Origin of the sequence: Kineococcus sp. GCM10028916 (assembly GCF_042674865.1) — a bacterium.
GTDB lineage: Bacteria > Actinomycetota > Actinomycetes > Actinomycetales > Kineococcaceae > Kineococcus.
Window position 1 is genome coordinate 56,600 of sequence record NZ_JBHTFM010000014.1, and the last position, 41,021, is coordinate 97,620.

The following is a 41,021-nucleotide window of genomic DNA, read 5'->3' on the forward strand; positions in this document are numbered from 1 at the left end:
GCGGGACCTCCAGCAGCAGGCGCGACACCGCGTTCCCGCGGCGGGTCAGCGCCCACACCGTGACGGCGCCGTCGGCCCACGCCGCGGGGGTCCCGCTGCGGACCCACTTGCTCACCGCGGAACCGGTGTAGGTCATCACCGTGGCGATCTGCACGCACCGCACCGCCCACCCGGCGCTCCGGCTGGGGCGCAGGTCGTCGGCGTCGGCGTGCCCCGCGCTCAGCAGCGCGAACACCGCCACGACGATCGCCATGTGGTCGTGGGCGACGTAGCCGAAACCCATGCTCCAGAAGACCCAGGGCAGGTACCCGAGGGCGGTGCAGACCCACCCGAGGTGGCCGAGGCGCCGGGTCAGGCTCAGCACGAACCCCACCACCACCAGGACGAGGGCGGTCGTCGCGGTCAGCGACGTCGGCGGCGGCAGGTGCAGGGTGCGCCCGACGATCCCCGGGTGCCAGAACGCGGCGACGTGGACGTGCTGCAGGACGTGGTTGGTGAGCAGCGTCGCGTCGAGGAGGGCGAACCCCGCCAGGATCCGGCGCAGCCACGCGACCCGCGCGGCCGGGACGGCCGGGACCAGCCAGTCGAGGACCGTCACCGCGACCACTGCGCCAGGACCGTCAGCTCCGGGGCGCCGGAGGCGGTCGCGTCGCGCAGCCGCTGGGAGGAGCGGACGAGCCGCAGCCCGTCCAGCACCGGGGCCGAGGGGTGCAGGGCCGCGCGGGAGCGCGCGAGGTCGCCGAGGAGTTCCGGGTGGTCGATGACGCGCAGCTGCTGGCTCTCGAGTTCGGAACGGGAGAGCCCGACCGACCCGGGGCTGAGCGCGACCCGCACGACCTCGCCGTCGGCGGTGGTGCCCTCGAGGTAGGTGGAGACGACGGTGCCGTCGCTCGCCCGCGGGGTCGCGTACTGCGACAGCGAACCGAGCGGGAACCAGTCGTTGGTGTCGCGCAGCTGCGCGCCGAGCAGGACGGCGAGGCCGACGACGAGGACGAGCACCCGCCACGCCGAACGCGGGACGGACAACCGCGGCGGACCGTCGACCACGAAACCCCCTGCTGCTGCTGCGTTCCCGACCGAGCGGCCACTGTAGTGACCCGGCTACCCTGCTCGGGTGCTCCTGCTCGCGATCGACACGGCCACCGCCGGCGTGGCGGTCGCCGTCCACGACGGCGACCGGGTCTTGGCCGCCGCCCGCGCGGGGGACGCGCGCCACCACAACGAGGTGCTCGTCCCCACGATCGCCGCCGTCCTCGAGGAGGCCGGCCGGGAGCGGACCGAGGTCACCGACGTCGCGGTGGGGGTCGGTCCCGGCCCCTACACCGGGCTGCGGGTCGGGCTGGCGACGGCGCGCACGCTGGCGCTGGCCTGGGGAGCCCGGGTCCACGGGGTCTGCTCGCTCGACGTGCTGGCCGCGCAGGCCGTCGCCGAGGGGCTGAGCGGGGAGTTCCTCGTCGCCACCGACGCCCGCCGCCGCGAGGTCCACACCGCGCGCTACCTCGCCACGGCCGAGGGGGTGCGGCGGACCGCCGGTCCCGACGTCGTCGCCCCGGCGTCGCTGACCCCCGACGTGCCCGTCGTGGGCGCCGGCACCCGGCTCTACCCCGACGTCCTCGGACCCGCCCGGGCCCCGTTCGACGCCGACGGTGCTGCGCTGGCGCACCTGGTCGTCGACACCCTCGCCGGCCGGGCGACGTGGGAACTGCTGGCCCCCGAACCGCTGTACCTGCGACGCCCCGACGCCGTGGAGCCGGGAGCGCGCAAGCGCGTCACGGCGTGACGGAGCACGGCTCGGCGTAACCTGTCGATCGATACAGCGGGAAGTCTCGACGAGGAGGTCTCCATGCCAGCGACGACGCCGGCCGCACCGTCCGGAAACGTGCTCGCCTCGGCCGTCAGCCGGGCGACCCGACGGCTCATGCCGATGATCGTGATCCTCTACGTGGTCGCCTTCCTGGACCGCACCAACGTGGGGTTCGCGACGAAGGGCCTCGAGCTGGACCGCGGGATCTCCGCCGCGGCGTACGCGTTCGGGGCCGGGGTGTTCTTCATCGGCTACGCGATCTTCGAGATCCCCAGCAACCTCGCCCTGCAGCGGTTCGGGGCCAAGCTGTGGCTGGCCCGCATCGCGATCACCTGGGGCCTGGTGTCGGCGTCCTTCGCCTTCGTGCAGGGCGAGAAGTCGTTCATCGCCCTGCGCTTCCTGCTCGGGGTCACCGAGGCCGGGTTGTTCCCCGGCATCATCATGTACCTCTCGGAGTGGTTCCCCAACCGGGACCGCGTGCGGTTGTTCGCCATCTTCTACCTGGCCCAGCCGTTCTCGCAGATCATCGGTTCCCCGCTCTCGGGGCTCCTCATCGACGTGGGGAACGCCTCGGCCGGCGGCGTCACCGGGTGGCAGTTGATGTTCGCCGTGGAGGGCGCGCTGGCCGTGATCGCCGGCGTGGCCGCGATCTTCCTCCTGGTGGACTCCCCGGAGAAGGCGACGTTCCTGTCCGCGCCGCAGAAGACGGCCCTGCGCGAGGCGATGGCCGGGGAGGACGAGCTGCGCCGCAGCGACGGGCCCAGCGGGGTGTGGGCGGCCATGCGCAACGGCCGGGTCTGGTACTTCACCGTCATCTACTTCTGCCTGCAGATCGCGGTGTACGGGGTGACGTTCAACCTGCCGGACCAGGTGGCCAGCCTGGTGGGCCGCGACGTCGGCTGGCAGGTCGGGCTGATCGCCGCGATCCCGTGGACCGTCGGTATCTTCGCCTGCTACCTCACCGGCAAGAACGCCGTGACCGTGGCCCGCCGCCGGGTCTGGGGCGCGCTGCTGTTCGTCAGCACCGGGATCTTCGTCTTCGGTTCCGCGTGGGCCGGAGCCAACGGGTACGCGCTGCTGGGCATCCTCTTCATCACGATCGCGGTGTCGTCGTTCCTCAGCATCGGCCCCATCACCTGGTCCTTCCCGACGGCGTTCCTCACCGGACCGGCCGCCGCGGCCGGCATCGGGCTCATCAACTCCCTGGGCAACCTCGGCGGCTTCGTGGCCCCGAACCTGCGGGAGGGGATCGCCAGCGCCACCGGCTCCGACGCGCTGGGGATCGCCGCGCTGGGTGTCCTGCCGTTCCTGGCCGCGGTGATGATGCTGGGTACCAAGCGGTTCCGCACGAGTTCCGACCGGTTGCTGGTGGACGTGCGCGGGGAGCGTGCGGACCGCGAGGCCTGACCCTGAGAAGTGGAACGTTCGGCGGCTCGCTGGTCGATCAGAGCCGCCGAACGTTCCACTTCCCGGACCGCGTCAGTGACGCGCGTCCCACCACTGCAGCACCCGGGTCCCGAGGAACGTGAGCCAGCGCGAGGGTTCCCCGACCTCGCCGTCGACCTCGAACCACGACCGCCCGGGGTGGCGGTGCTCCAGCAACCACGTCCCGTCGGGGCGGCGGTCCGCACGCACGACCTCGACGGCCTCGGCCAGTCGCGGATCGGGAAGGCCCCCGTCGTGGAGGTTCGCGGCGCGGAAGTGGTCGAGGGCGTTGAGGGCGTTGTACTCCCAGCGCAGGGGGAAGGCGAAACGGCTCACCCAGGGTCCGACGCGTTCCCCGGTCGAGAGCCGGTGCAGCAGCCGGCGCTCCAGCAGGTACTCCTCACCGGCGTGGCGGGCCGACCGGAGTTCTCCCGACCCCCCGGTGCTCTGCTCGTGGGCCAGCAACCCCTTGAGGGAGTTCAGCGTCGAGTGGAACGAGGAGCGGGTGGAACCGTCCACCCAGGCGCAGTTCCAGCCGCCGTCGGGCAGCCGGTGCTCGACGAACCACCGCGCGATCCCTGAGACGTCGGCCCCGAGCCAGGCGCCGTTGGCCAGCGTCCACGCGTTGACGCAGCAGTCGACCTCGCCGCCCCAGTAGGGCAGACCGTCGTACTCCCAGCGGGAGTTCTCGGCGAGGGCGTCGGCGGTGCCGGTCAGCGCCGAGGCGTCCACCCCCCACTCGCGCAGGTCGTTCAACGCCCACGTCGTGGCCGTCCAGGGTTGTCCGTCCTCCGCGGGGCTCGCGTCCGCCGGGAAGTACGCCCCACCGGCCCACTGCCCGTCGGCGTCCTGCGCGGCCAGCAGGCGCGCGCCGAAACCCTCGGTCGGGACGCGGTCGCGGGTGGTCTCCCAGACCTGGGGTAGGGCGCCGAGCAGGTCGCGTTCGACCTGCCAGCGCAGGGCGGGGTCGGAGTCGAGCAGCCAGTCCAGCGTCGCCCGCGGCAGCACCATGGCGCCCAGGCTAGTGTCTGCCCGCGTGGGCACGGTGGAACTGCACGAGATGCGCTGGTGGCACGTGGCCGATGTCCACGCCCTCGAACAGGACCTCTTCGGCTCGACGGCCTGGTCGCTGGAGTCGTTCTGGGGTGAGCTGGCGCGGCCGAACCGGAGCTTCCTCGTCGCCCTGCAGGACGGGCGCGTCGTCGGCTACGGCGGGGTCGTGGTGACCGGTGCCGACGCCGACGTGCAGACCATCGGCGTCGCCCGCGACCAGCAGGGCCGGGGGACCGGGCGGACGCTGCTGCGGGCCCTGCGCGAGGAGGTCGTCGCCCGGGGTGCGACCCACCTGTTGCTGGAGGTCCGTGCCGACAACACCCCGGCGCAGAACCTCTACCTCAGCGAGGGTTTCGTCCAGATCGCCCGCCGGGCCCGCTACTACCAGCCCGACGACGTCGACGCGCTGATCCTGCGGGCCGACGTCAGGCGTCCTGGGAACTGACCCGGGAGTGGTGGCGGCGGGCCTTCATTCGGTTGCCGCACACCGCCATCGAGCACCAGCGTCCCGTTCCGGCCCGGGAGCGGTCGACGAAGAACAACCGGCACTCGGAGTTCGCGCAGGGCCGCAACCGCCCCGGGCGCTCGCGTTCGAGGGCGTCCCAGGCCAGGACGGCGCGCACCACCGACGGGTTCGCGCCGGCCGTCCGCAGAACGCGCTCGACGCCCCGAGGGCCCACGGAGGCCGTCCAGGTGACGCCGACCAGCAGTTCCTGCAGCAGGGACGGGTCCCCGTCGCCGCGGACCACCGACTGCAGCAGCTCCCGCGCCCGCACCAGGGCGGGTCGTTCGTCCGCGTCCGCGGTGAGCAGGTCCTGCGGCCGGCCGTCGAGCACCGGGGTGCTGTTCAGCAGGCCGAGCAGCAGTTCCTCGTCCGGATCGTTCATCTAACCTCCTTCGTCGACTTGACAGGTTAGCAGTACGCGGCGACTCTAACCGCTCCAGACCGCGAGAGGGGTTAGACGATGACCACGCACCACCGCTACGCCGAGGTCGACGGGTTCCAGCTCTTCTACCGGGAGGCGGGCGCTCCCGACGCGCCCGTGGTCGTGCTGCTGCACGGCTACCCGACGAGCTCGTTCATGTTCCGCGAGCTGATCCCCCGCCTGGCCGACCGGTACCGGGTCATCGCCCCGGACCTGCTCGGGTTCGGGCTCTCCGACGCCCCCACGGTCGAGGAGTTCGACTACTCCTTCGCCGCGCTCGCGGACCTCACCGGCCGCCTGCTGGACCGGCTCGGCGTCACGCGGTTCACGGTCTACGTCCAGGACTACGGCGCCCCCGTCGGCTGGCGCCTGCTGCTGGAGCGCCCGGACGCCGTCACGGCCGTCGTCAGCCAGAACGGCAACGGTCACGAGGCAGGTTTCGTCCCGGAGTTCTGGGCGCCGATCTGGGCGCACGGCGAACTCCGGACCCGCGAGACGGAGGAGGCGCTGCGCCCGGCGCTGGGCGTCGACGCGATCCGCTGGCAGTACACCCACGGGGTTCCCGACCCGAGCGTGGTGAGCCCGGACACCTGGCACCACGACGCGGCCGCGCTGGCCCGTCCCGGCAACGACCGGGTGCAGTTGGCGCTGTTCGCCGACTACGCGAGCAACGTCCCGCTCTACCGACCCGTCCAGGAACTCCTGCGCACCCGGGGGATCCCGCTGCTGGCCGTGTGGGGGCGCGACGACGAGATCTTCGGGCCGGCCGGGGCCACGGCGCTGGCCGAGGCGGTCGGCGGAGAGGTCCGGCTCGTCGACGGCGGGCACTTCCTGCTCGAGAGCGCCCTCGACGAGGTCACCGACCACGTGCGGGAGTTCCTCGCCCGCGTCACGGGGTGACGGGTTCCACCACCAGCACGCTCTGCTTCCCCGCGATCCGGGTCAGCACGATCGTCGCGGTGCGCGAGCCCTTGAGCGCCAGCTGCCTGCGGAACTGGTCCGGGTCGACGGCCGTCCCGCGCTTCTTCACGGTCAGGGTTCCGACGTCCAACTCCCGCAACCGCGCCCGCAGGGGTTTCAGCCCGAACGGCATGACCTCCAGCACCCGGAACGCCCGGGTGAAGGGCGAGGTCCGGGACGAGTCCGTGCTCACGTAGGCGATCGTCTCGTCGACCAGTCGCCCGTCCAGGTCGGCCGCGACCTTCGCCACCAACCCCGAACGGATCACCGCCCCGTCGGGTTCGTGCAGGAACTCACCGACCGCTCCGACCGGGGCCACCGGGAGGTCGACGTCGTCGATCTCGTGGGCGGTGGCACCCCGCACGACGCGGGCGCTGCGCACGAGACCCGGCCGGGCCAGCGGTCCGCACCACAGCGCGCACTCGACGACCTCCCCGTCCACCGACGTCCACTGCGCCTCGGCGCCCGCCGGGACCAGTTCGTGCGGCAGACCGGGGGCGAGCTTCGCGCCGGTCGCCGGGACCCGGGCGGCCGTGGCGAGGACGAAGGAGAGCGGGGGAGAGGTCGCCTCGGGGTCGAAGAGGCGCCGCCCCCCGGAGGTCCGCCGCGCCGGGTCGAACCAGGCGCCGTCCCCGGGGTCGAGCTCGTCGACGACCCCGGCCGTGACGTCCGCGCAGCGGACCTCGCGCCCCAGGTTGTGCGCCGCCACAGCGACCGTCGTGGGGTCGGCGTCGACGGGCAGGACGTCGAGCCCGGCGTCCAGGAACGCCAGCGAGTCCGCGCCGACCCCGCAGCCCAGGTCCGCGACCCGGTGCACCCCGGCGGCGGCGAAGCGGCGCGCGTGCTCGGCCGCCACCACGGCGCGGGTGGCCTGCTCGGCGCCGGCCGCCGTGAAGAGCAGCCCGTCCGCGCGGGGCCCGAACTTCGCGGCGGCCTTCGCGCGCAGTCGCGACTGCGTCGTGGCGAGCGCGGCGAGGGCGGGATCGTGCCCCGCACGGCGCAACCGGGCGGCCAGCGCGACGGGGTCCTCGCCGGCCGTCCCCGCCAGCTCGGCCAGCAGGGCCCGCCCCTGCGGGGAGGTCAGGGCGTCGACGTCGGAAACGTTCACCCGGTCGATGCTGCCAGGAGGGGCACCGGATCTGGCACTCACCCGCCCTGAGTGCTAGCGTCTCGCGCAGCGTCGGTGGCACTCCCCCCTGGAGAGTGCCAACCGGGGCAGCGGCCGTCCGGCACCCGCGACGACGGTCGTCCGCTCCCCGAACCGACCGTCCGTGCCAGTTCGCTGAAGCAGAAGGGGAGGGCCGCACCAGTGTCGGTCTCCATCACTCCGCTCGAGGACCGCATCGTCGTCAAGCCGCTCGACGCGGAGCAGACGACCGCATCCGGTCTCGTCATCCCGGACACCGCCAAGGAGAAGCCCCAGGAGGGCGAAGTCCTGGCTGTGGGTCCGGGCCGCGTCGACGACAACGGCAACCGCGTGCCGATCGACGTCGCCGTCGGCGACAAGGTCATCTACTCCAAGTACGGCGGCACCGAGGTCAAGTACGGCGGCGACGAGCTGCTGATCCTCTCGGCGCGCGACGTGCTCGCCAAGGTCGCCAAGTAAGCGACTGACAGGTCCAGACGCCCCGGGCGCCCGCACTCCGGGTGCCCGGGGCGTCTCCTGTTCCCGCCCCGAAGCTCGCTACTGAACGGAAGGTCCGCACACATGGCCAAGCAGCTGCTGTTCGACGACACCGCCCGCAAGGCGCTGGAGCGTGGCGTCGACGCGCTCGCCAACGCCGTCAAGGTCACCCTGGGGCCCAAGGGCCGCAACGTCGTGATCGACAAGAAGTGGGGTGCGCCGACGATCACGAACGACGGCGTCACCATCGCCCGCGAGATCGAGCTCGACGACCCCTACGAGAACCTCGGCGCCCAGCTCGCGAAGGAGGTCGCCACCAAGACGAACGACGTCGCCGGTGACGGCACCACCACCGCGACCGTGCTCGCCCAGGCCCTCGTGCACGAAGGTCTGCGCAACGTCGCCGCCGGTGCGGCCCCCTCGGGCCTCAAGCGCGGCATCGACAAGGCCGTCGACGCGGTGAGCGAGAAGCTCCTGTCGATGGCCCGCGAGGTCGACGGCAAGGGTGACATCGCGCACGTCGCGACGATCTCCGCCCAGGACGCGAGCGTCGGCGAGCTGCTGGCCGACGCGTTCGACAAGGTCGGCAAGGACGGCGTCATCACGGTCGAGGAGTCCTCCACGACCGCGCTGGAGCTGGACTTCACCGAGGGCATGCAGTTCGACAAGGGCTACATCTCCCCGTACTTCGTGACCGACGCCGAGCGTCAGGAAGCGATCCTCGAGGACGCCTACGTGCTGGTGCACCAGGGCAAGATCTCCACGGTCCAGGACCTGCTGCCGCTGCTCGAGAAGGTCCTCAAGGCCTCCAAGCCGCTGCTGATCATCGCCGAGGACGTCGACGGCGAAGCGCTGTCGACCCTCGTCGTCAACAAGATCCGCGGCACCTTCAACGCCGTCGCGGTGAAGGCTCCCGGGTTCGGGGACCGCCGCAAGGCGATCCTGCAGGACATCGCCACCCTCACCGGCGCGCAGGTCGTCGCCGAGGAGGTCGGCCTCAAGCTCGACCAGATCGACCTCGACGCGCTGGGCACCGCCCGCCGCATCACCGTCACCAAGGACGACACCACCATCGTCGACGGTGCCGGTACGTCCGAGGACATCTCGGGTCGCGTCGCCCAGATCAAGGCCGAGGTCGAGCGCACCGACTCCGACTGGGACCGCGAGAAGCTCCAGGAGCGTCTGGCCAAGCTCTCCGGTGGTGTCGTCGTCATCAAGGTCGGCGCGCACACCGAGGTCGAGCTCAAGGAGAAGAAGCACCGCATCGAGGACGCCGTCTCCGCGACGCGCGCCGCGATCGAGGAGGGGATCGTCGCCGGCGGCGGTTCCGCTCTCGTCCACGCGGTGTCCGTGCTCGAGGACAACCTCGGTCTCGTCGGTGACGAGGCCACCGGTGTCGCCCTCGTCCGCAAGGCGGCCTCCGAGCCGCTGCGCTGGATCGCCGAGAACGCGGGCCTCGAGGGCTACGTCGTCGTCGAGAAGGTCCGCGCGCTCGAGGCCGGTCACGGCCTCAACGCCCAGACCGGCGAGTACGTCGACCTGCTCGCGACCGGCGTCCTCGACCCGGTCAAGGTCACCCGCTCGGCCCTGCGCAACGCCGCGTCGATCGCGTCGATGGTCCTGACCACCGACACCCTCGTCGTGGACAAGAAGGAAGAGGACCTCGCCGTCAACGGCGGCGGCCACGGTCACGGCCACGGCCACTGACCGATCTCCCTGAACGACGAAGGGCCCGGCTCCCCCTCGGGGGGGCCGGGCCCTTTCACGTTCTCCGCACGCCGCACCACACCGCGCACGGGTGGAGCAGGGGTCAGCTGGCGATGCGCAGTCCGCGACGACGTTCGGTCGCGTAGACGGCTTCGCGGTCGTCCTCGGTGAGGCCACCCCACACGCCGTAGGGCTCACGGACCTTCAGAGCGTGCTTGCGGCACATCTCCAGGACGGGGCAGCCACCGCACACGGCCTGGGCCGCGGCGTCGCGGTTGCGACGGGCCGGGCCACGCTCGCCCTCGGGGTGGAAGAACAGGTTCGGGTCGGCCTCGCGGCAGGCTCCGTCGAGCTGCCACTCCCAGACGTCGGCGACGGGTCCGGGGAGGCGGGAGATCTCGGCCATGGTGCGCTCCTGGTTCGGGAGGGATCTTGCTGACTGGTGATGAACGTACAACCGCGTCAGAAGTTGTTCAAGCCCCTGGTCGAAACTTGTTCAACCAATCTGCCCGTGCGGGGGTGACCGGGACGTGGCGCGGGGTTGAACAACCTCTGCCCCACGCGCTGAACAAGGTGCAGATCCCCGGTGCCTCCGCCACCCGAACGCCGTGAACAAGGCTGAACAACCCTGACCAACGGGGCGAGTGGCGGACGACCCCCGACGTTGGGAGACTGCAGCCATGTCCCCCGCCGCACCCTCCCAGGGAGCTGCCGTGCCTCCGGCCCCGCGCATGACGTTGACGGTGGCCGCCGTCGCGCGCCGCCTCGGGGTGGCCCCGGCCACGCTGCGGACCTGGGACCGCCGGTACGGCCTCGGCCCCTCCGAGCACACCGCGGGCGCGCACCGCCGCTACTCCTCCTCCGACCTGGCCCGCCTCGTCGTGATGCGCCGGCTGACCCTGGAGGGCGTCGCGCCGTCCGAGGCGGCGCAGCTGGCCGCGACCACCGCCGTCGCCGACGGGGGTTTCGCGCTGGCGAGCGTCTCGACGATCCCGGCGGCGGTCATCGAGGCCGCCGTGACCGACGCGGTGGCCATCGCCGGCCCCGGTTCCGGGCTCGACCCGGCCCTCGAGGTCACCGCGGCGGACGAGGCGCCCGCGCTCTCCGGGCCCGACGAGTCCGAGGACGCCGAGAGCCTGCCCGGGCACCACGGACGACCCACCGACGCCGTGGACTGGGCCGTCAGCAGCCTCGCCGACCGCTTCGCCGAGGAGATCCGCAGCCGGGGGGTCGCACCGGCCTGGGACGCCGTCCTGCGTCCCGCGCTCGCCACCCGCGACGCGGCCATGCACGCGGCCGTCGCCCGGGCGCTGGCCGCGCTGCCCGTCGCGACCGGGGACCGCGCGGTCCTGCTGGCCGCGCTGCACGACCCGGCCGCCCAGGTGGCCCGCGGTCCCGTGCTGCTCGCCGCGGCCGCCGCCCTGGCCGAGGCCGGCGCCGGTGCGCGCAGCGTGGGGGAGGGGGTCCCCGTGCGGATGCTCGCCGCCGCGGTGCGCCGGGTGCGCCCGCCCGCCCTCCTCCTGCACACCGACGCGGAACCCGCCGCCGACGTCGTCGAGGACCTGCTGGCCCTGGCCCGGGTCCGTCCCGCGCCGCTCGTCGTCCTCCTGGGGGACGGGTGGACGCCGGCGCTCAAGGACCGGCTGCGCGGTGCCGAGGTGGCCACGGGGCTCGCCGACGCCGTCGCGAGGTGCGTCGAGGCCTCGACCGCCTGACCAGCGGGTTCACCGGGACCGCCGTGCACCTGAACGCTCAGGTCGGCGCTCCCGCGTGCCGACAACTCTTCCTGTGGGGCACCCGACGTGCTCCACGGCGGGGCCACGGACGGCCGCGCTCCACCCACACAGGGAAGAGGTTTGTGGTGGCAACGGTTCTGGTCTGCGATGACCTTCCGCTGGCGCGCGAGGCCATGCGTCGCATGGTGGCTGCCGTCCCCGGCGTCACTCGGGTCGTGGGTGCGAGCTCGGGCGAAGAAGCGCTCCAGCGCTGGCCCGTCGAGCGGCCCTCGCTGGTGATCATGGATGTCCGGATGCCCGGGATCGGCGGTGTCGAAGCAGCGCGCCGGCTGCTCGCCCGTCACCCCGAGGCGAACGTGCTCATGGCCACGATGGCGGAGGACGGTGACGGAGTGGCCCGCGCGGTCGCGGCCGGAGCCCGCGGGTACCTCGTCAAGGACGTCTCGCGCGAGGAGCTCGCCACCGCGGTGCTCCAGGCGCTGCAGGACGTCAGCCGTCGTCGTGGCGGCAACCGCACGCGTGCGGTGCTCACGGGCCGAGCGCCCGTGCTCACCGAGCGGGAGCAGCAGGTGCTCGTCGGCATGAGCCGCGGGCGCAGCAACGCGGAGATCGGGCGCGAGCTCTTCCTCTCCGAGGACACGGTCAAGACCCACGCCCGTCGGCTGTTCCGCAAGCTCGAGGCGGCCGACCGCGCTCAAGCGGTGGCTGTGGGATTCCGCTGGGGTCTCGTACGGTAGGTGGGTGAGCCCCGGGGGCGACGAGTCAGTCGGAGTTGGTGCCGGCGGCCGGCCCGACGCAGACGCCAGCAGGCGTGACGTCGGTGCTGCCGTCGCTCCCGACGTCCCCCGGGTCCAGTTCTCGGGGGACGACGACGCCGTCGCGCACCCCGGGGCCGGTCCCGCCGACCTCCGCACCGACCTCCGTACCGATCTTCCGGGTGACCTCGGCGACGCCGCCGAGGCCCCTGGCGGGGCTGACGGAACCAGGGCGGCGCAGGGTGTAACACCCGTGCGGCCTGCAGCGATGAACAGTTCGGATGCCGGGGGGCTCCAGGAACTGGCGACGCGCGCGTTGACGGGGGAGCAGGGCGCCGTCGCCGATCTCCTGGCAGCGGTGCGCCGCCTCGTCCACCGTTACTGCCGGGCCAAGCTCGGGCGACTGCCCGGAGCTGATCACGCCGCAGAAGATGCGGCACAGGAGGTCTGCATCGCCGTGTTGACGGCCCTGCCCCGCTACAAGGACACCGGACGTCCCTTCGAGGCGTTCGTGTACCGGATCGCGGCCAACAAGGTTGCGGACGCCCAGCGGGCCTCCTACCGCTCCCCGGTCCCGACCGAGGACGTCCCGGACGGCGCCAGCGCCGAACCGGGTCCCGAGCAACTCGCTCTCGACGCCTTCGACGCCGAGACCGTCGGCAAGCTGCTCGACACCCTGCCGCCCAAGCTGCGCGAGATCATCACGCTGCGCGTGGGGGCCGGGATGTCGGCCGAGGAGACCGGACGTGCGTTGGACATGACCGCCGGCGCTGTGCGCGTCGCCCAGCACCGCGCGATGCAGAAGCTGCGCAAGATCGCCAGCGAGGACCTCACGCTGCGGGTCGCCCCGTGAGCGACGACGACCGCCCGGGCCACGGGCCCGACGACGAGACCACCGCCGGCACCGGCGGGCGGGGACACCTGCGCGACGGCCACCTGCGGGCCGGGCACCTGCGCGGTGTCCGCGGCTCCGCCACGAACGACGCGAACGACCTGATCGGCCGGGGAGGGGGGGACGTGGACGACGCCTTCGTCTCCGTGCCCGACCTGCTGGCCACGGACGCCCTGCTGGACCGCCTCGGCAGCCACGACACCACCGACGCCGACCTGCGCGACGCCGTCGCCCGGCTGCTGGACTCCTACGCGCTGCACGCCGACCCCCTGACCGCCGGGGTGCGGCCGGTGCAGGTGCCCGACCTCGCCCTCGAGGTCGAGGACCTCCCGGCCCCGGTGCCCGCCCCGCGGGTGCTGCTCGCCTCCCGTCGCACCCTGCGCCGGATCGGTCACGGCGGTGCCGCCGCGGCCGCCGTCCTCGCCCTGCTCGGCGGTACCGCCGCCGCCGCGGCGACCGGCGCGGGCTCGATCGCGGGCCAGGACGGTCGGACCGGCAGCTCCGCGGCCGCGCAGCTGCCGGGCTGGTTCCCCGACACGGTGTTCCGTGCCTTCGGCGGCACCCCCGAGCAGCGGGTGGAGCGCGAGGTCGCGCAGGCGAAGCAGGAGGCGCGTTCGGGCGACAGCCAGGCCGCCATCGCCCGGATGACCAACCTGGCCAAGCAGATCGACGCGTCCGGCGAGGTCGACCCCGCCGTCGCGGCGACCGTCACCCAGACGCTCACGGCCCTGCAGTCCGACGTCGACGGCACCGCGGTGGGTCCGACGAGCGCACCCGCGCCCTCGTCCGTCCCGCCCTCGCCCGCCCCGCCCACGCCGACGCCGGGTGGGACCTCGCTGGCGGACGTCGTGAACGCCGCGTCGCCGACGCCGAGCTCCACGCCCTGGGTCCCGACCCAGACCCCGGTGCCCACCACCGCGCCCACCGGCGCCACCGGGACGGCGACGGGGACCCCGGGCGGCGCTCCCGGGAGCTCCACGTCCTCGCCGGGCCGGGGTTCCGGTTCGTCGTCCTCGTCGTCCTCGAACCCCGTGGTCCCGCCCTACGTCCCCCCCGTGGTCACCGAGGTGCCGTCGGGCAGCGTCACCACGCCGCCGACGGTCACGCCGCCCCCGACGGACACCCCGACGCAGAGCCCGAGCGATCCCTCGACGGGCTCGCCGAGCGACCCGGGGACGTCGGCGGCACCCACGGAGACCACCACCAGCCCGGAGGCACCGCCGTCCGCGACGACGGACCCGGTGGTTCCGCCGCCCTCGGACCCGGTGACCGACACCCCCCCGCCGGTGGTGACCGATCCGGTGGTGGTCGTGACCCCGACGCTGCCCGTCGTGGTGGAGCCCTCGCCCAGCGCGGGAGCCGAGCCGAGCCCCGGCGTCGTCGATCCGTCCGAGACGGCGTCCGAGACGGCGTCCGCCGGGTCGTAGCATCGGGGGGTGAGCGTGCGGTCCGAGGACAACCCTTCCGTCGAATCCCCTGCCGAGCACCACGACCCCTTCGGGTTCGTGGGTCTGACCTACGACGACGTCCTGCTGCTGCCGGGCGAGTCGGACGTCATCCCGTCCGAGGTCGAGACCTCGACCAAGGTGTCCAAGCGCGTCAGCCTGCGGATCCCGCTGCTGAGTTCCGCCATGGACACCGTCACCGAGTCCCGGATGGCCATCGCGATGGCCCGTCAGGGTGGTCTCGGCGTCCTGCACCGCAACCTCTCCGCCGAGGAGCAGGCCGCCCAGGTCGACCTCGTGAAGCGGTCGGAGTCGGGCATGGTCACCCAGCCCGTCACGACCACCCCGGACGCGACCCTCGCCGACGTGGACGCCCTCTGCGGGCGCTACCGCATCTCCGGCGTGCCGGTCGTTGACGCCGACGGCCGACTCGTCGGCATCGTCACCAACCGCGACCTGCGCTTCGAGAGCGACTTCTCGCGCCCCGTGCACGAGGTCATGACGAAGCCGCCGCTGGTCACCGCGCCCGTCGGCATCTCCACCGACGACGCGATGCAGCTGCTGCGTCAGCACAAGATCGAGAAGCTCCCGATCGTCGACTCCCGCAACCGCCTGACCGGCCTGATCACGGTCAAGGACTACGTGAAGTCGGAGCAGTACCCGCTGGCCACGAAGGACGACGACGGCCGGCTGCGGGTCGCCGCCGCGATCGGCATCTTCGAGGACGCCTGGAAGCGCGCGATGGGCCTCGTCGACGCGGGTGTGGACGTGCTCGTGGTCGACATGGCGCACGGGCACTCCAAGGCCGTGCTCGAGATGATCTCCCGGCTCAAGAACGACAGCGCCGCCGCGCACGTCGACGTCGTCGGCGGCAACGTCGCGACCCGCACGGCCGCGCAGGCGCTCGTGGACGCCGGGGTCGACGGCATCAAGGTCGGTGTCGGCCCCGGGTCGATCTGCACCACCCGCGTCGTCGCCGGGGTCGGTGTGCCGCAGGTGACCGCGATCTACGAGGCCTCGCGCGCCGCGAAGCCCGCCGGGGTCCCGGTCATCGGCGACGGTGGCCTGCAGTACTCCGGCGACATCGCCAAGGCCCTCGTCGCCGGCGCCGACACCGTGATGCTCGGCTCGTTGCTCGCGGGGTGCGACGAGAGCCCGGGCGACCTGGTGTTCATCAACGGCAAGCAGTTCAAGAGCTACCGCGGCATGGGCTCCCTCGGGGCCCAGCAGACCCGGCAGGGCGGACGGTCCTTCTCCAAGGACCGCTACTTCCAGAACGACGTCGCCTCCGACAGCCTCTTCGTCCCCGAGGGCGTCGAGGGCCAGGTCCCCTACCGCGGCCCGCTCTCGGCCGTGGCGCACCAGCTCGTCGGCGGGCTGCGCCAGTCGATGTTCTACGCCGGTGCGCGCACCGTCCCGGAGCTCCAGCAGGTCGGGACCTTCGTCCGGATCACCCCGGCCGGGTTGAAGGAGTCGCACCCGCACGACATCCAGATGACCGTCGAGGCACCGAACTACGGCGGTCGCTGACCCCTCCGCCCGGCAGGGGCCCCGCGGCGCGGATCGTCGCGGGGTCCCCAGCGGGTAGCCTTGCCGCGTGTCTGAGATCGAGATCGGCCGCGGTAAGCGGGGGCGTCGCGCCTACAGCTTCGACGACATCGCCGTCGTCCCCAGCCGCCGTACCCGCGACCCCGAAGACGTCTCCACGACGTGGCAGATCGACGCGTACCACTTCGACATCCCCGTGATGAGCGCGCCGATGGACTCCGTGGCCTCACCCGCGACGGCCGTCGCCCTCGGCAAGCTCGGGGGCCTCGGCGTCCTCGACCTCGAGGGCCTCTGGACCCGCTACGAGGACCCGGAACCGCTGCTCGCCGAGATCGCCGCCCTCGACCCCGCCGTCGCGACCCCGCGCATGCAGGAGATCTACGCGGAACCGGTGAAGCCGGAACTCATCACCAGCCGGCTCGCCGAGATCCGCGCCTCCGGGGTCACCGTCGCCGGGGCGCTCTCCCCGCAGCGGACGCAGGAGTTCTGGAAGGTCGTCGTCGACGCCGGGGTCGACCTCTTCGTCATCCGCGGCACGACGGTCTCGGCCGAGCACGTCTCGGGCAGCAGCGAACCGCTGAACCTCAAGCGCTTCATCTACGAGCTCGACGTCCCCGTCGTCGTGGGCGGTGCCGCCGGGTACACCGCGGCGCTGCACCTCATGCGCACCGGTGCGGCCGGGGTCCTCGTCGGCTTCGGCGGGGGAGCGGCCCACACCACGCGCAAGGCGCTGGGCATCCACGCGCCGATGGCCTCGGCCGTCGCCGACGTCGCCGCCGCCCGCCGCGACTACATGGACGAGTCCGGTGGCCGCTACGTCCACGTCATCGCCGACGGCGGCGTCGGGACCTCCGGCGACATCGTCAAGGCCATCGCCTGCGGGGCGGACGCCGTCATGCTCGGCGCGTCGCTGGCCCGGGCCACCGAGGCTCCCGGCCGCGGCTGGCACTGGGGCCCCGAGGCCCACCACGCGGTGCTGCCCCGCGGTGAGCGCGTCCACGTCGGCACCTCCGCGCCCCTGGCCGAGATCCTCAACGGCCCGGGTCGCGTCGCCGACGGCACGACGAACCTCATGGGTGCGCTGCGCCGCTCGATGGCCACGACGGGGTACTCCGACCTCAAGGAGTTCCAGCGCATCGAGGTCGTCGTCTCGCCCTACCAGCCTACCTGAACCGACCTCCTGACCGAACGGAACCCACTGTGCCGCAGCAGGACACCGCCCCCTGGACGCCCGACGCCATCGGCCGGCAGGAGGGGCGGACGGTCCTGGTCACCGGCGCGAACAGCGGGCTTGGTCTGCAGGTCGCCACGGAGTTCGCCCGCCGCGGCGCCGACGTCCTGCTGGCGTGCCGCAACGCCGAACGTGGCCGGGCGGCGCTCGCGCAGCTGACCGCCGAGGTCCGCGACTCCGGTGTGGAGCCGACCGTCGAGGTCATCCCGCTCGACGTCGCCGACCTCGCCAGCGTCCGCCGGGCCGCCAGCGACGTCCTGCACCGCCGGTCCAGCATCGACGTCCTGGTCAACAACGCCGGGGTCATGGCGCCGCCGTTCGGGCGGACGGTGGACGGTTTCGAGACCCAGGTCGGCACGAACCACCTGGGGCACTTCGCCTTCACCGGCCTGCTGCTGCCCGCGCTGCTCGCGGGCGGCGGGGCCCGGGTCGTCTCCGTCGCGAGCGTCGCGCACAAGTTCGGCCGGCTGAACCGGAAGAACTACCAGAGCGAACGCAGCTACCAGAAGTGGTTCGCCTACGGGCAGTCCAAGCTCTCGAACCTGCTGTTCGGGTTCGAGCTGCAGCGCCGGGCGCTCGCCGTCGACGCCGGCATCGTCTCGGTGGCCGCGCACCCGGGGTTGTCCGACACCAGCCTGTGGAAGAACACCCCGCTGGGCGGCAACCGGTTCGGCGAGGCGCTCGGCTCGGTCTTCGGCCGGGCGATCGGGCAGCCGCCGGCGCAGGGGGCGTGGCCATTGCTGCGCGCCGCGACCGACCCCGACGTCCTCGGCGGGGAGTACTTCGGCCCCGACGGGCGCAACGAGTGGCGCGGTTTCCCCGTGCTGGTGGCGGCGAGCGCCGCGGCCTACGACACCGCGGACGCCGCCTGGTTGTGGGCCCGGTCGGTGGAGTGGACCGGCGTCGACTACGCCGAGCTCACCGCCTGACGCGACCCCCCACTTCCCCGCGGAAACAACACCTTCCGCCCTCGAACGCGCGCTGAGAGGGCGGAAAGTGTTGTTTCCGCCGGTCAGCGGCGGGTCGGGGCGAGCGGGGCCAGCACGAGCAGCAGCACGGCGGCCGCGGCGACGACGGTGAACCCCCACGCGGGGCCGAACCCCTCGGCGAGCGCGCCGCCCAGCGCTGCGCCGGTGGCGATGCCGAGCACCACCCCGGAACTCAGCAGGGCCATGAGGAACGCCCCGCGTTCGGCGTCGACGAGCGTGGCGGCGATGGTGTTGACCGTGACCAGCGTCGGCCCGACGAAGACGCCCATCACGAGGACCGCGAGGGACAGCGCGCCGAGCGAGTCCGCGGCCAGGGCCATGAGGCCCGCCCCGAGCAGCAGCCCCGCTCCGCAGACGGTCCAGCGCGCGCGCAGGCCGAAGGTCCTGGGCAGCAGTACGAGGCAGACCGTCGTCGCCGTCGACCCGATCGCGGAGAGGGCGTAGACCAGCGAGCCGGTCGAGGGGGAGCCGACCGCCTCGGCGGCGGCCGTGACCCCGGTCTGGGTCGCGCCGAAGACGGCGCCCATCGCGAGCATCGCGAGCACCGGGACGAGCACGACGCCGGGGACCCGTGCGGGTCGGGGACGTCCTGCGCGTCCCACGGGGGCGGTGATCCGGTGGCTGCGGTGGCAGGCGAAGGCCGACACGAAGACGGCGCTCAGCCCCGCGGTGGCGAGCAGGGCGGCCGTCGGGCTGATCAGCACCCCGATGATCCCGACGAGGGCGGGACCGAGGATGAACGCCGCCTCGTCGACGGTGCCCTCGAAGGCGAACGCGGTGGAACGCTCGTCGCCGTCGGCGGTCATCCGCAGCCAGCGGGCGCGGGAGAAACCGCTCACCGAGGGCAGGGTGAGACCGACCCCGGCCGCGGCCAGGGGCGTCCAGGGCCCGCCGGAGGCGAGGGCGGCGAAGAGGCCGCCGAGCGCGAGGAGGTGCAGGGCGACGACGCTCAGCAGCACGGCCCGCTGCCCGCGCCGGTCGGCGAGCGCGCCGACGACGGGCACGCCGAGGGCTTCACCGAGGGCGGAGCAGGCGCTGGCGATGCCGCCGACGGCGACGGAGCCGCTGGTGGAGGTGACCAGCGCGAGGATCGCGAGCGGGGCCATCGCGACGGGGAGTCGTCCGAGGGCGGTGGTCGCGAGGTAGGTGCGACCGGCGATCTCGGGCAGTCGCGAGTAGCGCGAGCGCAGGGAGACGGGTGGGCTCGTCACAGGGCAGGCTCCAGCGGTGCGGGTGCGCCTCCCCACCTCTGACGCACCGGAGCCCTGAGAGTGAACGTCCCGATCGTAACGCGGCGGGGTCAGGCCTCGCCGTGCCAGGAACGCCACAGGTCGGCGTAGGGACCGCCGGCGTCGACCAGTTCGTGGTGGGTGCCGAGCTCGGTGATCCGGCCGCCCTCGACCACGGCGATCCGGTCGGCGTCGTGGGCGGTGTGCAGGCGGTGGGCGATGGCGACGGTCGTCCGGCCCTCGAGCACCGCGGCGAGGGAGCGTTCGAGGTGGCGGGCGGCGTTGGGGTCGAGCAGCGACGTCGCCTCGTCGAGGACGAGGGTGTGCGGGTCGGCCAGCACCAACCGGGCGAGGGCGACCTGCTGAGCCTGCGCGGCCGACAACGTGAGGCCGTTCTCGCCGACGGGGGTGTCGAGCCCCTCGGGCAGGGCCTCGACCCAGCCGAGGGCGTCGACCGCCGCGAGCGCCTCGCGGACGACGGCGTCGGAGGACCCCGGGGCGGCGAGGGCGGTGTTGTCGCGCAGGGTCGCGGCGAACACGTGCCGTTCCTGGGTGACCAGGGCGATCCGCGAGCGCAGTTCGTCCAGCGGCAACCCGGTGACCTCCGCGCCGCCGACCTGCACCGAACCGTGGGTGGGCGGGTTGATCCCGGCCAGCAGCCGGCCCAGCGTCGACTTCCCCGCGCCGGTCGGTCCGACGATGGCGAGCCGTTCGCCCGGTTCCAGCGCCAGTGAGACCCCGTGCAGGACAGGGCGTCCGGGGCTGTACTCGAACCCGACCGCGTCCGCGGCGATCTCGTCGTGGACGGGGCGGTCGGAGCTCTCGACCCGGTCGGCGTCGACGGCGCTGAGCCCGACGACCCGGGCGAAGGAGGCCTGCCCGACCTGCAGTTCGTCCCACCAGGCCAGCAGTTCGTTGACGGGGCCGACGAGCTGGCGCAGGTAGAGCACGACGGTGGTGACCTGCCCGACGCTCTGCAGGTCGTGCCGGACGAGGAGGCCGCCCCAGAGCAGCGCGACGACGACGGGCAGCAGGTAGGACATCTCGATGCTCGGGAACCACACGGTGCGCAGCGACAGGGTGTAGCGCTCGCGCCGCACGGTGGCGCCGATGACGTCGTCGACGAGGTGCACGCGGTGGTCGGCGAGGTTCAGCGCCTCGACGGTGCGGACGTTCTCGACGTTCTCGCCGAGCGTCGTGGAGATCCGGCCCCACTCGGCCCGCTCCGCGGCGTAGCCCTGCGGGGCGCGCTTCAGGTACCAGCGGGTGGCGAACCACAACCCGGGGATCCCGGCGACGATCGCCAGGGCCACCAGCGGTCCGGAGAACACGGCGGCGATCACGGTGAGCACCGACGTCACCGACGCGACGAGGATCGCCGGGGCGCCGTAGCGGACGGTGTAGCTCAACGCGTCGACGTCGTTGGTGGTGCGCGACACCAGGTCCCCGGTGCCGGCCTGTTCCACCACGGACAGCGGCAGCGCCGTGGCGCGGGTCAGGAACTCCTCGCGCAGTTGGGCGAAGACCCCCTCGGCCAGGACGAGCGAGCGCTTCCGGGCCAGCCGCGCGAGCACGGCCTGCACGACGACGGCACCCACGAGGACCGCCACGGCGGTGTCGATCGTGGAGGTGACGTCGGCCAGCGGTGTCCGCGCGCCCAGGGCGGTGACGACGTCGTCGACGAGGCGGCCCAGCAGGAACGGCCCGGCCAGGCCGGCCAGGGCGGCGAGGGCGTGCAGGCCGAGCATCCGCAGGCCCGGCCCGCGGTGCTGGGTCATCAGGCGCTTCACGTCGCGCAGCACCTGCGCGCGGTCGGCGACGGGCAGCGTGGTCCGTTCGCTCATGCCATTCCCTCCACGTCGGACTTCGCGCCGCGCGGCACGGGGACACCCGCGTCGCGGGTGACGAAACGCCGGTACCGGGCGTCGCGGTCGAGCAGCTCGGCGTGCGTCCCGCGGGCGACGACGTGGCCGTCGCGCACCCAGCAGACGCTGTCGACCTGCGGCAGGACGAGCGGGCTGGCCGTCGCGACGACGGTCGTCCGTCCGGCGCGGGCGGTGCGCAACCGACCGGCGATCCGGGCCTCGGTGTGCGCGTCGACGGCACTGGTGGGTTCCACCAGGACCAGGGCCTCCGGTTCGCGCAGCAGCACCCGGGCCAGGGCGAGGCGCTGGCGCTGTCCACCGGAGAGCGAGCGGCCGCGTTCGGTGACGGTCCCGGCGAGGCCGCCGTCGACGAGGTCGAGGATCTCGACGGCGTCGGCGATCCGCAGGGCGTCGAGCACCTCGGTGTCGGCGTGGACGTCCTCGGGGTCGACCTGCTCGCGGATCGTCCCGCTGAAGAGCTGCGCGTCGTCCTCGGCCAGCAGCACGCGCCGGCGGACGTCGGTGACGGGCATGTCGAGCAGGGCCGTCCCGCCGAAGGTGGCGCGGGTGTCGTCGTCGAAGCGGGTGAGGCGGCGGGCCAGGACCGCGGCGTCCTCCGGCGGGTCGCAGACGACGGCGGTCAGGTGACCGGCGTCGGCGACGACCCCGGACTCCGGGTCGGCGAGGTCCCCGCCGGGGCTGACGGCGTGCCCGGTGTCGTGCACCGCGGGCGGGACCTCGAGCAGCATGATGAGGCGCCGGGCCGCGACGAGCGCGCGAGCGTACTTGTCGGCGGCCTCCACCAGCATCCGCAGCGGTGAGGTGAGGAACGCGGCGTAGCCGTAGAGGGCGACGAGGTCACCGGGGGTGATCTCGCCCCGCACGGTGGCCCGCGCCCCGGCCCACACGAGCGCGGCGACGAGGAGGCCGGGCACGAGGATCTGCAGCGCCTCCAGCGCCGACTCCCAGGTCGCGACGCGCACGCCCGCCGCGCGGACCTGCTGGCTCTTGGCCCGGTAGCGGCCGAGGAAGACCTCCTCGCCACCGATCCCGCGCAGGATCCGCAGACCCCGCACGGTGTCGGTGCCGATCGACGTCAGTTCACCGGACAGCTTGCGGTGCAGGCGCTGACGTTCCTGCAGCGGCCGCAGGAGGAGGAGCAGGAACGCCATGATGACGGGGACCCCGACGAGGACGACGAGGCCGAGGGGCACCGAGGTGCGCAGCACCAGCACGGCGACGACGGCGACGGCCGCGAGCGAGGCGACGGCGCGCTGGGTGACGTCGAAGGCGTCGGCGAGGCGGGGCCCGTCGGAGGCGATGGAGGCGAGCACCTCGCCCTGGGGGAGCTTCTCCGTGACGGCCGTCCCCGCGTGCGCGGTGTGCCGCCCGACCTGCTGCAGCGTGCGGAAGCAGGCGGTCAGCCAGTTGGTGACGCCGTAGCGGTGGCGCACGATCGCGGCCGTCGCGGTGATCACGGCGAGGCCCAGGACGACCAGCGCCCACCGGGTGAGCGCGGTGGGGTCACCGGCGACCACGCCCTCGTCGATCGCCTTGCCGATGGCGGCGGGGAGGACGGCCTGGGAGAGGAGCCACACGGTCCCGACGCCCGAGCCGATCACCATCGGAGCCCACTGCAGCGCCGCGGTGTGCAGCAGGAAGCGCAGGGGGGAGGTGACGTCGGGGGTTCCGGGATCGCTCAGCGGGAGGGAGCGCACGAGCAACGACGGTAATCGCATTCCCGTACCCGTGCCCACACGTTAAACCGGCGTCCACGGTCGCGGGGGAGGAGCGGGGTCCCGCACGCGGCTACCCTTGGGTCGTGACGCCGGATGCGCCCGAGAGCCAGCCCCAGGACCAGCCTGAGATCGAACTCGCCGAGGTGGGTGCGGAACGTGCGCACCGCCCCGTGCTCGTCGTCGACTACGGAGCCCAGTACGCGCAGCTCATCGCGCGCCGGGTCCGTGAGGCGGACACCTACTCCGAGATCGTCCCCAGTTCCATGCCGGTGGCCGAGATCCTCGCGAAGAACCCCGCGGCGGTGATCCTCTCCGGCGGCCCGTCCAGCGTGTACGCCGAGGGCGCCCCGCAGGTCGACGCCTCCCTCTTCGAGGCCGGGGTCCCCGTCCTGGGGATCTGCTACGGCTTCCAGGCCATGGCCAAGGCGCTGGGCGGCGAGGTCGCCCAGACCGGTCAGCGCGAGTACGGCGGCACCGTCGCCAACCTGAGCGACGCCGACGACTCGACGTTGCTGCACGACCAGCCGACCGAGCAGTCGGTGTGGATGTCCCACGGGGACAGCGTGTCCCGCGCACCCGAGGGTTTCCGGGTGACCGCGTCCTCGGCCGGTACCCCCGTCGCGGCCTTCGAGGACGACGAGCGTCGCCTCTACGGCGTGCAGTGGCACCCGGAGGTCAAGCACTCCACGCACGGCCAGGACGTCCTGGTGAACTTCCTGCGCAACGGTGCCCGCATCGACCCGGACTGGACGACCGGCAACGTCATCGAGGAGCAGGTCGCGCGGATCAGGGCGCAGATCGGTGACGGCAAGGTCATCTGCGCCCTCTCCGGCGGCGTCGACTCCGCCGTCGCCGGGGCCCTGGTGCAGCGCGCCGTGGGCGACCAGCTGACCTGCGTCTTCGTCGACCACGGTCTGCTGCGCGCGGGGGAGTCGGAGCAGGTCGAGAAGGACTTCGTCGCCTCCACCGGGGTGAAGCTGCACGTCGTCGACGCGGTCCAGCGCTTCGCGGAGGCGCTGGACGGGGTCAGCGACCCCGAGCAGAAGCGGAAGATCATCGGCCGCGAGTTCATCCGCGTCTTCGAGCAGGCCGCCCGCGACGTCGTTCAGAAGGAGGGTTCCGACGAGGTCAAGTTCCTCGTCCAGGGCACCCTCTACCCCGACGTCGTCGAGTCCGGTGGCGGCACCGGCGCGGCGACGATCAAGAGCCACCACAACGTCGGCGGACTGCCGGACGACCTCGCCTTCGAACTCGTCGAGCCGCTGCGGGCGCTGTTCAAGGACGAGGTCCGTGCGGTCGGTGTGCAGCTCGGTCTGCCCGAGGCGATGGTCTACCGCCAGCCGTTCCCCGGTCCGGGGCTCGCGATCCGCATCGTCGGGGCGGTGACCCCGGAACGCCTCGAGATCCTGCGTTCCGCCGACGCCATCGCCCGGGCGGAACTCACCGCGGCCGGTCTCGACCGCGACATCTGGCAGTGCCCCGTCGTGCTCCTCGCCGACGTCCGCTCCGTCGGGGTCCAGGGCGACGGGCGGACCTACGGCCACCCGATCGTGCTGCGTCCGGTGTCCTCGGAGGACGCCATGACGGCGGACTGGACACGGCTGCCCTACGACGTGCTCGCGAAGATCTCGACCCGGATCACCAACGAGGTGCCCGAGGTGAACCGCGTGGTGCTCGACGTCACGAGCAAGCCGCCGGGCACCATCGAGTGGGAGTGAGCTTCGTGCGGTCCTGGACGTGAGGAGGGGCTGACCCCGGGAGGAGTCAGCCCCTGCAGTTCTCGACCGTCACTTCTCGTCGAGGGCGTCCTTGGTCTTCTCGACGCTCTGACGTGCGGAACCCATCGTCTGGTCCTTCTCGCCCTGCGCCGTCAGCTCCGTGTCGTCGGTCTTCTTCCCGACGGCTTCCTCGGCCTTGCCGACGGTCTGCTGCACGACGTTCTTGGCCTTGTCCGCGATGGACATGTCCCGCTCCTTCTCCACGGTGGGTACCGGGTGGTCCCGGTACCCCGAACGGTAGGAAGCCCGGCGCCTTCCTGCCCGCTGAAACCGTCGGACATCCGTCACAGGGCCAGGAACCCGGCGATCGCCGCGGCGAACCGGGGGTCGGTGAGGGCTGCGCCGTGGTCACCCCGGACCAGCTGGAGCCGGGCGTCCGGGACGGCGGCGACGAGGACCTCCGGGCGCTGCGCGAGGGGGTCGGCGTCGCCGGCCACGACGAGCGTGGGCGCGGTGACCCGGTCCAGCGCGAGGGGGGAGGCGTGCACGGCGTCGGCCTGGGCGGCCAGGGCCGGCAGGTCGTTGCCGGTCTGCTCGGCGAACTCGCGGAACCCCCGGACCATCGGGTCGGTGATCGCGGCGGGGTCGGGTGAGCGCAGCGCCTCGGCGAGGCGGGCGGAGGAGAGGGCACGGGTGTCCACCCCGCCGACCTCGACGATCCCGGCGCCGACGCCGCCCACGGCGAGGCGGTGGACGCGGTCCGGGTGGGTCGAGGCCACCAGCAGCGAGACGACCGACCCCATCGAGTACCCGACGAGGTCGACCTGCGCCAGGTCCAGGGCGTCGAGGACGTCGATCACGTCGGCGGCCATCCGGGCCTCGCCGTAGCGTGCCGCGTCGTGGGGCTTGTCCGACGCCCCGTGACCGCGGGCGTCCACCGCGACGACCCGGCGCCCGGTGGCGAGCAGCGCGTCCAGGAGCCCGGAGCGCGGCCACTCCACGGACGTGCTGGAACTGAAGCCGTGGTGCAGCAGGACCGGGTGGGCCTGCGCCCCGGCGCCGGAACCGTCCCAGCCGTGGACGGCGAGCGTGAGCCCGTCGCCGGTGGTGATCCGCCGGGTGCGCCCGGTCGGGGCCACCTCAGTTCTCCTGCGCGGTGAAGTCGGCGGGCAGGTCGCCGGGGGCGACGGAGACGACGGTGTCGTCGTCGGTGCCGATGTGCTCGAAGAACGTGATCCGGGCGAACTCGGGGACGACGAGGATCGGGTAGGTGGGCCCGGCGTCGCGGTAGCGCCGCATCAGGGGCAGGTGGTCGTTCTGGAACAGCACGGTCCTGGACCCGTCCTCCTCCACCCAGCGGGGGAAGAAGATGGTGCCGTGCAGGCGGCGTCGTCCCGGCATGACGTTCACCACGACCGACGTCCCGGTCGGTTCGTTCCAGGAGAGCTTGAAGCTGTCCTCGTCGAGCTGGACGAGGTCGACCTCCTGGTCCTTGACCCACCGCCCGCCGACCATCCCGGAGTGGATGCGGTAGTCGATGGTGCGCACGTTCTTGACGTACATCTCGTACTGCCAGCCGTTGGCGTAGGTGTAGACGAACCGGTGCCCGACCAGTCCGTCGAGGTCCTGCGGGGGTGTGGGGTCGCTGGGCGTGTGCGTCGGCGCGCGGTGGTTCGTCACGCGATGATTTTGCGCGCAAAACCATTTGGGGTCAAGCGGACCGCCGGGGCAGGATGAGGGTGTGCGCGACGACACCTCCACCGCGGCCGGTCTCTCGGTCCTGCTGGGACCGTTGCGCCGCAGGGTGTTGCGGCGCAGCCGCGAGCTGGCCGACCTGCCGGACCTCCCCGAGGCCCAGGTCGAGCTGCTGCGCGTCCTGACCGACCGTGGCCCGCTGACCCCGAGCCAGTTGGCCGAGGCCCTGCACCTGGCGCGGTCCACGGTCAGCAACCTGTTGCGCGTCACGGGGGTCGCCGGTCTCACCGAGCGGTCCTCCGCCGGCGGTGACCTGCGGGTGGTCAACGTCAGCGCGACGGGTTCCGCGCGGTCGCTGCTGGCCCGCTACGACCGGGCGAGCGCGACGACCCTGGCCGCCGCCGCGGACCAGCTGACCCCCGAGGACCGGGCGGCGCTGCCCGGGGTCGTCGCCGTGCTGGGACGGCTGCTGGCGGTCCTGGAGACCGAGGACGACGACGCAGTCCCGCGGCGGTCGAACACCGCGGAGTCCACTCCGCACAGACCATCGGACGGGTGATCCCGAGCGGGGCCATGCTGGGACCGTGACGACGCGCCTGAGCACCCCGTGGTGGCTGCCCCGCGATCCGGACCCCGCACGGGAGGCGGTGGGGAGTCGTGAGCCCACCGCTGTTCTCGACCACTCCGCCGAGGCGGTGCGGAACCTCGCGGCGCGGACCCGTGGCGGGGACGAGCGGGAGCGCCTGCGCTCGGCCCACGCTCTCGTCTCGGCGGCCGTCCGCCCGGTGTACGCCCTCGACGAGCTGCAGCCCGCGTCGGTGACCCTGCGCAGGGGAAGGGGGTCGTGCAGCCAGCGGATGGCCGTGCTCGAGGCGACGGCGCGCTCGCTCGACGTCGCGACCCGGTGCCGCGGGCTGCTCGTCGACGGGCGGTTCTGGTACCCGAGGTTCCCGCGCCTGCACCGGTTCGTGCCGGACGTCGTCGTCCTGGCCTGGCCGGAGTTCCGGGTGGAGGGTTCCTGGGTGCCGGTCTCGCACCTCTTCGCACCCCCGGGCGCCGGGGCTGCGGCCTTCACGAACCGGGACGGCGAGACGCTCTTCGAGGCCCTCGCCCGCGGTGCCGTCTCGCTGGAGGACTGCACCGGGGGCTGCGCGCGCGACGGCCACGACGAGGCCGCCGGGTTGGCCGACCGGGTCGTCGCCGACCTCGGCCGGTTCGACTCCCGGGACGAGTTGTTCGCCACCCACGGCCAGACGCTCTGCCCCCTGGCCAGGACGGTCGTGGACCCCGTCACGAGCCGGTTCTCGGCCGGGTGGGTCCGCCCCGGGACTCCTCGCGCGGGGTGAAGCGGACCGACCCGGGCTCGGTCGGTCATGAGCACGGAGTTCCGTGCCGCCGCCCGCGCCGGTCTCGCCGAGGCGCTGGGGCGTGGCGAGTCGTCTCTGCCCGTCGCGCGGACGTTCCCGCCGGCGGCGAGGTCGTGCTGCTCCCGCAGGTCAGAGCTCGCGCTTCATCCCGACGTGCGACGCGACGAAACCCAGCCGTTCGTAGAACCGGCGGGCGTCGACGCGGCGCGCGTCGCTGGTCAGCTGGACGTGCCCGCACCCGCGTCGGCGGGCCTCCTCGATCGCCCAGCCGATGAACTGCGACCCGAGACCACCGCCCCGCCGTGCGGAGTCGATGCGCACCGCTTCGAGCTGCGCGCGGTCCGACCCGCGCCGGGACAACCCTGGCAGGACGTTGAACTGCAGCGTCCCGACGAGCGTGCCGTCGGCGTCGGTCAGGACGAACAGTTCCGAGGACGGGTCGGCCTCGATCCGCGCGAACGCGGCCAGGTAGACCGCCTCGTCCTCGTCCTCGGCCTCGGCCTCGTCCTCGGCCTCGCGCACCGAGTCGCGGTCCGCGGCGATCTGGTCGTCGTGCAGCATCGCCACGATCCCCAGGACGTCGCCCGCCCGTGCGTGGCGCAGTTCGACCGGGCCCGTGGGGGTCTCGAAGGTCGCGAGACTCACGCCTGCGCCGTCCGGCGGGAGCGGCGCAGTCCGAGCACGCCCGCGAGGACACCGACGAGGACACCGAACGTCGCGCCCCAGCCCGTGCTCGCGCTCACGACGCCGGAGTGGAGGACTCCCGCGAAGAACGCGAGCAGCAGCACGAGGTACGGGACCACGCGCCACCGCGCGAGCCGGGTTCCGCTGCCGGCGTGCACCCCCAACCGTGCGGCGTAGAGGAGGACCACCCAGCTGATCGCGCCGAGCAGCAGCATCAGGGTGAGGGCGTAGGGGAAACCCTGCGCCCCACCGATCCACACCATGACGGTGGCGGCGGCCATCCCGGCCCACAACGTCAACTGCATCCCGACGGCCGAGGCCTCGTTCCACACGTCCCGTTGCCGTTCCTCGCGGTAGAACGGGTTCCCCAGGTCCCCGACACCGGCGGCCAGCCGGACGAACGCGCTGTCGCGCGGATCCTTCTCCTCGTGCTCGTGCTCGTGGTTCACGCCGTTCTCGTGGTTCACGTCGTCGCCTCCTCCGCGTCGAAGAGTTCCTCGACGCTCCGTCCCAGGTGCCGTGCGATGTCGAGGGCCAGGTAGACCGACGGGGCGTAGTTCCCCGCCTCGATCGCGACCACGGTCTGCCGCGTCACGTCGGCCGCCGTCGCGAGTTCCGCTTGCGTCAGTCCGCGGGCCGTCCTCGCCGCCCGGACGCGGTTCCCGCGGCCCTGTGCCGATGTCCTGCCCATGACCTCGAGTGTCAAGTAGACCTGACACCATGTCAAGGGAACCGGACACGGACCTCAGAGCGAGTCGGCGAGGATCCGCACCGCGGCGTCGATGTGCTGCTCGGGGATCGCGGCGAAGCAGAGCCGGAGGTAGGCGGCGTCCTCCTCGGCCACGACGAAGTGCCGTCCCGGCCCGACGGCGAGACCCCTGGTCAGGGCGCGGCGGGCGAGCTCGACGTCGTCGGTGCCGCGCGGCAGGCGCACCCAGGTGGAGAACCCGCCGCGTGGGCGGACGAAGCTCCAGTCGGGCAGTTCGCGGGACAGGGCGGTCGAGAGCCTCGTGGCGCGCGCGCCGAGGGCGGCCGACAGCGAGCGCAGGTGCGCGTTCCAGCCCGCCCCGGTCACGAGTTCCACCGCGGCCTCCTGCAGCGGCCGGGACACGATGAGGTGGTCCACCACGGCCAGGCCGGTGATGCGTTGCGCCACAGGGCCTCGCGCGACGATGCACCCCACCCGCAGGCTGGGTCCGGCGGCCTTGCTGAGCGAGTTCACCGTGATGACCCGGCCGTCGGTGTCGTCGCGCAGCAGGGACGGCGGCGGTGTCGGTCCGTGGCTGAGCCACCGGGCGAAGTCGTCCTCGACGATGAACGCCCCGGCGCGGGCGGCGATCTCCAGGACGGGGCGGCGGCGTTCCGCGGCCAGGACGTGGCCGTCCGGGTTGGCGTAGGTGGGCTGCAGGTACAGCACCCGGGAGCCGGTCTGCTCGAAGGCGCGTTCCAGCAGTTCGGGGCGGACGCCGTCGGTGTCCGTGGGGACGGGGATCGGGACGAGACCGGCGCTGCGCAGCAACGCGATCGCCCCCGGGTAGCTCGGGACGGCGACGAGGACGGGGCTGCCGGCCGGCACGATCGAGCGCAGCACCGTCGAGAGCGCGCCCTGCCCGCCGGGGCTGATCAGGACGTCGTCGCGGTCGGCGCCGAGCTGCTGGGCGAACCAGGTCCGCAGTTCCGGCATGCCCTGCAGCGGTGGGGTCGTCCACGCCTCCGGCCGCCGAGCTGCGCGGGCCATGGCCGCCGACAACCGGGACGACGGTTGCAGCGACAGGTCGAGGTAGCCGCGGGACATGTCCAGGACGTCCTGGGAGGGGATCGCCAGCGAGGCGAGCACCCCCTCGGTCCGGACGGGGGAGGCGCCGAGGGCCACTCGCTGCCAGTCCGTGTCGACGGTCTGGGTCCGGCTCGCGCGCGCGACGAAGGTGCCCGCGCCCGGCCGGGTGGCGACGGTCCCGTCCGCGACGAGCACGTCGATCGCCCGCTGGACGGTGACCGGCCCGACGCCGAGGTCGCTCACCAGCCGGCGACTGCTGGGCAGTTTCGTGCCCGCGGGCAGGGTCGCCGCGAGGTCACGCAGGCTGGCGGTGACGCGCTGCACACTGCTACCGTGGTCCATGAGAAGAGAGAATAGCGCTTTCGTCAGCCAGTCCGGTAGCGGTTCACAGGGCGAGTGGTGATCCCGATGGGCGTCCTGATCGTCCTCTGCGTGCTCCTCGCGTTCGCGCTGACCGCTCCGTTCCTCGGTGCGGACACCCGCTTCGACGGATCCGGTACGCAGCCCGACCGTCCCCGTCGAGGAAAGCGCTACCAACGACTTTGGGATTCCGCTATCGCCGAGGAGGTCCACCGGGACCAGTTCGAGCGGACGAGCTGAGGAACCTCCCAGGTCCGCCACGTAGCCTGAGCGGGTGTCAGATCCCCGTCGCGGCCTCAACGGCCGGCTCGCCGGACTCGGCCTGGTGGCCCTGCTCGTCGTGGTCGTCTGCAGCGGCCTCGGGGTCTGGCAGTGGCACCGCGGGAACGTGGTCGTCACCGAACCCCCTGCGGCCCAGCCGGTCGTCCCGATCTCGACGGTCGTCGACGCCGGGGCCTCGGGTGCCGCGGCCGTGCTCTCCGGTGACGAGGTCGGTCGCCGCGTCGAGGTCCACGGCACCTTCGACCCGGCCCTGGACCTGCTGGTCCCCGGGCGTGAGCTCGGGGGGACCGTCGGGTCCTGGGTCCTCGGTGTCGTCGTGCTGGCGGACGGGTCCGGAGTCCCCGTCGTGCGGGGCTGGGTCCCGCAGGGGCAGGCCGCGCCGCCCCTGCCGAGCGGCGTCGTCGACCTGACCGGGACGCTGCAACCCCCCGAGAGTTCCGACCTCGCGCCCTCGACCGCCGTCCTGCCCGAGGGGCAGACGTGGATCGTCAGCGCCGCGGACCTGATCAACCGCGTCGACTACGGCGTCGCCAACGCCTACGTCACCGACGCCGCGCCGGCCGCCGGGTTGAGCGCCGTCCCGCCCGCCGATCCCGGGCAGGCCTCGCACCGCCTGGACTGGCGCAACCTCGCCTACGCCGCGCAGTGGTGGGTGTTCGGGTTGTTCGCGATCGTGATCTGGGTGCGGGTCGTGCGCGACGAGCACGCCGCCGCAGGAGAGGATGACGGCGACGCGAGCTCGGACGAGCACGTCGACGGTCACGGAGGACGAGACATGAGTGGTGCCCGGTGAGTGCTGAGCAAGGTGCGCGAGGTCTGCGTTCGGTCCCGAAGGTCCGGTCCGCGCTGACGCGCTACCGCGTCATGGCCTGGCTGACCGGCATCGGTCTGGTCGTCCTGGTGCTGGTCGGCATGCCGCAGAAGTACTTCGGTGCCTTCGGCGGCGGGGACCGCGTGGTCGAGGTCGTCGGGGTCGCCCACGGCTGGCTCTACGTCGTCCTGCTCATCACGACCTTCGACCTCGGCAACCGGCTCCGGTGGTCCTGGCAGCGGATGGTCCTGACCGCCCTGGCCGGGACGATCCCGTTCCTGTCCTTCTACGCCGAGCGCAAGAACGCCCGGTTCGCGCGGACCCACCTCGACGCCCGCCAGGCGCCGCGCGCCACCGCGTGAGGGCGCTGCAACGCGTCGCGGTCCACGCCGCGGTCGTCGAGGAGTGCGGCGCGGACGACCGGCTGCTGACCGTCGACGGTTCGCTGCCCTGGACGGTCCTCGCCCACGGTGAGACGCCGACCGCGGCGTTGCGCCGCGTTCTGGGGGAGCACGCCCAGGTCGGGGGGCTCCTGGCCGTCCACGACGGTCGCCGCACCCAGGGCGACGTCGACCTGCACACCGTGCACCTCGTCCTGGCCGTCTCGGTCGCCGAACCCCCGGCGGGGGAGTGGCGGCCGGTCGGGGCGGAGTGGCCGCTCGTCGCCGACGCCCTCGTCGCGCTCGAGGAGGCGGAACTGCGGCGCACGGCACCCGCGGAGGACCCCGACGTCCCCGTCGTCCGGCAGCGTCTCGCCTGCTACGCCGTCGTCGTCGCGGACGGGTCCCTGCTGCTGACCCGGCTCAGCACCACCACCCCGAGCCCGGGGCGCTGGACGTTGCCGGGGGGTGGTGTCGACCACGGCGAGCACCCCATCGCCGCCGTCGTCCGCGAGGTGCACGAGGAGACCGGCATGGACGTCGTCGTGACCGGTCTGGCCGAGATCGGTGCCGAGCACTTCACCGGGCGCTCGCCGCGGGGGGTCCTGGAGGACTTCCACGCCGTGCGCATCCTGGTGACGGCCACGCCGGTCGAGGTGAAGGTTCCTGAGGTCCTCGACGTCGGCGGCAGCACCGATCTCGCGCAGTGGATCCCGTTGTCCGAGACGGAAGGCGTCGGTCTCGTCGGAGTTGCGCAACGTGGGCTCGCGATCGCTCTCAGTGAGAACTCGCCGGGGACACCGCCCGCCGAAACCTGATGTTCACGTGTGGAGTGACCCAGGGGTTCCCTGGACGTCACTGTGACTGGCAGACTCCGGCGCCAGTCACCCACCTCGTGGAAGCGAGCTCATGCGCACAGGTCGTCCCCTCGTCCGGTTCCTCAGTTCGGGAGCCGTGCTCACGGTCCTGGCGACCCCGCTGCTCGCGGCCCCCGCCGAGGCGGCCACCCCCGGGCAGATCCCGACGCTGCTGCCCGCCCCCGCAGCCGGTCAGACGCAGATCCAGATCGGCGCGTTCAACGACTTCCACGGTCGCCTCGAGGCCCCCGACGAGACCGACGACGGGCAACCCGTCGGTGGAGCGGCCCAGCTGGCCGGTGCGCTGGACGTCATGCGCGCGCAGAACCCCAACACCATCGTCGTCTCCGCCGGTGACAACGTCGGAGCCTCGACGTTCACCTCCTTCATCCAGGAGGACGCCCCGACGATCGCCGCGCTGAACCAGATGGGTGTCGCCGTCTCCGCGGTCGGCAACCACGAGTTCGACCAGGGCTACGCCGACCTCACCGACCGCATCGGGGTGACCGGTCGCCAGGGTGCGAACGGCGCCGACCCGCTGGCGGCGTTCCCCTACCTCGGCGCGAACGTCGTGAAGGCCGACGGGACCCCGGCCCTGCCCGCCTACGCCACCACCGAGGTCGGTGGGATCCGCGTCGGGTTCATCGGGGTCGTGACCCAGCAGACGTCGAGCCTCGTCGCCCCCGCCGGCATCGCCGGGTTGCGCTTCACCGACCCCGTCGCCGCCGCGAACCGGGTCGCCGCGCAGTTGTCGGACGGGAACACCGCCAACGACGAGGCGCAGGTCATCGTCCTGCTCGCCCACGAGGGTTCGTCCGGGACCGACTGCGCCACGGTCGGTTCCGAGGGCGCGTTCGGGCAGATCGTGCAGAACTCCTCCCCGCAGATCGACGCCATCGTCTCCGGGCACACGCACATGCTCTACGACTGCGAGTTCCCGGTCGCGGGCAAGGCCGTCGCCCGTCCCGTCGTCTCCGCCGAGAGCTACTCCGTCGCCGTCGACAACCTCGTGCTGAACGTCGACAACGCCACCGGTGACGTCGTCGCCCAGGCCCACCAGGTCGTCCCGGTGGAGGGTTTCACCCCCGACCCGGCCGTCCAGAAGATCGTCGACGACGCGGTGGCCTTCGCGGACCAGGTCGGCACCACGCCCGTCGGTTCGGTCACGGCCGACATCACCCGCGCGTTCTCCGGCGCCGACGACGACCGCGGGACGCAGTCCCCGCTCGGGAACCTCATCGCCGACGCGCAGTTGCAGCAGACCGAGGGCGCCGGTGCCCAGATCGCGTTCGAGAACCCCGGCGGCATCCGCGACGACCTCGAGTACGCGGCCTCGGGCAGCGAGGGCGACGGTGTCGTCACCTACGCCGAAGCCGCTGCGGTGCAGCCGTTCGCGAACTCCGTCGTGACCCTGACCCTCACGGGTGCGCAGGTCCGCGAGGTGCTCGAGCAGCAGTGGCAGCCCGCGGGTTCCTCGCGGCCGTTCCTGGCCCTCGGGGTGCCGAAGGGGTTCTTCTTCACCTACGACGACGCGGCCCCGGCCGGGCAGCACGTGAAGTCGGTGACCCTCGACGGCGTGGAGCTCGACGCCACCGCGCAGTACCGGGTGACCGTCAACAGCTTCCTGGCCTCCGGCGGCGACAACTTCACGACGCTGGCGGAAGGGACCGACAGGGTCGAACTCGGGAAGACCGACCTCGAGGCGTTCACGGCCTACCTGGGGTTGCCCGAGAACGCGCGGCTCGCCCCGGACCAGGAACCCCGCTCCGCCGTCGCGACCGAGATCCCGCCCCCGGTCGTGGAGTCCCCGGCGCCGACGGCGACGCCCACGGTCCCCGCCGTGGCCGTCCCGACCCCGTCGGCCACGACCTCGAAACCGGCCGCCGCGGCGGTCGCCGACGAGCACCTGGCCACGACCGGCGCGGACATCGCGCCCTGGATCACCGTCGGTGCGGCGCTCGTCCTGGCCGGTGGTCTGCTGATCACCGCGGCGGCGCGCCGCCGCCACGCCTGAATCCCCCCACAACGAAGAACGCGCCCACCGGGAGACCCGGTGGGCGCGTTCTCGTCGTGGGGTCCTACTTCCCCAGGGTGCTCGCCAGGGTCCTGGCGAACGTCGCGCCGGGACGCCCGAGACCCGTCACGGGGTCCCAGCCCTTCGCGAGTCCGAGGGTGGAGTCCCGGCCCCAGGTGCGGACGGTGTACGACGTCCCGCCGCTGGGGTCCAGGCCGTTGACGTAGTTCGCGCGGACCACGCCCTTGACCGTGGAGGTCTGGACGTCGGTGTAGGCGCCGCGGGCGATCGAGTACAACGCGGGGTTCGCGAGTCCGGCCCGCTTGCCCTTGCGCTGCACGGCTTCCGCGATGGCACCCGCCGCCAGGGGCGAGGCCAGGCTCGTCCCGCCGATGCGGTACTCGCCGTAGCGGACCCCGTCCGGGAAGGTCTGGGTCTGGCCCACGAGCATCCCCGTCTGCGGGTCCGCGACGCTGGCGATGTCCGGCACGGCGCGCCCGGTGGGGGCCGTGTTCGGCACGGTGCCCGCCTGCCAGGCGGGCCGCGGGAAGAGGGTGGAGTACCCGCCGCCGGCGCCGTAGAGGAACCCGCCGTCGACCCAGTCGGTGCCCTTGTCGTTCAAGGCGTAGACGCCGGTTCCCCAGCCGGTCTCGGCGACGACGTTGCGCACGCCGTTGCCCAGGCCCGTCGAGGTCCCGCCGACGGAGGTGACGTAGGGGTCGCTGGTCGGGTAGTCCACCTGCTTGGTGCCGGTCGAGGCGATCTCGTCGCCGTTGTCACCGGAGCTGAAGAGGAACGTCTGTCCCTGCAACGCGCCCTGCAGGAAGATCTGCTCGTAGGCGAAGACGTCGTCCGCGCCGGTGTCGGTCTCCAGACCGCCCCAGGAGTTCGTGACGACGTCGGCGCGGTTCTCGTCCACGACGGCCGCGAGGGCGTCGATGAGCCCACCGGCGCAGTTCGAGGCCGCGTAGTAGCGGATGCGGGCCGCGGGGCGCATGGCGTGCACGGCCTGCACGTCGAGGGTCTGCTCACCCGTCCAGCCCGAGGCGTCGCACGCCTCCTGGTCGGTGAACTTCCCGGCGCTCCAGGTGGAGTACTGGTTCCGGGAGAGGGTGGGCCAGCCGTAGGCGCTGGAGTAGGTGTTCGTGTCCGCCACGATCGTCGAGGAGTTGTACGCGTCGACGACTCCGACGGTGACACCGCCACCGGAGGTTCCGGTGTCCCCGCCGAGCCCGTTGAACAACTGCGGGGCGGTGTACCCGCAGAGGGCGTAGGACGGCGTCTGCCCGTGGAAGGCGGGCAGGGGGGTCTTGTAGTCCGCCTGGTACTTCGCCAGGAGGCCGCCGTAGAACTGGCTGCACGGTCGGCCGACGACCGAGGCGGCCGGCGGCGCGACGACCGGCTGGGCGACCCCGGCGGCGGACGCGGCGGCCGCGGTGCGGTTCGCCGTGGTGTCCGCGGCCGTGGTGCCCGCGGTCTCGGTGACCCGCTGCGACGTCATGCGTTGCACGCTGGTGTCGAGGCCGCTGATGGTCATCACGTCGGCCGCCACGTCGGTCGGCAGCGACGCGGCGGTGGTGGGAGCCACGACGTCCGCGCCGTCGTGGGTGAAGGAGGCCAGCGTGACGCCGAAGGCCCGCTGGAGCTGTTGCCGGGTTCCGGTGGCGGCCACGTAGCGCCGGCTCGCCTCGACGGAGTCGACGTGCAGACCGGCGGAGGCCAGGTAGTTCGAGACCGTCGTGGCGGCGGCCTCGGTCGGGCCGAAGGCGGCGGCGTACTGCGCTCCGTCGAGGTAGTGCCCGTAGGTGGGGGAGCCGGGCGTGGAGACGCCGGCGACCGCGGACTGCAGGGCGCTCAGCCCCCCGCGGGGCGCGAGGTAGACGCGGACGGACTGCGGGGTCTCGGCCGGGGCCGAACGGAGGGCGAGGCGTGCGGTGCTGCTCGGGAGCCACCGCGGCAGCGTGCCCGCGATCGTCGTGGTCCGGGCCGGGGCGGCGTGGGCCGCACCGCCGGTCGCGACGAGGGCGGTGGCGCCGACAGCGGCGGTGAGGAGCCTGAATGAGAGTCGTGCGGAAGAATGCTGGGAATTGCTTGAACGCGGCATTCGTGGTCCTTTCCACGGGGTGGTGCCGCGAACATAGACCTCCGCAAAACCCCCGTGAAAGCACCCCCCCAACTCGGTGTCACGAGTCGTCACAGGAAGGGTTGGTGGTCGCCCCGAGCGTCGCCTCACGGCGAGTGGCCGCTCGTAGCGGCAGGGTTGAGGCCCGGGGACACGTACCGGGGCGACCAGCCATCACAACCATCGGCTGCCCCCGCCCATTCCTGGAGGGGTGGACCCGTCACGGTTCGCCGTCCTGCCCGACCCGTCCGGCCCCCGAGGTCTTCCGCGGTGCTGACGACTCCGGCGCCGGGGACGACACCCACGGCTGCCGGCTCAGGAGCTGAGGTTCGCTGCGGCCTCGTGGAGGTCGGCGAAGGCGGTGCGCAGGTGCCGGCTCAGCGACTGCGAGGGGTCGCCCACCCAGCGGGCGGTGGCCTGCTGGTAAGCGGCCCAGCCCATCGCCGCGAGGAGGATCGCGAGGTGCGTCGGCACGCCGCGCTGGTGCAGACCCGAGGCCAGGGTCTGCGTGAGGGCGGCGCCCTTGGCCAGGTCGCGTTCCTGCAGCGCGGGGTTGGCGGCGATGATGCGCAGCCGGGACACGGCGGCGTCGGCTTCCCCGTCCAGAGTCCGCGCCGCCTGCTCGAAGGCGTGCAGCAGCACCTCGGCGGGTCGCGCCTGCGCCGGGGCGTTCGCGACGTCCTCGGCCAGGGACCGGTGCGCCTGCGCCTCACCGCCGAAGAGCACCTCGCGCTTGTCGGTGAAGTGGCGGAAGAACGTCCGGTGGTTCACGCCGGCCCGGGCGGCGATCTGGGCGGTCGTCGTCCCGTCGTACCCCTGCAGCGCGTACAGCTCCAGCGCTGCCGCGCGCAGCTTGTCGCGGGCTTCCACTCCACTCCTGGGCACGTTCGCAGGGTAGGTCGAGCGCCGACCGTTGCGCCACTTGCTGGCGCATCGTAGTGTCATCATGTGGCGCTACGACGGAGCTCGCGCGCGCCGCGTGAGCCGCCGCGCCCCTCGAGGAGTTCTCATGACCACCACCTCCCGTGCGGGAGCACCCCCTGCGGATCCGTCCGTCGGCCCGATCGTCGACGTGCACGCGCACTTCACCCCGCCGACCACCCAGGCCGCGCGGGAGGCGGCGTGGCGGGCCATGCGCGCCGACCACTTCCTGGCCCCGGTGCCGCACGTGTGGAGCCCGGCGATCGCCCTGGAGGCGATGCAGGCCAACGGCATCGCGATGCAGCTGCTCAGCACCGTCCCGGTCGGGCACCAGGCCCTGGTCGAGGCCAACACCTACGGCGCCGGCGTCGTGGCGGCCCATCCCCACCGCTTCGGGCTCCTGGCGGCGCTGCCCACCGACGTTCCCGCCGCGGCTCTGGACGAGGTCCGGCGCGCGCACGAGGTGCTGAACGCGGACGGGTTCGCGGTGAGCACCACCTACGACGGGGTCAGCCTGGGTGACTCGCGCCTGGATCCGGTGTGGGAGAGGCTCGACGCCCTCGGCGCCACCGTCTTCGTGCACCCCGACACGACCATCGCCTCCCGCCTCGGGCTGGGCACCCCACTGCTGGAGGTGACCTTCGAGACCGCCCGTGTCGTCACGCAGATGCTCTACGCCCGCGTCTTCTCCCGCTTCCCCGGCATCACCTTCGTCCTGGCTCACTGCGGCGGGGCGCTGCCCGGCCTCTCGGGCCGTCTCGCCCTCCTCGGGACCGCACCCTGGGTGGCCAACCCCGGCGGGGTCACCGCGCACGAACTCCGGTCGCAGATGGGGCGGCTCTTCCTGGACACCGCGGCGTCGGGCACCGACGCCAACCTGGCCGCCGCGCTCCAGATGGTCCCCGTCGAGCACATCGTCTACGGCGGTGATTCCGGTGTGCCGTGCACCGACGACGACTCCATCGCGGCCAACCTCGCCTCCCTGCGGGGCACGTCCGTCCTGCACCGCGACGACCTGCCCGGAATCCTCACCCGCGCCCTGACGCTGTTCCCGCGCCTGCGCGAGCGGATCGGTGCAGCCACGGGTGGATGACGGAGGGCGCCGAACCCGGCACCGGGTGGTCGACCTGAGCGCTGATCTTCGTGCTCAGGGTGAAGCCGCGGCGGGAGAGGCAGCGAGCCCGTCAGACGGAGACGACCTCGACGAGTCGTCCGCCCCTCTGAGGTCCATCGTGCGCCCGCGGTCGCCGTCCTGCGGCGACGGCTTCGTCCAGGGGGAGGGCGTCGAACCGGCGTTGCAGGAGGGCGAGTCGGCGCAGGCGTTCGGCGCGGACTGCCGGGTCGGTCGTCACGAGGACCAGAGGTCCCGGTCCCGCGCGACGCTGGATGACCGCGGGCTGCGCACCGCGGGGGCGACCGAGCGGTCGACAGTGCCAGGTCCGCCCCGGACTACGTCTCGGGCAGCTGGTACCGGGCTCGGCGCTGCTGACCCCACGCGAAGGCCGTCTCGCAGACCCAGTCCTCCAAACGGTCGCCCAGGTGAGCGGCGATCTGCTCAGCACTGGTGGGGACCTCGACGTCCCAGGGGTCCGCTACCCACCACGGCGACAGCAGCAGCTCCTCGTGCCGCTGGTCGGGGACGTCGAGGCGCACCCACACGTCCCCCTCGCGACCGTCCACGCCCCAGTGCACGCTCAGGTGCTCGATCTCCTCGGCCGTCAGGACGCTGGTCACGACCGGTTCGACGACCCGCCGGCGCAGCCGGGCCAGCCGTTCGTCGTCGGCGTCGGTGACCGGCCCTGGTCGCGGTGCCCGCTCACCGGGGAGCGCAGTGGTGTTGACCTGGGTCCGCGCGGACGGCTGAGCACGGGGGCGGTAGCGGCGGTGTCCTTCCACGGGTTCAGGGTGCCTGACGGCGGAAGCCCACGAGGGCGCGTCGGACCCGCGGTCCCGCGGTGCAGGTGCCCGCGTACGGCGGGACGACCGTGACGTCGGTGATCGCGGCGAAGGACGCCCCAGGAGGGGGCGCGGCCATGATGGTGCGGTGAGCTCACCAAGCAGAACCATCCTGCCGCTGCGCTTGCGCGACCTGGTCGCGGACACCGGCGGCGGCAACCCGTACCTGCAGATCATGCGGTTCGCGGCGATGGCCGGTCTGGTGGCCGCCCTCCTGCTGCTGGTCTCGGGGATGACGACGGGCAGCACACCCCTGCTGGTCCTGGCGGTGGTGGCGTTCCTGTGGACGGCGATGGTGCAGGTGGGGTGGTGGGTCGTCGCCGCGTTGGTGTGGGAGCGGACTCAGGACTGACCCTCCCCGATCGAGTCATGGCCGATGGGTGCGTCCTGACGCTGGCGCAGCATCGCCACGACCGCACCAGGGACTCGAGCAGGGGCGGGGCCGGGCGAGTTGAGCACCTGCGCGGGTGGTGGTTGCTGGTGCACGATCGCGGCATGGTCGAGGTTCCCGAACGGGTGCGGGCGCGGGTGCAGCACGAGCCGGACCGTTCCTGCACGGTCCTGGTGAGCGGGCCGCAGGGAGAGGTGGTGGTGGGCACCACCACACGCACGGACCAGGTGTTGGCCGTGGCTCGGGAGGGCGCCGCCCGCGTGTTCGGGGTGTCGGAGCTGGGCCTGGACCGTCTGCACCTGTCGATGCCGCAGCCGCCCTACGGGCGCGACGGGCAGACGGTGCGCATCACCTCGGTGTCGGACCCGGACGATCCCAGCGAGCGGGAACTGCTCGGCGCGGTGGGGCAGGCGCACTGGTTCTCTCACGAGGGTGCCTGGTTCGTCACCGTGCCCGGTTCTGGTACCGGCATCCACCCCGGTGAGGAACTCGACTTCGAGCCGGTGGTCAGTGCTGAGGAGGCCCGCGAGTTGGAGGCCTACCTCCACCTGGCTCGTCGGCGGGACCTCCCCACCGGGGACGGCCTGGCGCCCCGGGGGTAGGGCCTTCCCGCTGCCGGGCGGGGCAAGACCCGCCCCAGGGCCTGTCCTGCGGATCGTGACGGGTGCTTGCAACGTCCGCTCATGGCGAACTGCGGATGGTCGTCGGGCCGTCTGCGGCCTCAGCGATCCAGGCGGCGCACCAACCCGCGGGCCTGC

Annotated in this window: 44 protein-coding genes (1 of these 44 cut by a window edge); 24 read left to right on the forward strand and 20 right to left on the reverse strand. The window is 73.0% G+C overall.

What is annotated here, in order from left to right; genetic code table 11:
- Window positions 1-598: the 5' portion of a hypothetical protein gene (locus ACFQ46_RS13020; RefSeq protein ID WP_380259862.1), read on the reverse strand. It extends 266 nt beyond the left edge of the window; the window shows 598 of its 864 coding nt (coding positions 1-598); it begins with the start codon at window positions 596-598; its stop codon lies off the left edge, out of view.
- A complete protein-coding gene (locus tag ACFQ46_RS13025) occupies window positions 595-1,047 on the reverse strand; it encodes a hypothetical protein (protein WP_380259863.1) in 453 nt (150 codons plus the stop codon). Before ACFQ46_RS13025 ends, ACFQ46_RS13020 begins: the two co-directional genes overlap by 4 nt.
- Window positions 1,048-1,114: 67 nt before the next feature.
- On the opposite strand from ACFQ46_RS13025, the gene tsaB reads away from it, so the two are divergent.
- Complete coding sequence (tsaB, locus tag ACFQ46_RS13030) at window positions 1,115-1,780, forward strand: tRNA (adenosine(37)-N6)-threonylcarbamoyltransferase complex dimerization subunit type 1 TsaB (RefSeq protein WP_380259864.1); 666 nt, start codon at window positions 1,115-1,117, stop codon at window positions 1,778-1,780.
- Window positions 1,781-1,843: 63 nt separating this feature from the next.
- Entirely contained in the window at window positions 1,844-3,211 is a 1,368-nt protein-coding gene (locus tag ACFQ46_RS13035; protein WP_380259865.1) for an MFS transporter, read from the forward strand.
- Window positions 3,212-3,283: 72 nt separating this feature from the next.
- Here the strand turns inward: ACFQ46_RS13035 and ACFQ46_RS13040 are convergent, their stop codons facing one another.
- Window positions 3,284-4,240, reverse strand: coding sequence for a squalene cyclase (locus tag ACFQ46_RS13040; RefSeq protein ID WP_380259866.1), 957 nt, complete (start codon window positions 4,238-4,240; stop codon window positions 3,284-3,286).
- Window positions 4,241-4,265: 25 nt separating this feature from the next.
- Between ACFQ46_RS13040 and rimI the strand changes: the two genes are divergently transcribed.
- A complete protein-coding gene (gene rimI, locus ACFQ46_RS13045) occupies window positions 4,266-4,727 on the forward strand; it encodes a ribosomal protein S18-alanine N-acetyltransferase (protein WP_380259867.1) in 462 nt (153 codons plus the stop codon).
- Here the strand turns inward: rimI and ACFQ46_RS13050 are convergent.
- The gene (locus ACFQ46_RS13050; RefSeq protein ID WP_380259868.1) at window positions 4,708-5,169 is read right to left on the reverse strand and encodes a CGNR zinc finger domain-containing protein; all 462 of its coding nucleotides are present in this window, start codon (window positions 5,167-5,169) and stop codon (window positions 4,708-4,710) included. The genes rimI and ACFQ46_RS13050 overlap by 20 nt on opposite strands.
- A gap of 78 nt (window positions 5,170-5,247) precedes the next feature.
- On the opposite strand from ACFQ46_RS13050, the gene ACFQ46_RS13055 reads away from it, so the two are divergent.
- Complete coding sequence (locus ACFQ46_RS13055) at window positions 5,248-6,108, forward strand: alpha/beta fold hydrolase (protein ID WP_380259869.1); 861 nt, start codon at window positions 5,248-5,250, stop codon at window positions 6,106-6,108.
- Here the strand turns inward: ACFQ46_RS13055 and ACFQ46_RS13060 are convergent.
- Window positions 6,098-7,276: an SAM-dependent methyltransferase gene (locus ACFQ46_RS13060; protein ID WP_380259870.1), complete on the reverse strand. Its 1,179-nt coding sequence runs from the start codon at window positions 7,274-7,276 to the stop codon at window positions 6,098-6,100. The genes ACFQ46_RS13055 and ACFQ46_RS13060 overlap by 11 nt on opposite strands.
- Before the next feature lie 201 nt (window positions 7,277-7,477).
- Here ACFQ46_RS13060 and groES point away from each other — a divergent pair, with 201 nt between their 5' ends.
- Entirely contained in the window at window positions 7,478-7,774 is a 297-nt protein-coding gene (gene groES, locus ACFQ46_RS13065) for a co-chaperone GroES (protein WP_328294688.1), read from the forward strand.
- A gap of 102 nt (window positions 7,775-7,876) precedes the next feature.
- Window positions 7,877-9,499: a chaperonin GroEL gene (gene groL / locus ACFQ46_RS13070; protein ID WP_328294689.1), complete on the forward strand. Its 1,623-nt coding sequence runs from the start codon at window positions 7,877-7,879 to the stop codon at window positions 9,497-9,499.
- A 103-nt stretch (window positions 9,500-9,602) separates the two neighbouring features.
- Here the strand turns inward: groL and ACFQ46_RS13075 are convergent, their stop codons facing one another.
- Window positions 9,603-9,905: a WhiB family transcriptional regulator gene (locus tag ACFQ46_RS13075; RefSeq protein ID WP_328294690.1), complete on the reverse strand. Its 303-nt coding sequence runs from the start codon at window positions 9,903-9,905 to the stop codon at window positions 9,603-9,605.
- A gap of 307 nt (window positions 9,906-10,212) precedes the next feature.
- Between ACFQ46_RS13075 and ACFQ46_RS13080 the strand changes: the two genes are divergently transcribed.
- A complete protein-coding gene (locus ACFQ46_RS13080; protein WP_380259871.1) occupies window positions 10,213-11,214 on the forward strand; it encodes a MerR family transcriptional regulator in 1,002 nt (333 codons plus the stop codon).
- Between the two features lie 146 nt (window positions 11,215-11,360).
- Complete coding sequence (locus ACFQ46_RS13085; protein WP_179750673.1) at window positions 11,361-11,972, forward strand: response regulator; 612 nt, start codon at window positions 11,361-11,363, stop codon at window positions 11,970-11,972.
- A gap of 25 nt (window positions 11,973-11,997) precedes the next feature.
- Here the strand turns inward: ACFQ46_RS13085 and ACFQ46_RS13090 are convergent, their stop codons facing one another.
- A complete protein-coding gene (locus ACFQ46_RS13090) occupies window positions 11,998-12,120 on the reverse strand; it encodes a hypothetical protein (RefSeq protein WP_328294692.1) in 123 nt (40 codons plus the stop codon).
- 138 nt (window positions 12,121-12,258) lie between these two features.
- Here ACFQ46_RS13090 and shbA point away from each other — a divergent pair, with 138 nt between their 5' ends.
- From shbA to ACFQ46_RS13115, 5 genes are all read left to right on the forward strand, one after another.
- On the forward strand, window positions 12,259-12,843 hold the full coding sequence (gene shbA, locus ACFQ46_RS13095) for an RNA polymerase sigma factor ShbA (RefSeq protein WP_380158378.1): 585 nt from the start codon (window positions 12,259-12,261) through the stop codon (window positions 12,841-12,843).
- The gene (locus tag ACFQ46_RS13100) at window positions 12,840-14,309 is read left to right on the forward strand and encodes a hypothetical protein (protein WP_380259872.1); all 1,470 of its coding nucleotides are present in this window, start codon (window positions 12,840-12,842) and stop codon (window positions 14,307-14,309) included. Before shbA ends, ACFQ46_RS13100 begins: the two co-directional genes overlap by 4 nt.
- Window positions 14,310-14,387: 78 nt before the next feature.
- Entirely contained in the window at window positions 14,388-15,857 is a 1,470-nt protein-coding gene (gene guaB, locus ACFQ46_RS13105) for an IMP dehydrogenase (RefSeq protein WP_328296264.1), read from the forward strand.
- 67 nt (window positions 15,858-15,924) lie between these two features.
- Window positions 15,925-17,046 (forward strand): GuaB3 family IMP dehydrogenase-related protein, encoded by a 1,122-nt coding sequence (locus ACFQ46_RS13110; RefSeq protein WP_380259873.1) that lies wholly within the window; start codon window positions 15,925-15,927, stop codon window positions 17,044-17,046.
- A gap of 29 nt (window positions 17,047-17,075) precedes the next feature.
- Window positions 17,076-18,035: an oxidoreductase gene (locus ACFQ46_RS13115; protein WP_380158373.1), complete on the forward strand. Its 960-nt coding sequence runs from the start codon at window positions 17,076-17,078 to the stop codon at window positions 18,033-18,035.
- 83 nt (window positions 18,036-18,118) lie between these two features.
- Here ACFQ46_RS13115 and ACFQ46_RS13120 read toward each other — a convergent pair whose 3' ends face one another.
- The 3 genes from ACFQ46_RS13120 to ACFQ46_RS13130 form a co-directional block, all read right to left on the reverse strand.
- Complete coding sequence (locus tag ACFQ46_RS13120; protein ID WP_380259874.1) at window positions 18,119-19,306, reverse strand: MFS transporter; 1,188 nt, start codon at window positions 19,304-19,306, stop codon at window positions 18,119-18,121.
- Between the two features lie 89 nt (window positions 19,307-19,395).
- Complete coding sequence (locus ACFQ46_RS13125) at window positions 19,396-21,168, reverse strand: ABC transporter ATP-binding protein (protein WP_380259875.1); 1,773 nt, start codon at window positions 21,166-21,168, stop codon at window positions 19,396-19,398.
- Window positions 21,165-22,907, reverse strand: a complete 1,743-nt coding sequence (locus tag ACFQ46_RS13130; protein ID WP_380259876.1) for an ABC transporter transmembrane domain-containing protein — start codon at window positions 22,905-22,907, stop codon at window positions 21,165-21,167. The genes ACFQ46_RS13125 and ACFQ46_RS13130 overlap by 4 nt, the downstream gene beginning before the upstream one ends.
- Window positions 22,908-23,056: 149 nt before the next feature.
- Here ACFQ46_RS13130 and guaA point away from each other — a divergent pair, with 149 nt between their 5' ends.
- On the forward strand, window positions 23,057-24,646 hold the full coding sequence (gene guaA / locus ACFQ46_RS13135) for a glutamine-hydrolyzing GMP synthase (protein ID WP_380259896.1): 1,590 nt from the start codon (window positions 23,057-23,059) through the stop codon (window positions 24,644-24,646).
- A 69-nt stretch (window positions 24,647-24,715) separates the two neighbouring features.
- On the opposite strand, the gene ACFQ46_RS13140 is transcribed toward guaA, so the two are convergent.
- From ACFQ46_RS13140 to ACFQ46_RS13150, 3 genes are all read right to left on the reverse strand, one after another.
- Window positions 24,716-24,892, reverse strand: coding sequence for a CsbD family protein (locus ACFQ46_RS13140; RefSeq protein ID WP_380259877.1), 177 nt, complete (start codon window positions 24,890-24,892; stop codon window positions 24,716-24,718).
- A 98-nt stretch (window positions 24,893-24,990) separates the two neighbouring features.
- Window positions 24,991-25,785 carry an alpha/beta fold hydrolase gene (locus ACFQ46_RS13145; protein ID WP_380259878.1) on the reverse strand — a complete coding sequence of 265 codons (795 nt, stop codon included), beginning with the start codon at window positions 25,783-25,785 and terminating at the stop codon, window positions 24,991-24,993.
- A 1-nt stretch (window position 25,786) separates the two neighbouring features.
- Window positions 25,787-26,326 (reverse strand): phenolic acid decarboxylase, encoded by a 540-nt coding sequence (locus ACFQ46_RS13150; RefSeq protein ID WP_380259879.1) that lies wholly within the window; start codon window positions 26,324-26,326, stop codon window positions 25,787-25,789.
- Window positions 26,327-26,387: 61 nt separating this feature from the next.
- Between ACFQ46_RS13150 and ACFQ46_RS13155 the strand changes: the two genes are divergently transcribed.
- Window positions 26,388-26,900: a MarR family winged helix-turn-helix transcriptional regulator gene (locus ACFQ46_RS13155; RefSeq protein ID WP_380259880.1), complete on the forward strand. Its 513-nt coding sequence runs from the start codon at window positions 26,388-26,390 to the stop codon at window positions 26,898-26,900.
- Window positions 26,901-26,925: 25 nt separating this feature from the next.
- Complete coding sequence (locus ACFQ46_RS13160) at window positions 26,926-27,687, forward strand: transglutaminase domain-containing protein (RefSeq protein ID WP_380259881.1); 762 nt, start codon at window positions 26,926-26,928, stop codon at window positions 27,685-27,687.
- A gap of 150 nt (window positions 27,688-27,837) precedes the next feature.
- On the opposite strand, the gene ACFQ46_RS13165 is transcribed toward ACFQ46_RS13160, so the two are convergent.
- The 4 genes from ACFQ46_RS13165 to ACFQ46_RS13180 all read right to left on the reverse strand — a co-directional run bounded on the left by ACFQ46_RS13165 (window position 27,838) and on the right by ACFQ46_RS13180 (window position 30,493).
- Complete coding sequence (locus ACFQ46_RS13165) at window positions 27,838-28,269, reverse strand: GNAT family N-acetyltransferase (RefSeq protein WP_380259897.1); 432 nt, start codon at window positions 28,267-28,269, stop codon at window positions 27,838-27,840.
- A gap of 80 nt (window positions 28,270-28,349) precedes the next feature.
- Window positions 28,350-28,859, reverse strand: a complete 510-nt coding sequence (locus tag ACFQ46_RS13170) for a hypothetical protein (RefSeq protein WP_380259882.1) — start codon at window positions 28,857-28,859, stop codon at window positions 28,350-28,352.
- Window positions 28,856-29,083 carry a helix-turn-helix transcriptional regulator gene (locus tag ACFQ46_RS13175; RefSeq protein WP_380259883.1) on the reverse strand — a complete coding sequence of 76 codons (228 nt, stop codon included), beginning with the start codon at window positions 29,081-29,083 and terminating at the stop codon, window positions 28,856-28,858. Before ACFQ46_RS13175 ends, ACFQ46_RS13170 begins: the two co-directional genes overlap by 4 nt.
- 54 nt (window positions 29,084-29,137) lie before the next feature.
- Window positions 29,138-30,493 (reverse strand): PLP-dependent aminotransferase family protein, encoded by a 1,356-nt coding sequence (locus tag ACFQ46_RS13180; RefSeq protein WP_380259884.1) that lies wholly within the window; start codon window positions 30,491-30,493, stop codon window positions 29,138-29,140.
- A gap of 84 nt (window positions 30,494-30,577) precedes the next feature.
- On the opposite strand from ACFQ46_RS13180, the gene ACFQ46_RS13185 reads away from it, so the two are divergent.
- From ACFQ46_RS13185 to ACFQ46_RS13205, 5 genes are all read left to right on the forward strand, one after another.
- On the forward strand, window positions 30,578-30,769 hold the full coding sequence (locus ACFQ46_RS13185; RefSeq protein ID WP_380259885.1) for a hypothetical protein: 192 nt from the start codon (window positions 30,578-30,580) through the stop codon (window positions 30,767-30,769).
- A gap of 34 nt (window positions 30,770-30,803) precedes the next feature.
- Window positions 30,804-31,604: an SURF1 family protein gene (locus ACFQ46_RS13190; RefSeq protein ID WP_380158357.1), complete on the forward strand. Its 801-nt coding sequence runs from the start codon at window positions 30,804-30,806 to the stop codon at window positions 31,602-31,604.
- Window positions 31,601-31,984 (forward strand): DUF3817 domain-containing protein, encoded by a 384-nt coding sequence (locus ACFQ46_RS13195; RefSeq protein ID WP_380259886.1) that lies wholly within the window; start codon window positions 31,601-31,603, stop codon window positions 31,982-31,984. Before ACFQ46_RS13190 ends, ACFQ46_RS13195 begins: the two co-directional genes overlap by 4 nt.
- The gene (locus tag ACFQ46_RS13200) at window positions 31,981-32,820 is read left to right on the forward strand and encodes an NUDIX hydrolase (protein ID WP_380259887.1); all 840 of its coding nucleotides are present in this window, start codon (window positions 31,981-31,983) and stop codon (window positions 32,818-32,820) included. Before ACFQ46_RS13195 ends, ACFQ46_RS13200 begins: the two co-directional genes overlap by 4 nt.
- A 91-nt stretch (window positions 32,821-32,911) precedes the next feature.
- On the forward strand, window positions 32,912-34,873 hold the full coding sequence (locus ACFQ46_RS13205) for a 5'-nucleotidase C-terminal domain-containing protein (RefSeq protein ID WP_380259888.1): 1,962 nt from the start codon (window positions 32,912-32,914) through the stop codon (window positions 34,871-34,873).
- 64 nt (window positions 34,874-34,937) lie between these two features.
- Here ACFQ46_RS13205 and ACFQ46_RS13210 read toward each other — a convergent pair whose 3' ends face one another.
- Together ACFQ46_RS13210 and ACFQ46_RS13215 are read right to left on the reverse strand one after the other, a co-directional pair.
- Window positions 34,938-36,977 (reverse strand): protease pro-enzyme activation domain-containing protein, encoded by a 2,040-nt coding sequence (locus ACFQ46_RS13210; RefSeq protein WP_380259889.1) that lies wholly within the window; start codon window positions 36,975-36,977, stop codon window positions 34,938-34,940.
- Window positions 36,978-37,310: 333 nt separating this feature from the next.
- Complete coding sequence (locus ACFQ46_RS13215) at window positions 37,311-37,880, reverse strand: TetR/AcrR family transcriptional regulator (RefSeq protein WP_380259890.1); 570 nt, start codon at window positions 37,878-37,880, stop codon at window positions 37,311-37,313.
- Window positions 37,881-38,004: 124 nt separating this feature from the next.
- Here ACFQ46_RS13215 and ACFQ46_RS13220 point away from each other — a divergent pair, with 124 nt between their 5' ends.
- The gene (locus ACFQ46_RS13220; RefSeq protein WP_380259891.1) at window positions 38,005-39,009 is read left to right on the forward strand and encodes an amidohydrolase family protein; all 1,005 of its coding nucleotides are present in this window, start codon (window positions 38,005-38,007) and stop codon (window positions 39,007-39,009) included.
- Between the two features lie 356 nt (window positions 39,010-39,365).
- On the opposite strand, the gene ACFQ46_RS13225 is transcribed toward ACFQ46_RS13220, so the two are convergent.
- Window positions 39,366-39,812: a hypothetical protein gene (locus ACFQ46_RS13225; protein ID WP_380259892.1), complete on the reverse strand. Its 447-nt coding sequence runs from the start codon at window positions 39,810-39,812 to the stop codon at window positions 39,366-39,368.
- A gap of 148 nt (window positions 39,813-39,960) precedes the next feature.
- On the opposite strand from ACFQ46_RS13225, the gene ACFQ46_RS13230 reads away from it, so the two are divergent.
- Together ACFQ46_RS13230 and ACFQ46_RS13235 are read left to right on the forward strand one after the other, a co-directional pair.
- Window positions 39,961-40,224, forward strand: coding sequence for a hypothetical protein (locus ACFQ46_RS13230; protein ID WP_380259893.1), 264 nt, complete (start codon window positions 39,961-39,963; stop codon window positions 40,222-40,224).
- 143 nt (window positions 40,225-40,367) lie between these two features.
- The gene (locus ACFQ46_RS13235; protein ID WP_380259894.1) at window positions 40,368-40,865 is read left to right on the forward strand and encodes a hypothetical protein; all 498 of its coding nucleotides are present in this window, start codon (window positions 40,368-40,370) and stop codon (window positions 40,863-40,865) included.
- Window positions 40,866-41,021: the final 156 nt, after the last annotated feature.

Bases quoted from the DNA above. Each gene is read 5' to 3' on its own strand.
- ACFQ46_RS13125 (WP_380259875.1), bottom strand. From the start codon at position 21,168: ATGAGCGAACGGACCACGCTGCCCGTCGCCGACCGCGCGCAGGTGCTG.
- ACFQ46_RS13235 (WP_380259894.1), top strand. From the start codon at position 40,368: ATGGTCGAGGTTCCCGAACGGGTGCGGGCGCGGGTGCAGCACGAGCCG.
- ACFQ46_RS13040 (WP_380259866.1), bottom strand. From the start codon at position 4,240: ATGGTGCTGCCGCGGGCGACGCTGGACTGGCTGCTCGACTCCGACCCC.
- ACFQ46_RS13220 (WP_380259891.1), top strand. From the start codon at position 38,005: ATGACCACCACCTCCCGTGCGGGAGCACCCCCTGCGGATCCGTCCGTC.
- ACFQ46_RS13210 (WP_380259889.1), bottom strand. From the start codon at position 36,977: ATGCCGCGTTCAAGCAATTCCCAGCATTCTTCCGCACGACTCTCATTC.
- ACFQ46_RS13050 (WP_380259868.1), bottom strand. From the start codon at position 5,169: ATGAACGATCCGGACGAGGAACTGCTGCTCGGCCTGCTGAACAGCACC.
- ACFQ46_RS13055 (WP_380259869.1), top strand. From the start codon at position 5,248: ATGACCACGCACCACCGCTACGCCGAGGTCGACGGGTTCCAGCTCTTC.
- ACFQ46_RS13205 (WP_380259888.1), top strand. From the start codon at position 32,912: ATGCGCACAGGTCGTCCCCTCGTCCGGTTCCTCAGTTCGGGAGCCGTG.
- ACFQ46_RS13035 (WP_380259865.1), top strand. From the start codon at position 1,844: ATGCCAGCGACGACGCCGGCCGCACCGTCCGGAAACGTGCTCGCCTCG.
- ACFQ46_RS13075 (WP_328294690.1), bottom strand. From the start codon at position 9,905: ATGGCCGAGATCTCCCGCCTCCCCGGACCCGTCGCCGACGTCTGGGAG.
- ACFQ46_RS13175 (WP_380259883.1), bottom strand. From the start codon at position 29,083: ATGGGCAGGACATCGGCACAGGGCCGCGGGAACCGCGTCCGGGCGGCG.
- ACFQ46_RS13140 (WP_380259877.1), bottom strand. From the start codon at position 24,892: ATGTCCATCGCGGACAAGGCCAAGAACGTCGTGCAGCAGACCGTCGGC.
- groL (WP_328294689.1), top strand. From the start codon at position 7,877: ATGGCCAAGCAGCTGCTGTTCGACGACACCGCCCGCAAGGCGCTGGAG.
- shbA (WP_380158378.1), top strand. From the start codon at position 12,259: ATGAACAGTTCGGATGCCGGGGGGCTCCAGGAACTGGCGACGCGCGCG.
- ACFQ46_RS13185 (WP_380259885.1), top strand. From the start codon at position 30,578: ATGGGCGTCCTGATCGTCCTCTGCGTGCTCCTCGCGTTCGCGCTGACC.
- ACFQ46_RS13165 (WP_380259897.1), bottom strand. From the start codon at position 28,269: ATGCTGCACGACGACCAGATCGCCGCGGACCGCGACTCGGTGCGCGAG.